This window comes from Stenotrophomonas sp. VV52 (genome assembly GCF_002893095.1).
Lineage (GTDB): Bacteria > Pseudomonadota > Gammaproteobacteria > Xanthomonadales > Xanthomonadaceae > Stenotrophomonas > Stenotrophomonas aracearum.
The window spans coordinates 112,474-168,774 of record NZ_PKQQ01000009.1; the positions used below are offsets into that span (position 1 = coordinate 112,474).

53 protein-coding genes (2 of these 53 cut by a window edge) are annotated in these 56,301 nt (G+C 63.8%); 22 read left to right on the top strand and 31 right to left on the bottom strand.

Features of this window, described 5'->3' with window-relative positions:
* The 5 genes from C2U58_RS20085 to C2U58_RS15020 form a co-directional block, all read right to left on the bottom strand.
* On the bottom strand, positions 1–105 hold the 5' portion of the coding sequence (locus C2U58_RS20085; RefSeq protein ID WP_172448155.1) for a hypothetical protein. It extends 69 nt beyond the left edge of the window; 105 of the gene's 174 nt are visible here — the first part of the coding sequence; its start codon is at positions 103–105; its stop codon lies off the left edge, out of view.
* Between the two features lie 81 nt (positions 106–186).
* The gene (locus tag C2U58_RS15005; RefSeq protein ID WP_102946583.1) at positions 187–999 is read right to left on the bottom strand and encodes an alpha/beta hydrolase; all 813 of its coding nucleotides are present in this window, start codon (positions 997–999) and stop codon (positions 187–189) included.
* Between the two features lie 573 nt (positions 1,000–1,572).
* The gene (locus C2U58_RS20090) at positions 1,573–2,934 is read right to left on the bottom strand and encodes a peptidoglycan-binding domain-containing protein (RefSeq protein ID WP_172448156.1); all 1,362 of its coding nucleotides are present in this window, start codon (positions 2,932–2,934) and stop codon (positions 1,573–1,575) included.
* A gap of 14 nt (positions 2,935–2,948) precedes the next feature.
* Positions 2,949–3,482 carry a hypothetical protein gene (locus C2U58_RS15015; RefSeq protein ID WP_253256749.1) on the bottom strand — a complete coding sequence of 178 codons (534 nt, stop codon included), beginning with the start codon at positions 3,480–3,482 and terminating at the stop codon, positions 2,949–2,951.
* Between the two features lie 103 nt (positions 3,483–3,585).
* The gene (locus C2U58_RS15020; protein WP_102946584.1) at positions 3,586–3,945 is read right to left on the bottom strand and encodes a helix-turn-helix domain-containing protein; all 360 of its coding nucleotides are present in this window, start codon (positions 3,943–3,945) and stop codon (positions 3,586–3,588) included.
* A 108-nt stretch (positions 3,946–4,053) separates the two neighbouring features.
* Between C2U58_RS15020 and C2U58_RS15025 the strand changes: the two genes are divergently transcribed.
* Both C2U58_RS15025 and C2U58_RS15030 read left to right on the top strand, forming a co-directional pair.
* A complete protein-coding gene (locus C2U58_RS15025) occupies positions 4,054–5,043 on the top strand; it encodes an MDR family oxidoreductase (protein WP_102946585.1) in 990 nt (329 codons plus the stop codon).
* A gap of 122 nt (positions 5,044–5,165) precedes the next feature.
* Positions 5,166–6,311, top strand: coding sequence for a S41 family peptidase (locus tag C2U58_RS15030; RefSeq protein WP_102946586.1), 1,146 nt, complete (start codon positions 5,166–5,168; stop codon positions 6,309–6,311).
* A gap of 173 nt (positions 6,312–6,484) precedes the next feature.
* Here C2U58_RS15030 and C2U58_RS15035 read toward each other — a convergent pair whose 3' ends face one another.
* Complete coding sequence (locus C2U58_RS15035) at positions 6,485–8,257, bottom strand: DUF262 domain-containing protein (RefSeq protein ID WP_172448158.1); 1,773 nt, start codon at positions 8,255–8,257, stop codon at positions 6,485–6,487.
* A gap of 446 nt (positions 8,258–8,703) precedes the next feature.
* Positions 8,704–9,846 (bottom strand): YncE family protein, encoded by a 1,143-nt coding sequence (locus C2U58_RS15040; protein ID WP_102946588.1) that lies wholly within the window; start codon positions 9,844–9,846, stop codon positions 8,704–8,706.
* A gap of 182 nt (positions 9,847–10,028) precedes the next feature.
* Here C2U58_RS15040 and C2U58_RS15045 point away from each other — a divergent pair, with 182 nt between their 5' ends.
* Entirely contained in the window at positions 10,029–10,244 is a 216-nt protein-coding gene (locus tag C2U58_RS15045; protein WP_102946589.1) for a hypothetical protein, read from the top strand.
* Between the two features lie 23 nt (positions 10,245–10,267).
* Here the strand turns inward: C2U58_RS15045 and C2U58_RS20095 are convergent, their stop codons facing one another.
* The 3 genes from C2U58_RS20095 to C2U58_RS15055 form a co-directional block, all read right to left on the bottom strand.
* The gene (locus C2U58_RS20095) at positions 10,268–10,435 is read right to left on the bottom strand and encodes a hypothetical protein (protein WP_172448159.1); all 168 of its coding nucleotides are present in this window, start codon (positions 10,433–10,435) and stop codon (positions 10,268–10,270) included.
* 15 nt (positions 10,436–10,450) lie between these two features.
* Positions 10,451–11,311 (bottom strand): hypothetical protein, encoded by an 861-nt coding sequence (locus C2U58_RS15050; RefSeq protein ID WP_146033475.1) that lies wholly within the window; start codon positions 11,309–11,311, stop codon positions 10,451–10,453.
* 102 nt (positions 11,312–11,413) lie between these two features.
* Positions 11,414–12,268, bottom strand: a complete 855-nt coding sequence (locus tag C2U58_RS15055) for a hypothetical protein (RefSeq protein WP_146033476.1) — start codon at positions 12,266–12,268, stop codon at positions 11,414–11,416.
* A 176-nt stretch (positions 12,269–12,444) separates the two neighbouring features.
* Between C2U58_RS15055 and C2U58_RS15060 the strand changes: the two genes are divergently transcribed.
* Entirely contained in the window at positions 12,445–13,224 is a 780-nt protein-coding gene (locus C2U58_RS15060) for an NYN domain-containing protein (RefSeq protein ID WP_102946592.1), read from the top strand.
* A gap of 39 nt (positions 13,225–13,263) precedes the next feature.
* Here the strand turns inward: C2U58_RS15060 and C2U58_RS15065 are convergent, their stop codons facing one another.
* Together C2U58_RS15065 and C2U58_RS15070 are read right to left on the bottom strand one after the other, a co-directional pair.
* On the bottom strand, positions 13,264–13,485 hold the full coding sequence (locus C2U58_RS15065) for a hypothetical protein (protein WP_102946593.1): 222 nt from the start codon (positions 13,483–13,485) through the stop codon (positions 13,264–13,266).
* On the bottom strand, positions 13,482–13,832 hold the full coding sequence (locus C2U58_RS15070) for a SymE family type I addiction module toxin (protein ID WP_102946594.1): 351 nt from the start codon (positions 13,830–13,832) through the stop codon (positions 13,482–13,484). The genes C2U58_RS15065 and C2U58_RS15070 overlap by 4 nt, the downstream gene beginning before the upstream one ends.
* Before the next feature lie 333 nt (positions 13,833–14,165).
* On the opposite strand from C2U58_RS15070, the gene C2U58_RS15075 reads away from it, so the two are divergent.
* Together C2U58_RS15075 and C2U58_RS15080 are read left to right on the top strand one after the other, a co-directional pair.
* Positions 14,166–14,357, top strand: a complete 192-nt coding sequence (locus C2U58_RS15075) for a hypothetical protein (protein ID WP_102946655.1) — start codon at positions 14,166–14,168, stop codon at positions 14,355–14,357.
* Positions 14,358–14,624: 267 nt separating this feature from the next.
* Positions 14,625–15,230 (top strand): HNH endonuclease, encoded by a 606-nt coding sequence (locus C2U58_RS15080; RefSeq protein WP_216362406.1) that lies wholly within the window; start codon positions 14,625–14,627, stop codon positions 15,228–15,230.
* 171 nt (positions 15,231–15,401) lie between these two features.
* Here the strand turns inward: C2U58_RS15080 and C2U58_RS15085 are convergent, their stop codons facing one another.
* The 5 genes from C2U58_RS15085 to aceE all read right to left on the bottom strand — a co-directional run bounded on the left by C2U58_RS15085 (position 15,402) and on the right by aceE (position 23,569).
* Positions 15,402–16,277 carry an HNH endonuclease signature motif containing protein gene (locus C2U58_RS15085; RefSeq protein WP_102946596.1) on the bottom strand — a complete coding sequence of 292 codons (876 nt, stop codon included), beginning with the start codon at positions 16,275–16,277 and terminating at the stop codon, positions 15,402–15,404.
* A gap of 1 nt (position 16,278) precedes the next feature.
* Positions 16,279–17,835 (bottom strand): AAA family ATPase, encoded by a 1,557-nt coding sequence (locus C2U58_RS15090; RefSeq protein ID WP_102946597.1) that lies wholly within the window; start codon positions 17,833–17,835, stop codon positions 16,279–16,281.
* Positions 17,836–18,014: 179 nt separating this feature from the next.
* Positions 18,015–19,817: a DGQHR domain-containing protein gene (locus C2U58_RS15095; RefSeq protein ID WP_102946598.1), complete on the bottom strand. Its 1,803-nt coding sequence runs from the start codon at positions 19,815–19,817 to the stop codon at positions 18,015–18,017.
* A 3-nt stretch (positions 19,818–19,820) separates the two neighbouring features.
* A complete protein-coding gene (locus tag C2U58_RS15100; RefSeq protein ID WP_253256750.1) occupies positions 19,821–20,867 on the bottom strand; it encodes a site-specific DNA-methyltransferase in 1,047 nt (348 codons plus the stop codon).
* A 14-nt stretch (positions 20,868–20,881) separates the two neighbouring features.
* Positions 20,882–23,569: a pyruvate dehydrogenase (acetyl-transferring), homodimeric type gene (gene aceE / locus C2U58_RS15105; protein WP_102946599.1), complete on the bottom strand. Its 2,688-nt coding sequence runs from the start codon at positions 23,567–23,569 to the stop codon at positions 20,882–20,884.
* 365 nt (positions 23,570–23,934) lie between these two features.
* Between aceE and C2U58_RS15110 the strand changes: the two genes are divergently transcribed.
* The 3 genes from C2U58_RS15110 (at position 23,935) to C2U58_RS15120 (ending at position 25,758) form a co-directional block, all read left to right on the top strand.
* Positions 23,935–24,417 (top strand): PadR family transcriptional regulator, encoded by a 483-nt coding sequence (locus C2U58_RS15110; RefSeq protein ID WP_102946600.1) that lies wholly within the window; start codon positions 23,935–23,937, stop codon positions 24,415–24,417.
* 84 nt (positions 24,418–24,501) lie between these two features.
* Positions 24,502–25,296, top strand: a complete 795-nt coding sequence (locus C2U58_RS15115) for a siderophore-interacting protein (RefSeq protein WP_102946601.1) — start codon at positions 24,502–24,504, stop codon at positions 25,294–25,296.
* Between the two features lie 45 nt (positions 25,297–25,341).
* On the top strand, positions 25,342–25,758 hold the full coding sequence (locus C2U58_RS15120) for a hypothetical protein (protein WP_102946602.1): 417 nt from the start codon (positions 25,342–25,344) through the stop codon (positions 25,756–25,758).
* A 68-nt stretch (positions 25,759–25,826) separates the two neighbouring features.
* On the opposite strand, the gene C2U58_RS15125 is transcribed toward C2U58_RS15120, so the two are convergent.
* The gene (locus C2U58_RS15125) at positions 25,827–26,534 is read right to left on the bottom strand and encodes a YceI family protein (protein ID WP_102946603.1); all 708 of its coding nucleotides are present in this window, start codon (positions 26,532–26,534) and stop codon (positions 25,827–25,829) included.
* A gap of 84 nt (positions 26,535–26,618) precedes the next feature.
* On the bottom strand, positions 26,619–27,209 hold the full coding sequence (locus C2U58_RS15130; RefSeq protein ID WP_102946604.1) for a malonic semialdehyde reductase: 591 nt from the start codon (positions 27,207–27,209) through the stop codon (positions 26,619–26,621).
* Positions 27,210–27,347: 138 nt separating this feature from the next.
* Here C2U58_RS15130 and C2U58_RS15135 point away from each other — a divergent pair, with 138 nt between their 5' ends.
* From C2U58_RS15135 to C2U58_RS15150, 5 genes are all read left to right on the top strand, one after another.
* Positions 27,348–28,319, top strand: a complete 972-nt coding sequence (locus C2U58_RS15135; RefSeq protein ID WP_102946605.1) for a mitochondrial fission ELM1 family protein — start codon at positions 27,348–27,350, stop codon at positions 28,317–28,319.
* Between the two features lie 75 nt (positions 28,320–28,394).
* The gene (locus C2U58_RS19875) at positions 28,395–28,610 is read left to right on the top strand and encodes a hypothetical protein (RefSeq protein WP_146033477.1); all 216 of its coding nucleotides are present in this window, start codon (positions 28,395–28,397) and stop codon (positions 28,608–28,610) included.
* A gap of 241 nt (positions 28,611–28,851) precedes the next feature.
* On the top strand, positions 28,852–29,661 hold the full coding sequence (locus C2U58_RS15140; RefSeq protein ID WP_253256756.1) for a DUF2145 domain-containing protein: 810 nt from the start codon (positions 28,852–28,854) through the stop codon (positions 29,659–29,661).
* Between the two features lie 52 nt (positions 29,662–29,713).
* Complete coding sequence (locus C2U58_RS15145) at positions 29,714–30,235, top strand: hypothetical protein (protein ID WP_253256751.1); 522 nt, start codon at positions 29,714–29,716, stop codon at positions 30,233–30,235.
* Positions 30,236–30,313: 78 nt separating this feature from the next.
* Complete coding sequence (locus C2U58_RS15150; protein ID WP_070209397.1) at positions 30,314–30,868, top strand: queuosine precursor transporter; 555 nt, start codon at positions 30,314–30,316, stop codon at positions 30,866–30,868.
* 307 nt (positions 30,869–31,175) lie between these two features.
* Here C2U58_RS15150 and glnE read toward each other — a convergent pair whose 3' ends face one another.
* The gene (glnE, locus tag C2U58_RS15155; protein WP_102946607.1) at positions 31,176–33,998 is read right to left on the bottom strand and encodes a bifunctional [glutamate--ammonia ligase]-adenylyl-L-tyrosine phosphorylase/[glutamate--ammonia-ligase] adenylyltransferase; all 2,823 of its coding nucleotides are present in this window, start codon (positions 33,996–33,998) and stop codon (positions 31,176–31,178) included.
* Positions 33,999–34,419: 421 nt separating this feature from the next.
* Here glnE and C2U58_RS15160 point away from each other — a divergent pair, with 421 nt between their 5' ends.
* A complete protein-coding gene (locus C2U58_RS15160) occupies positions 34,420–35,934 on the top strand; it encodes an acetyl-CoA hydrolase/transferase family protein (protein ID WP_102946608.1) in 1,515 nt (504 codons plus the stop codon).
* A 57-nt stretch (positions 35,935–35,991) separates the two neighbouring features.
* Here C2U58_RS15160 and C2U58_RS15165 read toward each other — a convergent pair whose 3' ends face one another.
* The 9 genes from C2U58_RS15165 to C2U58_RS15205 form a co-directional block, all read right to left on the bottom strand.
* Positions 35,992–37,359 (bottom strand): VOC family protein, encoded by a 1,368-nt coding sequence (locus tag C2U58_RS15165; protein WP_102946609.1) that lies wholly within the window; start codon positions 37,357–37,359, stop codon positions 35,992–35,994.
* A gap of 102 nt (positions 37,360–37,461) precedes the next feature.
* Positions 37,462–38,016, bottom strand: coding sequence for a hypothetical protein (locus C2U58_RS15170; protein ID WP_102946610.1), 555 nt, complete (start codon positions 38,014–38,016; stop codon positions 37,462–37,464).
* A gap of 4 nt (positions 38,017–38,020) precedes the next feature.
* Positions 38,021–38,770, bottom strand: coding sequence for an HAD family hydrolase (locus C2U58_RS15175; RefSeq protein WP_102946611.1), 750 nt, complete (start codon positions 38,768–38,770; stop codon positions 38,021–38,023).
* Between the two features lie 108 nt (positions 38,771–38,878).
* Positions 38,879–39,292: a calcium-binding protein gene (locus tag C2U58_RS15180; protein ID WP_102946612.1), complete on the bottom strand. Its 414-nt coding sequence runs from the start codon at positions 39,290–39,292 to the stop codon at positions 38,879–38,881.
* Between the two features lie 218 nt (positions 39,293–39,510).
* A complete protein-coding gene (locus C2U58_RS15185) occupies positions 39,511–39,888 on the bottom strand; it encodes a hypothetical protein (protein WP_102946613.1) in 378 nt (125 codons plus the stop codon).
* A 43-nt stretch (positions 39,889–39,931) separates the two neighbouring features.
* A complete protein-coding gene (locus C2U58_RS15190) occupies positions 39,932–40,660 on the bottom strand; it encodes a M15 family metallopeptidase (RefSeq protein WP_102946614.1) in 729 nt (242 codons plus the stop codon).
* Entirely contained in the window at positions 40,614–42,077 is a 1,464-nt protein-coding gene (locus C2U58_RS15195) for a serine hydrolase (RefSeq protein WP_102946615.1), read from the bottom strand. The genes C2U58_RS15190 and C2U58_RS15195 overlap by 47 nt, the downstream gene beginning before the upstream one ends.
* A 70-nt stretch (positions 42,078–42,147) precedes the next feature.
* Entirely contained in the window at positions 42,148–45,174 is a 3,027-nt protein-coding gene (locus C2U58_RS15200; RefSeq protein ID WP_102946616.1) for a TonB-dependent receptor, read from the bottom strand.
* 42 nt (positions 45,175–45,216) lie between these two features.
* Complete coding sequence (locus C2U58_RS15205; RefSeq protein ID WP_253256757.1) at positions 45,217–46,635, bottom strand: transglutaminase domain-containing protein; 1,419 nt, start codon at positions 46,633–46,635, stop codon at positions 45,217–45,219.
* 198 nt (positions 46,636–46,833) lie between these two features.
* Between C2U58_RS15205 and C2U58_RS15210 the strand changes: the two genes are divergently transcribed.
* From C2U58_RS15210 to C2U58_RS15240, 7 genes are all read left to right on the top strand, one after another.
* Positions 46,834–48,276: an SH3 domain-containing protein gene (locus C2U58_RS15210; RefSeq protein ID WP_253256752.1), complete on the top strand. Its 1,443-nt coding sequence runs from the start codon at positions 46,834–46,836 to the stop codon at positions 48,274–48,276.
* Positions 48,276–49,382 carry a dipeptide epimerase gene (locus C2U58_RS15215; RefSeq protein ID WP_102946619.1) on the top strand — a complete coding sequence of 369 codons (1,107 nt, stop codon included), beginning with the start codon at positions 48,276–48,278 and terminating at the stop codon, positions 49,380–49,382. Before C2U58_RS15210 ends, C2U58_RS15215 begins: the two co-directional genes overlap by 1 nt.
* Positions 49,383–49,389: 7 nt before the next feature.
* Positions 49,390–50,238, top strand: a complete 849-nt coding sequence (locus tag C2U58_RS15220) for a MurR/RpiR family transcriptional regulator (RefSeq protein ID WP_102946620.1) — start codon at positions 49,390–49,392, stop codon at positions 50,236–50,238.
* Between the two features lie 17 nt (positions 50,239–50,255).
* Positions 50,256–51,050, top strand: coding sequence for a L,D-transpeptidase family protein (locus C2U58_RS15225; protein ID WP_102946621.1), 795 nt, complete (start codon positions 50,256–50,258; stop codon positions 51,048–51,050).
* Positions 51,047–52,342, top strand: a complete 1,296-nt coding sequence (locus tag C2U58_RS15230; RefSeq protein WP_102946622.1) for an amino acid permease — start codon at positions 51,047–51,049, stop codon at positions 52,340–52,342. The genes C2U58_RS15225 and C2U58_RS15230 overlap by 4 nt, the downstream gene beginning before the upstream one ends.
* 210 nt (positions 52,343–52,552) lie before the next feature.
* Positions 52,553–52,915, top strand: a complete 363-nt coding sequence (locus tag C2U58_RS15235; protein WP_070208630.1) for a hypothetical protein — start codon at positions 52,553–52,555, stop codon at positions 52,913–52,915.
* A gap of 137 nt (positions 52,916–53,052) precedes the next feature.
* Complete coding sequence (locus C2U58_RS15240; protein ID WP_102946623.1) at positions 53,053–54,210, top strand: PQQ-dependent sugar dehydrogenase; 1,158 nt, start codon at positions 53,053–53,055, stop codon at positions 54,208–54,210.
* A gap of 40 nt (positions 54,211–54,250) precedes the next feature.
* Here the strand turns inward: C2U58_RS15240 and C2U58_RS15245 are convergent, their stop codons facing one another.
* Both C2U58_RS15245 and C2U58_RS15250 read right to left on the bottom strand, forming a co-directional pair.
* Positions 54,251–54,871 (bottom strand): hypothetical protein, encoded by a 621-nt coding sequence (locus C2U58_RS15245; RefSeq protein ID WP_102946658.1) that lies wholly within the window; start codon positions 54,869–54,871, stop codon positions 54,251–54,253.
* A gap of 127 nt (positions 54,872–54,998) precedes the next feature.
* A protein-coding gene (locus C2U58_RS15250; RefSeq protein ID WP_102946624.1) for a glycoside hydrolase family 3 N-terminal domain-containing protein crosses the window boundary here: on the bottom strand, positions 54,999–56,301 show its 3' portion. It continues 872 nt past the right edge of the window; 1,303 of the gene's 2,175 nt are visible here — the last part of the coding sequence; its start codon lies beyond the right edge, outside the window; its stop codon occupies positions 54,999–55,001.

Here is a 56,301-nt window from a genome sequence, read left to right on the forward strand (position 1 = left end):
ATCAGCACGCTGCTTGGCCGCCTCCTTCTGCGAAGCAGAAAGCGGCTGTCCCTTCTTCCCCTTGGGATTGGGCTTCTCCCAAGGCGGCTTGGCAGTCTTACGCATACCAGACTCTCTACTGTGCACGGCAAACCCGCGTAGCGACACGCCACGCGTGTCCCAAGCAGCCCCAACCGCAGCCGAAGATCACCGCGCCAGGAAAGCAACCAACGCCGCATTGAACTGCTCCGGATGACTCGCATTACACCCATGCGGCGCATCCTCAATCAACGAGAGCTCACTATGCGCAATCGCCGCACGTGTACGCGCCCCGGACCCTTCAAACGGCACCGTACCATCGCTGTCACCATGCAGCACCAGTGTAGGCACCTTCACCTTCTTCAGATCCTCGCGGAAATCCGTGGTGCCAAACGCCTTCATGCACCCCAGCGCAGCCGTCTGGTCCGACTGCTTGCACAGCGCGATCGCCTCCTGCCGCTGTTTCTCGGTGACCTTCAACTCACCGTTGGCGCTGAAGAAGTCGGTGGTGAACCCGTCAAAGAACTCATCCCGATGGTTCTCGAGCCCCAACCGCATCTGCTCGGCCTTCTCCTCGGTAAGCGGCCCTTCGGGGTTGTCAGCAGTCTTCAGCATGTACGGCGGCACCGCGGCGGCAAACACCACGCTACGCAGCCGCTCCTCGCCATGCCGCGCGATGTAGCGCGCCACCTCGCCGCCGCCCATCGAGAACCCCACAAGCGTGGCATCGCGCAGGTCCAGGTCATTCAGCACCCCGGCAAGATCGTCGGCCAGCGTGTCGTACTCGTAGCCATCGGCCAGCTTGTCCGAACGCCCGAATCCGCGACGGTCATACGCCACCACCCGGTAACCCGCCGCCTTCAGCACCGGCACCTGCGCCTTCCAGGACTCGGCCGACAGCGGCCAGCCATGGATCAGAACCACAGGGCGACCGGTACCGCCGGTGTCTTCAACGTGCAGGCGAACGCGTGATGCAGTCATGGGTAGCTCCGGATCTTCTTGTATGGAAGAGCCGATGCTAAGGACCGGAACAGACGAAAGCCGTGAACATTTCAGCGACAGCGCTGACACGGTGTGCACACCCCTACTGCCGCCATTGTCCGCTCTGATGCGCCGGGCTTCCTCGCGGACCGGGGTGCCTCATCGGCACCGGCGGTAAGTTCGTGCGGACTCGCCACTGGTAATGGTCAGATGCTCGTTCTTGAGCACGTAGACCTCTTCCATAACCAAGCCGGGAGCTATGCTGGATTCGGTCGAAATCACCCAGGCGCTCGGCACCTGTGAGACTCGAGTAACACGCCTTGGCGTGTCCACGCTCTCGTAACCGATCAACCGCTCTCTTTCGATGGTAATCGGTGTGTCCGAATCAGGGTGAAGAGGAAGCTTGCAGGCAGCTGGGCCGACGTCCCAGGCGCCGCGAAGTGGCTCGGGGAATTCCACTGGCACTGCGGCGCCTACAGGCGTGCAGCATGCAATGAGAGAGAGCACCGCTATTCCAACCACTGGCACGAAGGGTCTGTAGCCCCACTTGCCACCTAAGACGTTCTTCATTTTTCAGCCCATCACACGACTGGGTTGCTGCGCTTCCAGAGCCAGCGTCTCGTTCTGAACATTTTCTTGGGCGCGCGCATCAGCGCCCTCAGAGAGCCGCCTCAAGGAGTCCTGTACTGGCATCTGGAGCGCTTCTGCAGTGGACATTTGCGCTCGACGGTGCGCTGGATCGCCAGGCTCTCCCTGAACCACAAACACGTTCTCGCCCGGCCGGCTGGTGGGAGTCGCTTCACTCAGCATCATGTGGTCAATGCGACTGAAGCCTTGGTCCATCGCCAGACATGCTGCGCTGGCTGCCATGCACTCGCTGTTGCTGTCGTACTCCCGGCCGAGTCGCCCCTCTAGACGCTGCATGGCTTCCCGAGCCTGCGCGAGCAGAGGCTCCCTGTCACCTACGCCGGAAACTGCATCTCTGGACTGCCCAAGAGGTGGCAGATAGGGAGGGAGGTCAAGTGCCTCACCAGGGTTAAGCGCGGGGGGAAGCATCGGCGGCGCGATCGTCCGAACAGTGGCCGGATCCAGGTCGCCGGTGGCCTCAAGTCCATTCGCCTGCTGGTAGTTGATCACCGCCCGCTGCATGCTCAGTCTATAGACGCCGTCTTCAACCAAGGGCGCGTTGCCGATTCCCCGATATCCTTCCTCGTTGAGCCGCTGTTGAATCATTAGCACCGTCTGCGATGACTCTCCTAGACGCACAGTGCCGTCGTCGACTACCGGCCGGGCCGGGATTCCGGCTTCCCGCCGCGCTGGATCCATGGACAGACGCCCACTTACCAGATCTTCAACGTAGTTCTCGTACTGCCTGTAGTAGCGCGTATCCACTTCCATGTGCACGTGAATGGCGCCAGTAGCCTGCTTGTTCTGCACGCCCAAGGCCTGCCCGTACTCAATGACGTCATTCTTCTGTACCAGCAGCGGTGCCATATGCCGAACACGGGCAATGACTTCGCCACCCTGGCTGTCGAGTATGTCGACCAGCCCCGACGTCGCGTCCGCGCGCCCGACCACCCCGGCCACAGGTGAGGGCACGTCGACCGATCGCGATGCGGCCCCGGTGGCCATCCGGGAGTCCTCCAGCATGAAGTCCTTCTTCAGCAGGACCTGGTCTTCGCTCAAACCGTAGCTACGTGCAGCCGTACGAACTTCGATCTCCTGGATCTCTCCACCCACTACACCAAACGAGCGCCCGGCCTGGCCTCCGGTCACAACGCCATCCTGCAGGCTTGCGGCACGGTTGGTCTGCGGGTGGTGGGTCACCAGCGCGTCGAAATCTTCAACGGCACCATTGCGAGGTCCCCCTGCCTGCGACCACTCCAGCTGGATCACCCTGTACGGCGTGAGCGCGTTCTGTTCCTGTCCAGCCATGTAGACACTCCTTGTCAGTCGCGAAGGTTGGTTGCCCGGGTAAGCACCCAGCACCCTTGCCGGCGTGCGAAGCTGTACGTGTCAGCTTCATATTCCATACCGAATGTCACGTTGTAACCGCCCCCCTCACTCGGCTCAATCTGAACCGGCGCATTGAACGTACCGGCCACCATGGATTTCAGTGCCACTGGATCGTGGCTGACGTCCTCGGGGACGAAGAGGTCAAATTGCTTGAGGTGGCGGTAGGGAAACAGACGCATCCGCGCGTCACCCGTCTTCAGTTCAACCTGCGTAGCGGGCTGCCCCTCAACGTCGTCGCGCACAGTGTGCGTAGGCACCTCATACTCCAACGGATCGGCCGTAAACCGTTGCCGCACCTTGGCGGACGCCGGATCCGAGAACTGGCGAAGGAATGGGGCGAACTCTGACGATGGGCAGCTGACCGCAGGGGGCGCTGCTGAAGCGCATGCAGAGAGTCCCAGGCACAAGATCAGAAGCAGCCCTTCTCGATACCTTCCGTATCCCTGCTCTGCGTAAAGCGGCTTCATGACAGTTCCTTCTTCTGATTCAGAACATCCTATCCATCGCACGGTGGAGTGCTAGCTTGGTCGGCAAAAATAGGGAAAACCCTACTCCAGGCCTTGCGTCCGGTCACACTTCCGGCTCCCCCTCCGCCGCCTTCTCCCGATTCATCTTCTTATACGCAGTCCCCCAGTCCCGCATCGCCAGCAGCACCGGCACCAGCGTCTGCCCCAACTCCGAAAGCCGATACTCCACCTTCGGCGGCACCTCCGGGTACACGTGCCGCACCACCACGCCGTCGGCCTCCAGCTCGCGGAGCTGGCTGGTCAGCATCGACTGCGTTGCATTGGGAATCAGCCGGGTCAGTTCCATGAACCGCTTGGTGCCGGGCACCAGATAGAACAGGATCACCGGCTTCCACGTGCCGCCCATCACCGAGAGCGTGGCCTCCACGCTGCAACCGGTCTTGCCATACACGCGCCGCGCCATTGCTGGATACTCCTGAAAACCGTAGTAGCTATGGAAATGCATAGTTCTTGTGGCAACCACGGCACGACCATAGCATGCAGGTCATACCCCCACAGGTGAGGCACGCCCATGACATTCAACGCACTGCTGGCCAGCAAAGACGGCGACCAGGTTTACACCCGATTGGTGAACTTCGACGAAGCAGACCTTCACGAAGGCGACGTGCTGGTGCAGGTGGAGTACTCCACCCTGAACTACAAAGACTCGCTGGCGATGACCAACCGCTCGCCGGTGATCCGCAATTTCCCACTCATTCCCGGCATTGACCTGGCTGGCACCGTGCTCGAGTCCACCAACGCCGGCTTCCACAAGGGCGACCGCGTGGTGCTCAACGGCTACGGCCTAAGCCAGACCCACCACGGCGGCCTGGCCCAGCGCGCGCGCGTACCGGGCGAGTGGCTGGTGAAGCTGCCCGACAGCATCAGCAGCAAGGACGCCATGGCCATCGGCACCGCCGGCTACACCGCCATGCTGTGCGTGCTGGCGCTGGAGCACGGCGGCGTAAAGCCGGAGCACGGCGACATCCTGGTGACCGGCGCCAACGGCGGCGTGGGCTCCATCGCGCTGGCGATCCTTTCCAAGCTCGGCTACCGCACCGTGGCCTCCACCGGCCGCCCCGAGCACGCGCAGTACCTCAAAGACCTGGGCGCCGACGAACTCATCGACCGCGCCACGCTGGCAGAACTGCGCACGCGTGGACTGGATGCCGAGCGCTGGGCAGGCGTGGTGGATGTGGCCGGCAGCCACACCTTGGCCAATGCGCTGGCGCAGACCAAATACCGTGGCGTGGTGGCCGCCGCCGGGCTGGCGCAGGGCGTGGACCTCACCACCTCCGTGCTGCCCTTCATCCTGCGCAACGTGACCTTGGCCGGCATTGATTCGGTGCAGGCGCCGCATGAAGTGCGTGCGGAGGCGTGGAAGCGGCTTGCTACCGATCTGGATCTTGGAAAGTTGGCCAGCACGGTAGAAGTGATTGGACTGGAGAAGGTGCTGGAAGTGTTCCCGGATTTTCTCGAAGGCAAAGTGCGCGGCCGCCTGGTGGTGGACGTAAACGCCTGAGCAAGCAGCCAACAATCACAGGGCGCCCATACCGGGCGCCCTGTGCAACACTAAACCAGCAGCACACCCGGTAGGGTCGCACCCCAGTCGACCGCACGTAGCGCCCCAACACCTGGTAGGGCATGACCAAAAAACGAAGGCGCATCACCCCAGGCAACCAAGGAGCCCAACAGGTGACAAAGGCTAAAGGACTAGCACTACTGATCAGCACCGCAGCACTCGTCTCGGCATGCTCCATTCCAGCCCTGGCGTCTCCCACTCTGCCAGACCCAACGTCCCCAGACGTACGCGAACAGATCCTGCAACTTCTCCAAGAACGCGCCCTGTACCGCGACCGGATCGACTGGCCCGCAGTGCGACAGCAGTTCCAAGCGGCCAAGGGCACGCCCGAAGCAGACGTAATTGTCGACAAGACCATCGCCGGCAGCACAGGCAACCACGGCCGTTGGATCCGCGCATCTACGGTCGCCAAAGCGTCCAGCCCGCAGGCCGCCACGCGAGCAGGCGCGCCTCAGCGAGCGGGCGCAGGAATGGATGCGTCCAACTCGACCCCAGACCCGGATCGCACAAACGACCCCATCGGCTGGATATCCATCCCACGCTTCATGGATTTTTCGAGGCCAGACGGAGCAGCGCGCTATCATCGACGCCTCGCCTTCGCCCGGCAACTGCAGTCGCAGCTTCGCACTGAAGATGAACATGACCGCTGCGGCTGGATCGTAGACCTGCGACAGAACAGTGGCGGCAACATGTGGCCCATGCTTGTCGGCGTTTCCCCGTTGCTGTCCACCGACCCGAAGCACAGGGAAGTCATAGGCGCCTTCAGTGCAGGCGAAACGCATGAGCTCTGGAGCCTGGATTCCGGGCTCGTCCTGCTCGGTGAGCGCGCCCCCGTAGCGCTCGACACACCCAACTATGTTCTGCGCCACCCAGCCCCGCCCGTGGCCGTTCTCATTGGCCCCAAGACGGGAAGCTCCGGCGAAGCTGTGGCGCTCGCATTCCGCGGCAGGCCGGCTACGCGCAGCTTTGGTCAGGAAACCGCCGGGTTCTCCACGGCGAACAGGCAAACCCCGCTGCAGGACGGCAGCATACTGCTGCTGACGGGCTCGGTGTCGGTTGATCGGAACTTGAAGGGGGATGGCGGGAAGCTCAAGCCGGACATCAGTGTTGGAAGCACAGGAGACGCAGCGAGTGCGGCACGCAGCTGGTTAATGAATCAACCAGGATGCCTAGCCGCCCGGTTGAAGCAGCTTTCGCAACGAGATTAAGCCGTGCTCCAACGAACCACCTCAAGTCTCACGCATCCGGAGGTCCTAGATGAAGAGATGCGCGACCGGTTGGTTGCATGCGCAAGTGTGTCATCGAAAGCAGCGAATGCACTCAGCGGCTCCCTTCGCCGCTGAGTGACCTAGGTAGGAGAAGAGGACAGAGCCTTCGCCCGTTAGCCTTCAACTATGGAAGGTTCATCCAGCTCAATCGTTTCGATCTGCTGGGCAGATTCATGAACCCCGAACTCCGCGAGCTTTTTGACCACGGAGCGGTAACGCAGCTCAATGAACTCGTTGTAGTTGGCCGTGGTCTTGTCCGGCAAAGACATTACCGCGATCGCGTCGTCTGAAATGAGCTGGTCATGATAGGACCGGCCTAATGGATACTTGGACAGCTGAATCTGGTTCTTCGGATCAAAGTTCAACCAATCTGCATTGGTATCGGCAGCCAGCATCATAGTGTTAAGCGCCACATTGGTATCCATCCCGCCTTTCCTATAGTCCGATATTCCTTTCGGCGCCCATCGTGTTGGAAAAATGTGATGGATCTGAGCCAAGGAGGCACCATCACGGAAGCCGATGTGGCCTCCCAGAACAGGGTCCGAAGGATTTGAAGAATTGATCAGGCAGAGCAGCAACCTGCCGAGTGCACCGCTAGGGCTGGCGTTCTTGAAGCTGGGGGTAACTACCGTCGTCGACACCCACTTTGGCTCCGCCCCGCCCTTCACCCACTCCTCAACCTCGTTGGCGTCGCGCTCCTGCTTATTATGGACGCCCTCTTGGTAACGCTGACTTACGGCGGCAGCGACAAACCACCGCCGCAGCTTCTCTCGTGCCACACCGGACTCCGCGTTAGAAAGCTTCATTTCAGCCATTCGATGGTAAACCACCGCCATAGGCGCAAATATCGCGTCATAAGGAGTGAGCTTGCTGGTTACGTCAAGCCCCAACCCAACATTCAGGGTCAAGAATTTTCCAACCTCATCCAAGCACTTCGCTGCCATTTCCTTGTAGCGATTGTAATTAGGCGGCTCGATGTTTTTGGGCAAGTCTGCCTTCTTTGGCGACTTTCCCGAAAGAAGCGCAACCACTTGAAGCAGCACTTCGCCGTTGCGATCCATGTTTGCGTAGTAGCGATACTTCTGCTTGAAGGCGTCCACATCGTCCTCAAGATTGATGCCATTCGGATACAGAATCGCAACAACAAGCTCAAAAGGAGTTAGCAATTTTCCTGAGCTATTGATTGTGGAAAAGACCTTACTAATCGAGGCAAGGTCAAACTCTGCCCCGAGCTCGATTACCGGTACTTGTATGTTCACGTTGGGTGCGAGATGGACCCGCACGAGCTTCCTTATGATTTCCCTTGTACGCTTGTCGCAGGTATCGAGGAGCTCATCTAACTGAGCTTGTCGCTCCTGAGTCAGGTACGCCGTCCATACCAGATTCGACTTAACCAAGTGGAAATTTCGATCCGGCCTATGCGCCTTTGCAACGAGGTACTCCGAGTCTAGATCCACATCTTCAGCAAACCTGGCGACCTGATCAGCGTCATCCAAGTTTACTTTCGCTTCCGTCAGGAGCTGCTCTAGTTTGTTGCAGTCGATGTAGTACTCACTTCCACCGACCTCTTCGAGGCCGAAATAGATCGATAGGCCTGCCGTTATGCGCTGCTGCCCATCAAGAACGAGACTCTCTTGATTGACGTTCCCAGCGGCCACCTTTCCTGCTCCGTGAAAAGGTCGTGGCGCCAGCTTCGCCCCTTCCGGCGAAGAAAGGAACAAGAATGCTCCTATTGGGTACTCCAAACGCAGGGATTCGTAGAGCGACATTACCTGCCGCGTACTCCACTTCCACTTCCGCTGGAAAGCGGGCAGCTGGTAGTGACCTGACTTTGCTTTTCGAAGTACCGCGCCGTAGCTTAATGCGGTTGTCTTGGTGTGCGCCATTGATGCCATCTCTCCATTGTCGGCAATCGAATGATAGCGCCTATTGCGTCACGCGGAGTCGGGCGACAAGTCCGCTCCAAGACGAACAATCTCCCCCTCTTTTGGCGGACCAAGGGTAATGGCTGGTTGGCTCAACCTCGACCAGCACCTCCACCCACCGGCCGGGGTAAGCGACGTCTCCCGGCCCTCTCAAAGGGCATTGCCTAACCGCGCATCATCCCTATAAGCCCCGCCAAGTAGCGGGAACTGGCTACATCACCGCAGATTTGGAGTGAAGGCTCAATCCACAGCATGTTGCGAACGGCGACACTGGTTTCGGAACTCCCCCTCTGGCCGGCCTCGGCTCTTTCCGCAACGGACAGAACCGAGTTGCTGCACAGGTGCAATTTTCAGTGCAAGTCTGGGGTGCCCGGTCGGCAGCTAACCTATCCCGGCACCCTATAGCCTTACAGCGCAATCCGCGCCACAGACTCCTCACTCCCCTTCTCGTCCTTGTCCCCATTCTTGATGGTCACATACAGGACGTTCTTCTTCGCATCCAGCGCCAGGCTGTTCGGGTGGGTCGGCACGTCATACGCCCCCACCTGCTTGTAGCTCTCACTGTCATACGCCGTAACCGTACCGGCTTCCCGGTTGGTCACATACAGGCGCTTGCGCGGGGCATCCAGCAGCAGCCCCAGCGGGCCGGCGTCGGTAGCGATGCTGGCCAGTTCCTTGCCCGTGGTCGGGTCCAGCACCAGCACCCGCTGACCCGGGTGCTTGGACGCGAAGCCCGGAATGCTGCTGCCCTGATACTTGCGGATCATCTCCAGGCCCTGGTCAGTCACGAACAGGCGCTTGCCGCTCGGGTCGAGGGCCAGGTTCATCGGCTGCTCGGCGCTGATGTTGAAGCGCTGCTCCACCTTGCCGCTCTCGGTGCCCACGGTAACCACTTCACCCAGCAGGTTCGAGGTGAGCACGCGCTTGTTGGCCGCATCCAGAGTCAGACCCGGCGCCTTGGCGTTGCCCAGGCCCGGAATGGTGTTGATCAGCTTCAGCGTCTTCGTGTCCACCACGAACAGCACGCTGCCCTCGCCGGAGTGGCCGGTGACGTACAGGCGGTTGTTCGGGGAATCCACCACCAGCTCGCGCAGGTCGTGGGTGTAGCCGGCCTTGCCGTCCTTGCCAACCTTCTTTTCCATCAGCTGCACGATGCCCACGGCCTTGTTGGTGGCCGTATCCACCACGGTCACCGAGGTGTCCACGGTGTTGCCCACGTACAGGCGGTTGTGGGCGTCGTCCAGCACCACGCCGAACGCCTTGCGCTCCAGCGGGATCTTGGCTTCAACGGCCAGCGAATCCGGATTCAGGCGCAGCACCTGGGAAGGACCGGCAGCATCGCCGAAGCCGCCCGAGGAGGCCACGAACAGCGCATTCTGGGTCGGGCTGAAGGCCAGCTCGTACAGGCCCTGCGCAACGGCGGTGCGCTGGACGGAGGAAGCGGCGGCGGTGGTGCCGGCCTTTTCGGCGGCAAAGGCGGAAGGGGCGCCAAGGGTCAGGCTGACGGCCAGCGCCAGAGCGGCCGAACGGAACAGGGAACGAGGGTGCATGCGAGCGTCCTTGTGAGAGGCAGAGGAAGGATCCTGGCTCGCGTGGCCGCTGGGAGGAGCGGCCAACCGCACGGTCGAAACACGTGGGAAGGCTGGCTGGCCCGGACATCTTAACAGGGGTGGCCCCGTCCCACCCTATGAGACGGCCCTGCGCCATCCTGCAGCCCCTTCGGAGGAACACCATGAACAAGATCGACGCCGACTGGCTGGAAGAACTCAACGACGCCATGCGCAGCCTGTTTGCCATCAAGGCGCACGACCCGGAACTGGATCAGCGGCTGTTGATCAGCTACTACGACCTGGAGCCCCGGGAGGCGGCGGTGGCGATCGGAAATGACTACGACCTGGATCGCAGCGAGGCGATCTGGCCGCCAGCTGGGTTGGTGTGGAATAGCTGAAGCCGGGTCTTGCGGGGCGCGAACTACTTCATCGCGTCAATGAGATTGCCAAAAAGCTTGGCGATCTCCGCGCCTTCGCTCCACAGGAGCCAGAAGGACAGCACCAATGCGAGACCATGTATGTCGCGCTTCCTGACCCTGAACGTGTAGTACCTGTTGTCTGCCATCTTTCTCGTATCTTCCTGAATCATGATCTTGCTTCCTCCTTACCGACCTTCCATCAAACGCAGAATCTCCGTGACCCTGCGCTCCAGGTTCCGCCGCTCCAGATCACTTTTCAGTATCCTTTTCACGGCGCCTTCGTAATCGTCGCTGGCACAACCCATCATCGCCAGGCACATGGTCCCCATCAATACGCTGGAAGGTCCACAGTCGTACCCCATGCGGCAGGCGGCTACCTGCCATGCTTCGCTGGCTTGATCTCCAGTCACCAGTTCGCCTGCGGGCCCGCTGAACCCGGCCGGGAAGTTTCTAAACAACGTGCTACCCATGGCAAACACGGCAGCAGGATCATTTGAGCCGAGTACTTCTTCTATCAGACTGGCAGACTCCGCCGCGCCTACGCTCTTCTTGTTCAAGGCGTTGTCCGTCAACCGGGCGGCCAGGTCGCCGTTCTCGGCCGCTTGCGCGTACCAGCCACGAATGAGCTCCAGCGGCACGATGGCGCCGCCATCCACCACGTCGCACTGTGCGACACGTTCGCTAGTTGCCCGCTCCAGCCCCTGTAGTTCTGCAGGGTCGGTCATCATTCCGCCCGTGACATCCACGAAGTTGAGGAAGTGTTCGCGGTTGAAGTTGACGATGTAGCAAGACTCATACGTATCCGCCAGCAAACGCTGGGCAACGGCATCGCCTGCCTTGGCCCGCCGTTTGAGGTCCTCGAAGGTCTTCAACCTGACTGCTTCTGCGGGGCGACCTTGGCCGGTGCTGATGACCGGTCCAGCGGCCTGCAAGGCATCTGCGGCTGGAAGCTGCGCTGCTTGTTCGTTCCCACGTGGGATTTCGACTGATGCCACCGGAATGTTCCGCCACAAGACAAAGCCCGCCATCGCGGCAATCACTGCCATTCCCAGCCAGATCCAAGCCTTACTAGTCCTGGCACCAACTCCGTTTGTCATACAGCCACTCCCCCTGTGCTCAACGCGAGTGTAACCGCCACGCACTCCAGCTCACTGGCCTTTGATCAGCCCAAGTATCTCCCCCACCCTGCGTTCCAGCTCCCTCCGCTCGGCTTCGGTGCGCAGCTCCCTCGTCAGAACATGCGTGTCCATGTCTTCGCCGAAACAGCGACGAGTATCCAGGCAACTGGACACCATCACCCTGCCGGTTGGACCGCAGTCGTACCCCATTCGGCACGCCGCCACCATCCATGACCAGGTAGCCAACGCTCCGGTCGTCAGCGCCTCGGCAGGTTCGCCCGGGGTCACAGCGGCATCCTCACGAAGCGTGGCACCAAAGTAAAAGACGGCCGCAGGATCACCAGAGGCAAGCACCTCTTCCAGAAGCTGCTCGGTCTCAGCAGGGTCATAACGCTTCAGCACCTGCGCGCGAGCCATTGCGCGGGCTGCCAGGTCGCCACGCTTGGCGGCCTCGGCGTACCAGTGGCCGGCGAGGAGGGGTTCAAGCGGGCCGCCGCCATCCCCTGCGTCGCACTTTGCAATGCGTTCGCGCGTTGCCTGCTCCAGAAAACCTATCTGGCTCTTGTCACTGAGACCGCGCTTCCTCATGTCCATGGTGCTGATAAACGCGTCGCGATCCTCGTTGACGAAGTAGCAGTCGGCATGGGTTTCGGCCAGCAATCGCTGCGCCACCCGGTCGCCCGCTTCGGCTCGCTGTTTCAGGGCGTGGAACTCCTGCACGCTGTGTTCTCGTGCGAGCGACGTTTGAAGTCGCTGGGGTCCTGGCGCAGCACTGGGCAACACCTCGGCACGCGAAGTCTGCGCACGCGTATCGGCCGTTCCAAGCGCGCCACTCTGGTCCGCAGGCACCTGACGCCACAACACCAGGCCCACCAGCACAGCCACAACCCCCGCTCCCTGCCACAGCCTGGTTCTCCCAGCCATCCCCCAACTCCATTTGTGATCGTGGCCGTACCCCAATTGGGCCCGTCTCCGAGTGTACCCGCCTAAATGGCCGCCTCTACCCGGATTGCCTATAGTTCGCCTAACCCACCCGCCCCCCGCCAAGACAAGGAACCGCAATGGCACACCCCTCCCAGGAAACCGCTGTTGCCATCCTGATCGACTGCGACAACGTGCCGCCGGACATCGTGGACTTCGCGCTGCGCATGGCCGCACAGGCCGGCCGCGTAACCGTGCGCAGGGGCTACGGCAACACCACCACGCTGGGCAGGAGCTGGGAACAGGCACTGGTGCGCCAGGCCTTCACCCCCTGCCTGCAGTTCCAGTACGCCTCCAAGAAGAACACCTCCGACATCGCCCTGGCACTGGACGCCGTGGAAACGCTGTTCGACAAGCGTGCCGAGACCTTCTGCCTGGTCACCAGCGACAGCGACTTCGCCTACCTCTGCCGCAAGCTGCGCGAGCGCGGCGCCAACGTCTACATCGTGGGCGAAGCCAAAACCCCAGACGCCCTGCGCAACGCCTGCGACCGCTTCTTCGAATGGGTGCCCGACGTAGACAACGATGCCAAGACCAAGGACGTGGACACCCCGGAAGCCAAGCCGGCGGCCGCTATCCCGAAGCAGGACGCCAAGCCAGCCGCGAACGGCCCGCTACCCAAGCGCCGCCCCCGGTTCCTGGTAGAGGCCGTTGAGTTGCTGGCGTCCTCCAGCCCGGATGGCCGCGTCGCGTTGAACGCCTTGGGCCAATACCTGAAGCGTGCCGACCCTGCCTTCAGCCCCAGCGTCTACGGCCACTCGGGTCTGTTGAGCATGGTGAAGACCTACGACCTGCTCACACCGCATGAAGAAGAACACGGCAGTTGGACCGTGAGCCTGACGCCCAAGGCCGAGGCCTGAACGACAAGGGCCGGGAACACCTCCCCGGCCCTTTGCGATCTATGGCTGCTCGTCAGGCCCATCCATACCCTCCGCATACAGGTACGAGTTGCTCACCACGGTCAGGTCGATGGACTTTGGTTCGCTCGCCAGCCATACGTAGCCCATCATCATCTTCCGCAGCAAGTACGAAGGCGTCTGGTTGGTACGCCACGCTGCCGCCTGGAAGTGGTTGCGCAGGTTGTCAGCCACCTTCACCTTCATCACCACGCGCTTGTTCATCGCGGATCTCCGCTGAGAATCGGCTGGCGCGTGTCGGCTTCAACCACCGCATGGTGGATCTGGCGCTGCAGGCTCCTGGGTACGCCGGGGTGAGGCAGGATCGGGCGGCCGATGATGGAGATGGTGATGACACCTTCCGATGCGTCGATCTGGAGCTTGGAACCCACGTTGAAGCCCATCTGGCGAAGCCAGCGGCCCTGGAGCTTCATGAACGGGATCTTGGCGTCTTCTGCGAAGTCTGGGGGCGGTGTTGGTGCGGAAGCTGCGGTGGCGGCGCTTGCGGGGCGCTTAGGGGCGGGTTGGGAAGGGAGTTCGTCGTACGGCGTGTCGTCCCAGTGCGTGTGCATGTTGGACCTCCTGTAAGGATCGACCCTCGCCGGGATGACGAGGGAGTCGGGAGGTTAGAAACCGTCTAGTCGCTATCGGCGGGCGTATTTCCTCAGGAGGTGTTGTATTAGCCACCCTCCCGACGTGGGACGTCCAACATTGTGCGACTAGAGGAGTTTCTACGCTCCGGTGACGAACATGCAGCACTCGTCGAGGTATGACCATTAGTTTGTTTCTGTTGATTTCGGCGAATCGGTAGGCGCTGCCTACTGCTGTCGCAGGCAGCTCCATTCCGTCGCAGATTCTGGGATGAAGTGCACGTAATCTGCGCTCCCCTGTACGGAAAGAAGCAGATGGAACGTATCGATAGTGATTGGCTGCGCGACTTCGATGCAGCAATGCTTGTCTTTTTTGCCATCAACCATGAAGAGGCCGGTATGGATGAAAGAGAACTTGGCTGGTACGCAGATCTTCCAGCAAATGAAGCTGCACTTGCCTACGGCCGGGACTTCGACTTATGCCGAGCTGACACGTTCTGGGGCTAGCTAGGCCGCTGACGGCCCGGCCAGTCAGGCAGGTAGCGCCACTGTGTGACGCCTACGGCATACTCTCACCTTATCGGATTCCCATTTCGCTAAGGACGAGAGGAACGCTGCATGGACGACTGAACCTATGAGCAGCTCGCTGCCGCCGTTGAGGCATACCGTTGGATGCAGCAGCGGACGACTAATGGATTGGCGGTGACTAAGGCGCATGTCTACCGAGACCTCGCCTCGAAACATGGACGCACTCCCAAGGCCTGGGAGTACCGCATGCAGAACATTTCGTATGTCCTGGACCAGTCCGACGAGCAGTGGATCGAAGGCCTGAGACCCGCCAAGAATGTCGGTCCGGAGGTCACTGGGACTCTTTTGAAGCTCCTAGCTCTTGTCCCACCCACCGCAGCGTCTCCGGCCACGTCAGCCGAGCTAGAGCAACAGCGACGGCTGGTCGACAAGTCCGGGTTCTTCGTTCCGGAGAATTTCCAGGATCAACGAAATCGGGTTCTTAGGTCCATCGTCCAGCGCCAGGGTCAAAGGGAGTTTCGGATCGCCCTAATTGGGGCCTATGGCAGCAAGTGCGCCATGACAGGATGTGGTGTGGTGGATGTTCTAGAGGCCGCCCACATCCATCGCTACATGGGCAAGGATACGAACATAGTCTCGAACGGACTACTGCTCCGCGCAGATGTTCACACTCTTTTTGACCTTAACCTCATTGCCGTCGAAGCGTCCACAATGCGGATATGCATCGCTCCGTCACTCGCCGGTTCCAGTTACGAAAAATTGGGTGGAAGACCGTTGGCACGTCCATCTAATTCTGAATACGAAGCTGACAAGATGCGGCTTGAGATGCACCGAACTTTGTGCAAATGGTAGATATCTGGCGACGAGGAAGGAATGAGTACGTTTTCGACGGCCCATGTGCCCCGCTCGGGCGCCACTTCGCATTTCAGGACGAGTACGCAATCTGCGGTCGAACTGGCAACCTTAGTCCCGTGCCTACTTCGCAATAGCGGTGAAGCTGAGCGCTGTTGCAGTGAGGCTAGCTTAGCGAACGAAATGCCGATAGCCCGTCTGGAGAAAGAACTCACTTTGCGAAATAGCCCTGGCCAATGCCGATTGCCACGAATTAATACCGTGCGCGCCAGTTTCCGACTCCGCGCACATTTCGATCAACGGCAGCACGTTAGCTGCACTGCCGCCAGAGAGCACGCGATCGATCATTCCGGCATAGTAAGAGTAGCGACTAGCTGCCTGGACGGAGTAGCGACGCGCCAAGCCAAACGCCTCCATATGATTTCGAACTCTATCAGCCAGCTCGTCAGGCCAGCTGATAGGCTGGGAAAAATAGAATCGTGCAAATGGCTCCTCTCCGTCGACTACTTCAGCCTGCAGCCAGGCTTCAGTGGAAACGCGCGCATCCTCAAAGTATGGATGAGACGGCACGTCATCCTCCCCGAATATCTCCGCCTTTTTTTCCGTATTGCAGTCTCGGCAGGCAGGGACGAGGTTGAACGGAAGTATTGAGTAAATTGAGTACCTGCCTTTTGGCAGAAAATGATCCAATGTCTCCACAGTACCTATCCCGCAATACGGACAGATGCCATGAGCCGTCGACATCTTGATCTTGTCGTAGTACTTCCTTGCAGCCTTTCCACTGCGCGACATTTGATTTGAGTAAAGCCCCTTCATATCCCCACGCGTAGCTCTCAGCAACACGGCAATGTCATCACCTCCACGCGCATGAATGGGCGCCATGTACAACTGACTTGCCATCGCCATTTCTGCATACTTCGACTCATGCTCAGCCAACAGGTCGCTGGCTTCGCCGCAGCGAGCCCGCGCAGCAAGGTCATAAATCTCCGCGATGCACGCGTTCAGCACTTCATCCTGAGAGAAGTTCGGCCTCTGCAGAATTATCAAACTAGAGCCTCCCCATTGGCCGAATCTCAAACGCAATCATTGACATGAGTATGGACAGGCCCTCCATTCCGATTCTGTCATTGAACTCGTCTCTGATCTGTTGGAGAGACTTACCGGCGTCAACCTCTTCTTGAAGCGTTGCGTGGAACCCTGATTTTGACACCTCAAGTCCGAAGACCTCTTTTGTCAACTCTCCGACACTTTCCCCGAAGGTCTCCCGTGCAGGGCGACTTCGACGCCACTCCAGCCCAGATCGCATTATCTTCCAGACGCATATCTTTGGAACTTCCTGTACGACCACTGGTGAATGGGTAGCCACGATTGCTACGCCATTTCGGTCGTGAAGTAGCTCTGAGAGAGCGCGCGTGAACGCAGAGAGCAGTGGCGGGTGCAGATGACTCTCCGGCTCATCGAGCAGCACTAGAGTCTTCTCTTCGACGAGGTTCACTAATGCCGTTATCGTAAGAAGCACAATCTTGTGACCTGAGCTCATTCTTGCAACCTTGTTGCGCGCAGAGCGAATTGCGAGCTCTTCAGACCGCTCGTAGTCGATGGCCAGGTCACAAAGGTTCATGGCTGAAAAATTAACATCGGATTCGAGGCGATTGAGTGCCCGCAACCAACGTTCTCTCTTTGAATCCTGTGACATGCACGCCGTGTATGCTTCGATGAACTCATTGATGAGGTCGGGCTCGGACTTTAGACTAGCGTCTACAGCTCCCCCGCTCCGACCTTTCTTCAGTCCGATGTAGGCGTACTTGGGCCCACGACTAGGCTGCAAGTTGTCAGGCGGGGGTAGAAAAGGATCGAATGCACTAAAGGAAACGGACACGATTCCACTGAAGAAGTCTTCAGACGAATCAAAGCTCTCGGCCACGGCTGCACCGGTCGAGAATTGACCTGTCCTCCGCCCCTGATACTCCGAATGAACGGCGGCCACCATCCCGTTTAGAATGGTAGTCTTTCCAATTCCATTTCGTCCTATGAGCACATGAATGTTCGTTGGAGGCTTGGATCCAGCACTAATACGGAAGGCAAGATCCACGGGCGAACGGTCCGCAGCCCCAACATCGCTGTAGGAGAATATGTAATCCGTGAGGATCGCTTCACCGCGAAGCACTCGTCTGTACTGAGTAACAACCACGGCTTCGCTCACATCACGGAGAAGCGAAGTCAGGTACACATCCTCCGCCCGTGCGTCTCGTAGAAATTCCTCACTGAACGCTACGTCACGAAGACCGAGAAGAATTGCGTCGCGTTCTGCTACGGGGAGAAGACTTAGTTCCTTGTAGAACTCCACGTCTAATCCGACTGAGAACCAACCTTCAGGAAGCTCCGAAAACTCTGGCGCCATAGCGTCCTTCGTCCATCCGTGAGGTTGATTTCGGTAGCCAATTTTCACTGCTCCAAGTGAAATGTAATCACCAGTCCCTCTCATGTAGCGCAAGGTGAACTGCGTCTTATAGGAGTAGTCGTCCCACCTACTCGGCACCAGCTGCACCGCGTTGCGCGGATCGACGCCAAGACCGACACTTTCACCCGCCAGATAGAATCGCATACTCAACCCTCACTACGTTTAACATTTTTCTAGGGGCAATCATCTACCACGGCGAGGCATGCTGGGACGCGCGCAGTAATGAATCAGCCGGAGATCAAGGGATACAAGCAACTGGCTTTGCCAGAGGAATCCCTACGGAGCCGATGTTCCTCTACGAACAGAGCGGCCCGCAATCCCTGCTACTTTGGGAAGTGACTCTGGTACAACTTTTCCCCGAGCTTGCGCCAGGCGCTTGACTTGTATCTAGAGAAAGCAAATGCTGAAACGCCCTTGAAGGATTTTTCATACGACTCTGCGCTCGCTAGTTTGCCGTCGGTCAGCATCAGGCGTAGGCAGACGATTATCCCATTTATAAAGGTCGGGGTCAGTGTCCGGTCCTTTGGCGAGTCCTGAAGCTTCCACCTGGATTGATCGTCAGCTCTCTTTAATCCTATGAGAAGCTTGTTTACTTCGCCTGCGGAGTATTCAATATACTTTGACAACAACACGTCCTCCTCGACCTCTCCGGAGCGTTGCCTTTGCAGGTCCTTCAGCTTTGATTTTTCCTTATTTGTCCAAGAGGTATAAAGAGAATCGACTCCATCTAGTTTAAGCAGAGGCTTTAGACCATAACTCACAATTGATGTAGTACGGATTAGGCTAGGCGGGTCGAAGTAATTAGTCTGCAAGAATCCTTTCAATGGACCCGAAGAATTAAGCCTGTATATGACTGCCTTTGCAATTGAGGTCGTCGAATAGGGGTTCAGGATAATTTCAATACTCTGCTTCAGCTCTGATCCCGTACGCTTCTGCTTATCGTTAATCTCCAGGAACAGCTTTGCCTCGAATTTTCTCTTCTCAATTTCGCTGTAGTGCTCAGGATAAATAAGACCCGTAACCAAAAGGTTTTGCCGCCCCCTAAGCGACTTGATCTTTGCTTCAAACCTGTCACTACCTTCGTGATAGCAGAATACGCGATGCTGCCCGTCAACAATCCCGATACTATTGGGAACGTCCGGAACGATAATGTTCGCATTTCGCACCTTCGTTATCTCGGAGGCATTTAAGTTCTTTGTAGGATGCTGAGGATTGTTTAAGGCAGTATCGCTTGGGAGCGTGACAATGATGTTGTTGACGAAGACGCGCTCCTCCGTAGTAAGGTAGCGCCTCATTTGGCTCATACGCCCCTTTTGCAGAACTCGCTGGTACATTCCTTCAGGATCACGCCAGCTATCTCGACGAAGAACGTATGCCATCTTCAGAAGAGTGCCTGGATCCGCGTAGAAGGAAACAACCTTGAAGCCCTCAGGGAAACTGCTAAACGACTCGGGCAGCACGTGCCCTTCGAACTTTCCTAGAGAACTTCCGGACTTGAGAACGCCTTCCGCTATGTCCGACCCTGAGAGTCCAAGGTAACTGAACAACTCGTACCTCGCACTGTGGTGGATCGCCTTAGATAGTGATTGAAAGTACCTGAGCTTCGCGCCATCCAGGAATCGTATAGACTTTAGACCTGCTTCATACTCGTCAGAAACGCCGGCGATGGAGAAGTAGCAGATGAAGACTCTGTAGTCAGTGCTCTTATAGTTTTTTTCAGCAAAATGTCGGCCGAGATCAGGAAACGTCTGCGCCGCGAACTCCATCCAACAAGGCTGATTCGCGGCGACCTTGTTGTAGAGCATTGACTTTTTGCTTACATGCCCCGAAGTATCGGTACCGACCGTGTACTCCGCCATGATTAGGACGTTCTCGTATACAAACGCCTCGTCAAACTCACCTGTCCTTCCCTCAAAAGTGAAGTGGACACCGTCAGTTTTAATTCGGTCGAAGCCGAATCTTGCGAACAAGCTTCGAACCCCGTTGCGCTGGGATCTTTTTGCACGCTCCTGGACAGTTAGCACCTTTTTGCCTGAAGCTTTATTGCCTTTTTTTACTTTTTTTGCCATCGTTGAAGTCGAGCTCTTCTTCGCCACTGGCGTTTTGACAGCCTTTGCTATTGCCATATTTCATCCCCTGAAATGATCCGGCTTCTTCGCGACAGCATCCGTTGGCTTCGGCACGTGAATAGGTTGATGGAATGGGCGGTAGCTTGCCGTTCCCTCTCTCGCAGAGCGAACCCTCTCTCTCGCAACTTTCACATACGACGCAACGATCTCGCTCCCGACGAAGCGTCGCCCTTCCAACGCTGCCGCAACGCCTGTAGATCCAACCCCCATGAAGGGATCAAATACAATCCCGCCCGGCGCTGATAGTGCCCTTATGAAGGCCTGCGGTAATGCGACTGGGAACTGGCAAGGATGATGCGTTTTCTCTTGGTGCCCACCCTTAACGTTCGGAATTGCCCAAACATCACCGGGATTCTTACCGAGGGGGTTCCCGCTCAGCTCGCCTTTTCTAGGTCCTCTATATGATCTTTTCCCGGGATATTTCTGGGGCACCCGTACTGCATCCAGATCGAAATTTGGCTCGCCCTTGGAATACCAGAGAACAGTCTCATGCCTTCCACTGAATCTCTTCTTAGCGTGAAGGCCGTGATCGAAAGTCCACACGATTCGATTGCGAAGTCGCATTCCTTCGATCTTTGAGAATATTTCGTGCGCCAGGAAGTCTAGCGGCGTGACGACCCCGTTCTTGACGTGGTATCCAACCTGCCAGCAAATTGATCCTCCAGGCTTAAGCGCTCTGCACAATTGAGGCAGCAGTAGCTCATGGCTTTGGATGAAGTCGTCGACCGACGTACTGCTTTCGTAGTCCTTTCCCATGCAGTACGGGGGAGAAGAAAAGATCAAGTCGATAGATTCGTCCGCAAGTGCATCTACGAGCGTGAACGCGCTGCCTTTGTAGAACACGTCATTGTGTTCGCTACTCGCCAACTGTTCGGCAACCGCTTTTGCCGATCGTGGCGTAATGGAACTGTCCATAACCTCCCCTGTCTGGAGCACCATACGGTCGTTATATTTTGAAAGTGTGAAAAAATCAAGCCGAGGCGCCCAGCGGTCAAACGTTGGGTCTGATGTAAAAAGGGCGACCCGTGGGTCGCCCTTTCCGTTCATGTGTCCCGGGTAGCTCAAACCCCGACAGGATTAGCCTTCTCAGGATCAATCTTGTACTGCTTGATAGCCCGGGCAACATCCTTACCGGTCATCTTCCCATCCTTCGCCAGCGCCGCAATCGCGGCATGCGCGATGTAGTACCGGTCGACTTCAAAGAAGCGACGCAGGTTCGCACGGGTGTCCGAACGACCGAAGCCATCGGTACCCAGCACGGTGAACGTAGCCGGCACGAACGCGCGGATCTGGTCCGCATACGCACGCACGTAGTCGGTCGCGGCAATCACCGGGCCCTGGCGGTCTTCCAGCAGCTCGGTCACGTACGCCTTGCGCTGGGTGTCTTCCGGGTGCAGGCGGTTCCAACGTTCGGCGTCGAAACCATCGCGGCGCAGTTCGTTGTAGCTCGGGCAGCTCCAGATGTCGGCGGTAACGCCGAAGTCCTTCTCCAGCAGCGCGGCCGCTTCGATGGCTTCGCGCAGGATGGTGCCCGAACCCATCAGCTGCACGCGCAGCTCGCCCTTCTTCGGCTTGCCGGCATCGGTGAGCAGGTACATGCCCTTGATGATGCCTTCGGCCGCGCCTTCCGGCATTTCCGGGTGGGTGTAGTTTTCGTTCATCAGAGTGATGTAGTAGTACTCATCAATCTGGTCTTCCATCATGGCCTTGGTGCCGTGCTGCATGATCACCGTGACTTCGAAACCGAAGGTCGGGTCATAGCTGCGCACGTTCGGAATGCCGCCCGCGGCCAGATGGCTGTGGCCATCTTCGTGCTGCAGGCCTTCACCGTTCAGCGTGGTGCGGCCGGCGGTGCCGCCGAGCAGGAAGCCGCGCGTACGCATGTCGGCGGCCTGCCAGGCAATGTCGCCCACGCGCTGGAAGCCGAACATGCTGTAGTAGATGTAGAACGGCAGCATCGGCACGTTGGAGACCGAGTAGCTGGTACCGGCGGCCATCCAGGAGCTGATGGCGCCCGGCTCGCTGATGCCCTGCTGCAGCACCTGGCCGCTCTGGTCTTCGCGGTAGAACATGAGCTGGTCGGCGTCGACCGGCTTGTACTTCTGGCCGAACGGCGCGTAGATGCCGATCTGGCGGAACAGGCCTTCCATGCCGAAGGTACGGGCTTCGTCGGCCACGATCGGCACGATGTGCGGGCCCAGTTCCTTGTCGCGCAGGGTGATGTTCAGGCTCTGCACGAAGGCCATGGTGGTGGAGTAGCTGCGCTCGCCGCTGCTCTTGAGCAGGCGCTCGTAGGCTTCCAGCTTCGGTGCGTTGAAGCTCTTGGTGGCCTTGCGGCGGCGCTGCGGCAGGTAACCGCCCAGTGCGGCGCGACGCTCCTGCAGGTACTTTACTTCCGGCGAGTCCGGGCCCGGGTGGTAGAACGGCACCTGGCCGTCCTTGAGCTGCTCGTCGGTCACCGGAATGTTGAAGCGGTCGCGGAAGTGGCGCACCGCTTCGTCGTCCAGCTTCTTGGTCTGGTGGGTCGGGTTGAGCGCTTCACCGGCGCTGCCCATGCCGTAGCCCTTGACCGTCTTGGCCAGGATCACGGTGGGCATGCCCTTTGTGTTCACGGCTTCGTGGTAGGCGGCATACACCTTGTGCGGGTCGTGGCCGCCACGGTTGAGGCGCCAGATGTCGTCGTCGGAAAGACCGGCCACCATGGCGGCGGTTTCCGGGTACTTGCCGAAGAAATGCTCGCGCGTGTACGCGCCGCCGAAGGCCTTGCAGTTCTGGTATTCGCCGTCGACGGTTTCCATCATCAGCTTGCGCAGCACACCGTTGGTGTCCTTGGCCAGCAGGGCATCCCAGTAACCGCCCCACAGCAGCTTGATGACGTTCCAGCCGCCGCCACGGAACACGCCTTCCAGTTCCTGGATGATCTTGCCGTTGCCGCGCACCGGACCGTCCAGGCGCTGCAGGTTGCAGTTCACCACGAAGATCAGGTTGTCCAGGCCTTCACGGCCGGCCAGCGCGATGGCGCCGAGGGTTTCCGGCTCGTCGGACTCGCCGTCGCCGATGAAGCACCACACCTTGCGGTCGGACTTTTCGATCAGGCCACGGTTTTCCAGGTAACGCAGGAACTGCGCCTGGTAGATGGCGGCGAGCGGGCCCAGGCCCATGGAGACGGTGGGGGTCTGCCAGTAGTCCGGCATCAGCCACGGGTGCGGGTAGCTGGAAAGGCCACCGCCGTCGACTTCCATGCGGAACTTGTCCAGCTGCTGCTCGTCGATGCGGCCTTCCAGGAAGGAACGCGCATAGATGCCCGGGGCGCTGTGGCCCTGGATGAAGAGCAGGTCGCCGGGGTGGTTGTCGCTGGGGGCCCGCCAGAAGTGGTTGAAGCCCACGTCGTACAGGGTGGCGCCCGAGGCGAAGCTGGCGATGTGGCCGCCCAGGTCGCCCGGCTTGCGGTTGGCGCGCACCACGGTGGCCATGGCGTTCCAGCGGATGATGGAACGAATGCGCCATTCCAGTTCGGCGTTGCCCGGGCTCTTGGCCTCCAGGGTCGGCGCGATGGTGTTCACGTACTCGGTGGTGGGAGAGAACGGCAGGTAAGCACCCGAACGACGGGTCAGTTCCACCATGCCTTCCAACAGCTGATGCGCGCGCTCAGGGCCCTCGACATCAATAACGGCCTTCAGCGACTCGATCCATTCCTGGGTTTCCACAGGATTCGGGTCGTTGTTCAGCACCTCGTTCAACCAGTTCATTAGCGCTCCCATTACCGCACGCACGCGCGCGACTGTTTTAGATTTCTAGCCGCAAAGTGTAGCGCACCAATGGGTTTGCTTACTTCGCTACGGGTGCGTATGGAAGTGCTGGCGTTGTGTCTTCGGGACAAGGTGCGACAGTGGGACGCGGGGTTTTGGGGGATCTGGAGGCGGAATTCGGGCATGAGCGTGGGACATGCGGGACAAGTGTTCCACCTGGGAGACGGAGCGTCACAGGCGTAGAGCGGGGCTCTGCCCCGCTGGCGGGGTCTGCGTGAACGGCAGCGGGGCAGAGCCCCGCTCTACCGGTTGCCTCGGTTGAGCTTTTCGATATATCGTTAGCGCACTTGATTCGATATATCGAAATGACTGCTTCGCGCCCCGCCACCTCCCGCCCGCTCAGCCGCGGCGACCTGCGCCTGCTGGTGCTTTCGCTGCTGGCGGCGCAGCCGCGCCATGGCTATGAGCTGATCAAGGGCATCAGCGAGATGTTCGTGCAGGTGTATACGCCCAGCGCGGGCTCGATCTACCCGGTGCTTTCGCAGTTCGAGGCGGCGGGCTGGGTGAGCGCGCTGGAGGAGGCCGGGCGCAAGCGCTACCAGCTCACGGCGCTGGGCCAGGCCGAGCTGGCGGCGCAGCGCGAGGAGGTTGAAGCGGCGCTGCACCGGGTGCGGCACAGCGCGCGCTCGATCGCCAAGGCCAACCTGCCGCCGGTGGTGCGCGATGCGATGCGCGAGCTGAAACAGGCGCTGGGCGTGCACCACGCGCGGTGGCAGTACGACAACGCCGCTGTGGTGGCCCAGGCATTGAGTGAGGCTGCTGCGCGGATCCGCGCGCAGGGCCGTTGACCCCCACTTCGACCCCGCCCGCTTTCTGCCAGCCAGGTCTTCCCCTCTACGCCGCTGCGGCGGCACTGAAACAGGTATTCCCCCATGGCTCTGCATGAAAGCAAGTTGGTGCGCCACACCGTGAAGTTCCGCCCGCTGCAGGTGCTGCGCACCGAGGAGATCAGCCCGTGCATGCGCCGGGTGGTGATCGGTGGCGAGGCGCTGGAGGGCTTCGATTCGCCCTCGCCCGATGACCACGTGAAGCTTTTCTTCCCGAACGCGGAAGGCCAGTTCGTGGTGCCGACGATGACCCCGGAAGGCCCGCGCTACCCGGAGGGCCAGGCGCCCTCGCCCGCCCGCGACTACACGCCGCGCTGGTGGGACCTGGAAAGCAACGAGCTGGCGATCGACTTCGTGATGCACGGCGACGGCGTGGCCTCGCGCTGGGCGGCCAATGCGCAGCCGGGCGATGCGATTGCGGTGGGTGGGCCGCGTGGCTCGCATATCACCGCCGATGATTTCGACACCTATGTGCTGTTTGGCGATGAGACGGCGCTGCCGGCGATTGGCCGCTGGCTGGAGACGCTGCCGGAGCAGGCGCGGGCGGAGGTGTATATCGAGATTCCGGAGGCGGAGGATCGGCAGGAGCTGCCGGTGGATGAGCGGATTTCGGTGTCATGGCTGGAGCGGAACGGGTTCGATGCGGCCACCAGCACGCTGCTGGAGGACGTGCTGACCGATTTCGAGGAGCCGGAGGGCGACACGTTCTATTGGATCGCCACCGAATCGCGCCGGGCGCGGATGATGCGCAAGTACATCGAAGGGCACCTGGCGGTGCCGAAGGATTGGATCCGCTCCAAGGGGTATTGGAAGGCCCATCCGGAGCATGAGGGGGATTGAGGTCGGGGCCGTGCGACAATCCCGCTTTTCCCCGACTTCCCTACGATGCAACCTGCCTCTCTCCCGGCCCTGGCCGACCTGATCGCGCGCCTGGAGCGCGCCGATCCCGCGCTGGACGCCACCCTGGCCACCGCCGCCCCGCAGGCGACGGTGCCGATGCGCGAGGCGGTGTTGCCGCTGGCCAAGGCGCAGTTGGCGCTGGTGCAGGCCAATGCGGATATCACCCTGGTGGCCGACGAGCTGCGCCGGTACCAGAAGTACGCATTGCCGGGTAAGCCGAGCCTGCAGATCGTGCAGCTGCGCAAGCAGCAGGCCACGGTGAAGCAGGCGGCGTTGATTGCGCGGCAGAACTTCACCCAGGCCACGCACACGTTCCTGCGTGAGAGCGCGTTGGTTGCGCCGGCACGCCGGTTGCCGACCGATTTCGCGAGTGGGTGGTTGGCGAAGATCGCGGCGGTTTGATCCACATCGCATGATCCAAACAAAAATCCCGCCTTTCGGCGGGATTTTTGCGTTTCACATCAAACCAATTACGCGGCCGGCTTTTCGCCGGTGGCTTCGGTGGTGATGCGGATGTTCACTTCGTCGCTGACGTTCGGGGCGTAGGCGCCGACGCCGAAATCGCTGCGCTTGAGGGTGGTGGTGGCGTCGAAACCAGCGGCCGGAACCTTGGCCATCGGGTGCTCGCCGCCGGCGTTGACGGTCACATCGAGGGTCACCGGCTTGGTGATGTCCTTGATGGTCAGGTCGCCGGTGACGGTCAGCTTGTTGGTGCCGGCGGCTTCAACCTTGGTGCTCTTGAAGGTGGCGGCCGGGAACTTGGCGGCGTCGAAGAAATCGGCGCTGCGCAGGTGTTCGTCGAACTTGGCGGTGAAGCTGTTCAGGCCGCTCAGCGGCAGCTTCACTTCCAGGGTGCTCTTGGTCACGTCGGCCGAGTCGTACACCAGGGTGCCTTCAACGTTGCCGAAGTGGGCGGTCGGGTGCGAGAAGCCGAAGTGGCTCCACTGGGCCAGCACGTCGGTGTGGCTCGGGTCGAGCTTGTAGGTGCCCGAAGCGATCTGGATGGCTTCGGCAGCCGGGGCAGCGGCCGGGGCGGCAGCGGCGTCGGCCGGTGCGGTGGCGGCAGCAGCCGGGGTGGCGTCGGCGGCCGGGGCAGCGGTTTCTTCAGCCGGCTTGGAGCAGGCGGCGATGGCCAGGGTCAGGGCCAGCGGCAGGAGCAGTTTGCGGGTAACGGTCATGGCAGATCTCTCTCGCATTCGTAGGGAAAAGGAAAAGTGATGCAACAGCCCGTCCGCACGGACGGGCCAGTCCGGCGGAAACGTTTATTCGATGCGGGCAGCTTCGTCGAAGGCCAGGCGAGGCAGCCGCGGGAACAGGCCCGAAGAATCACCGTAACCCAGATTGACCAGGAAATTCGACTTGATGGTGGTGCCCTTGAAGAAGGCCTCGTCCACCTTGGCCGGGTCGAAGCCGCTCATCGGGCCGGCGTCCAGGCCCAGCGCGCGGGCGGCCAGGATCAGGTAGGCGCCCTGCAGGCTGCCGTTGCGGAACGCGGACTCGCGGCGGCCTTCACGCGGGCCTTCGAACCAGGCCTTGGCGTCGGTGTGCGGGAACAGGTACGGCAGCTTTTCGTGGAAGTCTTCGTCGAAACCGATGATGACGGTGACCGGGGCGGCCAGGGTCTTGTCATGGTTGCCTTCGGACAGCGCCGGGGCCAGCTTGGCCTTGGCTTCGGCCGACTTCACGAACACGAAACGCGCCGGGCTCGAGTTGGCGGCCGTGGGGCCCCACTTCACCAGTTCGTACAGGGCCTTGAGCTGGCTGTCTTCCACCGGCTTGTCGAGGAAGGCATTCTGGGTACGGGCGGTACGGAACAACTGGTCGAGCGCTGCATCGTTGAGCACGTTGGACATGAAGCCTCCGGAAACACGGATGAAGAAGGAATCCCGCTGGCCGTGCGCTACCTTTTACAGAGCGCCGCGCGGTCGGCGAAGGCTGGCAGTGTAGAGTGTCGCGACTGTTGCAACACCCAGCTTGGCTGAAACGAATTAATGCCACACGTGAAACGATGGAGTCCTCCCTGGACGATCACTGACGGCCGTGCCGGCAATGTGCGGCAGGCGGTGGCGCTGGCCACGGCACTGAAGCTGGGGGCCCACCGGCCGCTGGTGCTGGAGCCGCGCGCGCCGTGGAAATGGGTGGCGCCGCGCTGGTTGCCGGGGATGGCCGGTGGCTATGGCGAGGCATTTGCGACATTGGCTGCGCAGCCGCCGGAGCTGGCGGTGGGCTGTGGCCGGCAGGCGGCCGGGGCGCTGCGAGAACTGCGCCGGCGCGGCAGCAAGGTGGTGCAGATATTGGACCCGCGCCTGGGCACGCGCCATTGGGACCTGCTGGTGGTGCCCGAACACGACCGCCTGCGCGGCAGCAATGTGCTGACGTTGCTGGGGAGCTTGAACCCGGTGGATGACGAGTGGCTCAGCGTGGGGCGTGCGGCGTTTGCGAGCTTCGGCGAACTGCCCGGGCCGCGTACCGCGCTGTTGGTGGGTGGGCCGACCCCGCATGCGCCGTGGCATGAGCCGGACATGGTGAAGGTGTTCCAGCAGGTGGCTGGGCAGTTGCGTGAGGAAGGCGGCAGTTTGCTGGCGACTACGTCGCGGCGTACCCCGCCGGCGTTGGTGGGGGCGCTGCGCAGCGCGTTCGCCGATGTGCCCGGGGTGATCTGGGGCGACGGCGGCGACGGGGTGAACCCGTACGCGGGGCTGCTGGGCTGGGCGGACCGGGTGGTGGTATCGCCGGATTCGGTGAACCTGCTGTCTGAAGCCTGCGGCACGCGGTTGCCGGTGGCGGTGGCGCTGGAAAAGCAGGCGCAGGGGCGGATGGTGACGTTCCAGCAGGCGCTGCATGCGCGTGGGCGGTTGCAGTCGCGGTGGTTGGATTGGGACACGCCCGGGGCAATTGAACCGCTGCGTGAGACCGCGCGGGTGGCGGCGCAGGTGAAGGCGGCATTGGGTATCCCGGCTTAACGGCGCGCGTGGGTTGGGTACCTTCGGTGGTGGGTTGCCGTTATGTTCGGGGCTCACCAGGGAAGGAGCGTGCGTATGCGTAGTGCTGTATTGATCTTGATGGGCGCGATGTTGGCGGGGTGTTCGAGCATGCCGACCGGGCAGGACGCGGTATCGTGGAGCTGCCACAAGGAGCTGACCGCGTACCGCAACCAGCCGCCGCGTACGGACCAGCAGAAGAAGGAACACTGGCCGCCGGAGAACGAGCCCGCACCCGTGAGTGATGCCTGCGCGCGCGAGCTGAGCCGTTAACGGCAGGAGCGGCCGATTGCAGATCGCGCCGAACCCGGCAATCACCGGACTTATCGGACGTCTCGATACCGGCACCGGATTTATCGGACATCTCGATACCGGTAGTGCCGACCGCTGGTCGGCAAAATGCCAGACGAAGCTATGATGCGTCAGCGGCACAAGCCGCAGGAGACCCCCACGCATGGATGTGCCCCGCCCCGCTTCACCCCGCTGGTCCGCCGCGCTGCTGTTCACCGCGTTGATGTTGGCCGTCCCCGCCGCCCACGCCCAGTCCCAACACGAATGCGTGGAGCGCCACCCTACCCCAGCCTCGCTGGCGGCGATGTTCGACGTCGCGCTTCGCGCCGATGAGGCGCTGGAAGCGCTGGACGACGTAGACGTGGTCATCCTCGCGCGCGGCGGGCAGGACCTCAGCAAATACGGCCTGCGCCACAGCCACCTGGCTTTCGCAGTGCGCGAAGACGATGGCAGCTGGCGCACGGTGCACCTGCTCAACCACTGCAAGGCGTCGCAGTCCACGCTGTTCCGCGAAGGGCTGAGTAACTTCATCGGCGAAACCGGCACGCACACCGACCTGCGTGTGGGCGTACCCACGCCGGCGCTGCGCGCGGCGTTGAAGACAATGCTCACGGCACCGGGCATCCAGGCCAAGGCGCTGCACGAGCCGCGCTACAGCGTGGTGGCCTACCCCTTCAGCGACGAGTACCAGAACTCCAACCAGTGGGTGCTGGAGGTGCTGGCAGCCGCGATTGCGCAGTCGCGCGACGGCACGCTGCTGGTGCGCCGTGCGCAGGTGCAGATGTGGTTGAAGGAACAGATGTATGAGCCGAGCTCGCTGCACATCGGCGTGGGCAAGCGGCTGGGTGCGCGCTTCTTTGCGGCCAATGCCGCCACCACCGACCATCCCGCAAGTGAGCGGATTTCCGGGAATTATTCGGTAGTGACGGTGGAATCGGTGTTCGACTTCCTGCAGAAGCGTAAGGTGCTGGCGCAGGAACTGAGCGTGGCGCACGTGCCGGTGGCAGGGATGTCGGCACCGAAGCCGCAGTGACTTTTTGCGGTACCGGCACATGGCCGGTGCTGCCTATGCAGAAGGAGTTGGCATGAAGAGTTCTTCGATTCTGGCGATGGCACTGGCCCTCGCCATTGCAGCACCGGCGGCAGCAGAGCCGGAATTCACCGCCAGCGAGACCGCGAGCAGCGTGGCAGTGCTGGGCTCCTACGCGAGCGTGGTGGTGATTACCGCACCGATCTGGCTGACGGTGGCCGGGTTCAAGGCCTCGGCCGAGGGCTCGGAGCGGCGCAGCGCGGCCAAGCGCGAAGGCGCTGGCAAGCAGGGCAAGGCCGGTCCACTGCCGCCGTTGACGGTTGAGAAGGTGGAACAGCAGCCCGACGGCGGCTGCAAGGTCTCGCTGAAGAACCCGGAGGCCCCCAATGACCTGGCCGTGGTGCAGTGGCCGGCGCGTGCGGACACTGCTACGCCAGCGGTGAAACAGGGCGACGTGCTGGCCTTCACCCCCACCGAGACCGGCGCCGGCTGGATGGTGGCCGACGCCAAGGGCGCGGCGCTGGCGTTCATGCCGACCACCGATGCGGCGGCTAGCAACCTGAGCGAACGCTGGTGACTGAACGGCTGCGGGGTGGCTGCGGCCGCCCCGAGCCGGGATAATCCGCCGCTTCCCTGTCTACCCCACTGGTTCGCCATGACCGCGCGCCCTGCAATCGTGTTCGCCCCGTTGACCGCCCGCTCGCTGCTGCTGGCGGTGCTGGCCATGGGCGCGGTGGTGCTGGGCTCGAACGTGCTGGTGCAGTACCCGATCAACGACTGGCTGACCTGGGGCGCCTTCAGCTACCCGGTGGCGTTCCTGGTGAGCAACCTGATCAACCGCCGGTTTGGGCCGGCTGCGGCGCGGCGGGTGGCGTGGGCGGGGTTTGCGCTGGCGGTGGTGCTGAGTTTCTGGATCGCCACGCCGCGTATTGCGGTGGCGTCGTGCCTGGCGTTCATTGCGGCGCAGCTGTTGGATATCACCGTGTTCGACCGGCTGCGCCGTGGGCATTGGTGGCGGGCGCCGATGGTGGCGACGACGTGCAGCGCCACGTTGGATACGACCATTTTCTGGAGCATCGCGTTTGCCGGGTCCAGCCTGCCGTGGGTGAGTTGGGCGGCGGGCGATCTGGCGGTGAAGCTGGCGATCGGCGTGTTCCTGCTGGCGCCGTTCCGCGCGTTGTTGTGGAAGATGGCGCCGCGGGTGGCGTGACGGACTCGCGCATGGCCGATTCGCCGGTTCTGGGCACCCGGAAAATCTGGAATTCCGGAAATTATCGGTAGGGTCGCACCCCAGTCGACCGCACGGACGTTGTCCACATCCGGGAAGGCATGACCTGCGAACGGAGGCGCGGTTCCGATTCTGGGTTCATGCGTTACAGAACCCGGCACCATTATCGGCGGTCGTTTGGGAACCGACCCTACCAATGCGTGCGTCGGCATGTCATTGCATCGGTTCCGCCCAATGCATGCGTCGGCATGTCATTGCGTCGGTGCCATCCCGTGCATACACCGGCGCGTCATTGCGCCGGTGCTGGTCCGAACGGCAATTCCGCTGCTTCGCACGCGGCTGTAATCACCCGCTGCGCTTCTTCCAACGCCGGCGTGGGGACCGCCAACCTCGGCCTTCGATCCAGCGTGCAGGCCAAACCTACATCCAGCAGCGCGGCATGCGCTTCATGCAAGGCCTCGCTTGTGCCGCCGGGCAACCAGGCTATCGCTGCCAGCGCGTCGATCAGGCTGGGCGTGTCGCGCGGTTCCAGCACCTGCGGGTTGCTGCCGGCGCTGTCGAGCACGCCGGTCTGCAGCAGGAACTCAAGGTCGACAATGCCGCCTGCGCCCTGTTTCAAATCCCAGCGCGCGGCGTCGCTGCGGTCCAGTTCGGTGCGCATGCGGCCGCGCATCTTCACCACGTCTGCGTACAGCACGTCGCGCTCGCGCGGACGCGCCAACGTGGCGGCGCGAATCTGTTCGAAGTCGCTGAGCAGGCTGGCGTCGCCGGCGATGCCGCGTGCGCGCACCAGTGCCTGGTGCTCCCAGGTCCAGGCGCGCTCGCGCTGGTATTCGGTGTAGCTGGCCAGCGAGGACACCAGCGAGCCCTTGCCGCCGTCCGGGCGCAGGCGCACGTCGATGTCGTACAGCCGACCAGCAGCGGTGACCGCGCCGAGCAATGCCATCACCTTCTGCGCCAGCCGCGCGTACCAGCGGCCCGGGTCGAGCGGGCGCGCGCCGTTGCTGCTGTCCTGGTCGGACGGGTGGTCGTGCAGGAACACCAGGTCGAGATCGGAACCAAAGCCCAGTTCGAGACCGCCCAGGCTGCCGTAACCGATGATGGCGAACCGCCCGCCCGGCACTTCGCCGTGCGCGCGGCGCATGTCGGCGTCGGCCATGGCGAGGGCGGTGACGACCACGGCCTGCGCAAGCTGGGCCAGTTCGCGGGTGCTGTCCACGGCGCGCTGGCGGCCGTCCAGTGCGGCCAAAGCCATGCGGAAGCTGAGTGCGAGGCGGGTTTCGTTGAGGATGCGCAGCGCGGCTTCGGGGTCGTCCACGGCCAGCGCGGCATCGCACTCGGCCTGCATGGCTTCGGCGTCTGGCATCGGGCCGGACACGCGCACGTCGAGCAGTTCGTCCAGTAGCAGCGGGTAGGCGGCGATGCGCTCGGCCAGCAGCGCGCTGCGGGCGAGCACGTCGACCAGCCGGGCCAGCGCGCTTGGCTGTTCGTCGAGCAGGGCGAGGTAGCTGGTGCGGCGCAGGACCGCCTGCAGCAGGCCGAGCACGCGCTTGAGCGCGGCATCGGGTTGCGGCGAGCGGGTGGCGGCGTGCAGTAGTGCAGGCAGCACGCGGTCCAGGCGCGCGCGGGCGCTGTCGGAGAGCGACTTCACGCCGAGCGATTGGGCGAAGTCGCGCAGGGACTGGTCGGCGCCGGTGGGGTCGTGGAAGCCAGCTTCGGCCAGTACTTCGGCGCTGCCGTTGTCGGGCAGACCGCGCCAGTAATTGGCCAGTGAGTCCGGCGCGGCCTGGCCGGCGCGCGGGGCGAGCAGTGCGCCGAACTCGGTGCTGACGCGGTCGCGCTGTACGTCGAGCGCAGCGACCAATGCGTCCCAGTCGGCGTAGCCGAGGCCACAGGCGATGCGCAGGCGATCGGTGGGGTCGGTGGGCAGCGCGTGGGTCTGGGCGTCGCGCAGCATCTGCAGGCGGTTTTCCAGCCGGCGCAGGAAGCCGTAGGCGTGCAGCAGGTCTTCACCGTCCTGGGGGGCCATCTGGCCGCAGGCGACCAGCGCGGGCAATGCGTGCAGCAGGCGTCGCTCGCGCAGGCTGGCTTCGCGGCCGCCGCGGATGAGCTGCAGGGCCTGGGCCAGGAATTCGATTTCGCGGATGCCGCCGGGGCCGCGCTTGATGTCGTCGAACATGTCGCGGCGCGAGACCTCGGCGGTGATCGCCGCTTTCATTTCTCGCAGGCCGTCGAGCGCGGTGAAGTCGAGGTAGCGGCGGTACACGAACGGGCGCAGGGTCTGCAGCCAGGCTTCGCCGGCGGCGATGTCGCCGGCCACGGCGCGCGCCTTGAGCCAGGCGTAGCGTTCCCAGTCGCGGCCTTCGCGCTGGAAGTACTGGTCCATGCCGGCGAACGAGAGCGCAACGCGGCCGGCGCTGCCGAACGGGCGGAGGCGCAGGTCGACGCGGTGGCTGAAGCCGTCGACGGTGGTTTCGTCGAGCAGGCGCGCGAGGCGCTGGCCGAGCCGGGCGAAGTATTCCTCGGCGGCGAGCGGGCGCGGGCCGTCGGATTCGCCGCCCTGGGGATAGGCGTAGACCAGGTCGACGTCGGAGCTGAAGTTGAGTTCGCCGCCGCCGAGCTTGCCGAGGCCGAACACCACCAGTTGCTGGGCGCTGCCGTCCGGCGCGCGGACCACGCCGTGGCGGGTGGCGAATTCCTGCTCGAGCGCGGCCAGGGCCAGGGCTAGGCATTCCTCGGCCAGGCGGGTGGCGCCGGCCAGGGTGGCGGGGACGTCGTCCAGGCCTTCGAGGTCGCGCCAGATGAGGCGCGTGGAGCAGGCGGTGCGGTAACGGCGCAGGCGGACCGGCCAGTCGGCAGGTTGCTGGGGATCCAGTTCCGGGAGCGGCAGCGGCGGGCAGTCGTTTTGGGTCAGATGCGACAGAAGTGCGGGTTGCCGGCACAGGGTGTCGATGGCGAAGTCGCTGGTGATGGCCAGCAGCCGGAGCTGGGCCAGCACGGATTCCGGTGGCGGCCAGGAACCTGAGTCGTTCAGGCTGAGCGCAAGGCGGGCGAGCGCGCGGTCGACCAGGGGGACGAGGGCGGCGGGGACGGCATCGGCGGGGATCGGCATGCAGGGATTATGCATGGGGCCGTGGTCGTGTCGGACGGTGACCCGTTCCGTGGGACACGCATGGCGTGTCGCTACGCGTTGCGGCGATCCGGGATACCCGGCTGCCGCGTAGTGACACGCCATGCGTGTCCCCGCGGTGCCGGCCCCGGGCGCCATCCCCAAATCTCAGGCAATAAAAAGCCCGCTAACAGCGAACTGTCAGCGGGCTCTGCTCCCTCCCCCACGTCGGGATGCAGGGCGATCTTCTAGGCTCCGCGAATAACTTGCACGCTGCACTGCAAAACAATACTCATGGGTACAGAAGCCCCCATTTACCTGAATAGCACCTCACATAACCCGGGAACACCATTCCACCTTGGTCGCAGCCGGGAGCCCGGTGCGATGGCGGATAATGAACTCCCCCACGAAATACCTGGTCGTCATGTCCGTTGATCGCATTGCCAACGCGCGTCTGCGCGATCGCGTCGTATCTGCCGAAGCCGCCGCCGCGCTGATCCAGCCCGGCGAAACGGTGGCCATGAGCGGTTTCACCGGCTCGGGCTACCCCAAGGCGGTGCCGGTGGCGCTGGCGCAGCGTATCGAGGCGTTCCACGCCGACAACCTGCCCTTCCAGATCAGCCTGATGACCGGCGCGTCCACCGCCCCGGAACTGGACGGCGCGCTGGCCAAGGCCGATGGCATCGCGATGCGCATGCCGTTCCAGAGCGACCCGGATGCGCGCAACCGCATCAATGCCGGGCTGCTCGATTACATCGACATCCACCTCAGCCACGTGGCCCAGCATGTGTGGTTCGGGTTCTATGGCGAAATCGATACGGCGGTGATCGAGGTTTCGGCGATCCGTGAAGACGGTTCGCTGGTGCCTTCCACCTCGGTGGGCAACAACAAGACCTGGCTGGACCTGGCCAAGAAAGTGATCGTCGAGGTCAATGACTGGCAGCCGGCCGGCGTGGACGGCATGCACGACATTTACTACGGCACCGCACTGCCGCCGCACCGCAAGCCGATTCCGCTGGTGCACGGCAACGACCGCATCGGCGAGACCTCGCTGCGCTGCGATCCGGACAAGATCGTCGCGGTGGTGCGCACCAACGGGCCGGACCGCAACAGCCCGTTCAGTCCGATCGATACCACCAGCGAGCAGATTGCCGCGCACCTGATCGACTTCCTGAAACACGAAGTGGCGCGTGGTCGCCTGCCGGGCAACCTGCTGCCGCTGCAGAGCGGCGTGGGCAATATTCCGAACGCGGTGCTGGCGGGGCTGGGCAAGAGCGGGTTCCGCGACCTGAGCGCGTTCACCGAGGTGATCCAGGACGGCATGCTGGACCTGCTGCGCGACGGGGTGCTGAGCTATGCCTCGTGCACCGGGTTCGCGCTGAGCCCGCAGGCCAATGAGACGTTCAAGGAGAACATCGATTTCTACCGCGAGCGCATCATCATGCGCACGCAGGAGATCTCGAACCATCCGGAGCTGGTGCGCCGCCTGGGCTGCATCGGCATGAACGGGATGATCGAGGTGGACCTGTACGGCAACGTCAACTCCACCCACGTGATGGGCACGCGGATCATGAACGGCATTGGCGGTTCGGGTGACTTCGCGCGTAACGGGTTCCTTTCTGCGTTCCTGAGCCCCTCCACGGCGAAGAACGGCACCATTTCGGCGATCGTGCCGATGGTGAGCCATGTGGACCACACCGAACACGATGTGTCGGTGATCGTGACCGAGCAGGGGTTGGCGGATCTGCGCGGGTTGACGCCGCGCAAGCGCGCGCGGGTGGTGATCGACAACTGCGCGCACCCGGAGTTCCGCGACCAGTTGAACGATTATTTCGAGCGTGCGAGCCGCGATAGTTACGGCAAGCACACCCCGCACCTGTTGCCGGAAGCGTTGTCGTGGCACCAGCGGTGGCTGGATACCGGTTCGATGAAGGTTTGATGTGATGCAACGAAAAACGCCGGGAATTCCCGGCGTTTTTTTGTTCCGCGCGATCGGTCAACCGACGCGCAAGCTGTCCAACGATTCCTGCTGCAGGCGTTCGTAGATGGCGAACTCGTCTTCCACCTGCATGCCCAGCGCTTTCTCGAATGCATCGCGGTTGGAATGCGCGGCATACGCACGCTGCTCTTCGCCGCCCAGGTTCGACTGGAAAATACCTGCGGCACTGACCGGCAGGAAATCTTCGTAGACGATCGGGTCGGCACTGGCCAGGCCGGCGCTGACCAGCGCTTCGGCCGGCAGGTCGGCCACCGCGGCGCGGTCGTTGCGGCCGGCTTCGGTGAGCGCGTAGCGGTAGTAGCCCAGCCCCTCACGGCGCAGGGTGTCGTGGTCGTCCGGGAAGCCGGTAAATGCTGCGGCCAGCCGGGTGGAGTAATCCTGCCCGGTACTGCCAGCGCCACCGGCGTCGCGCGCCTGCGCCAGCAACTGGTCGTACAGCGCGCGGCCCTTGGGGGTGAGGGCAAGGCCGCGCTGTTCGATCTCGCCGAAGCGCGCGGTATGGGTGCCGGCGTCACCGCCCTCGCCGTCCGGGAAGTTCACGGTTTCCTCGAGCGCCTTGAAACTGGTCTGGCGCAGCAGGATCGGGCAGCGGCGCGGCGGCGGGCCTTCGACCACGGCCTTGGCGTCGATGCCACGGGCGAGCATGCCGGCCTGGGCGGCGTCGATGTCCAGCGTGCGCGGGGTGAGGTGGTTGATATGCGGGCCCCGGAAGCTGACCACGTCGGCCACCAAGCGGTGCGCGTTGCTCAGCGCCTGGTAGGTGGACAGCGAGACGGTCGCGTCGCTGTGCCAGCGGAAGGTTTCCAGCGCGGCGAGGACGAAGCGGCGGGCGTCGTTCTGGTCCAGGCCGCCTTCGCGTTCGGCCTGATCGATCAGGGCCAGCGCTTCGTCGGTGAAGATGCGGCGGCGCGCGAGGATGCGCGCGGACTCTTCGCGCAGGGCGGGGTCTTCGATCAGCTCCAGCCGCAGCAGCGAGGTGAACACGCGGAACGGGTTGGCGGCCAGAGCAGGCGCGCTGCGCGGGCGGAAGGCGGTGGAATGCACGGGCACGCCGGCGACGGAAAGGTCGTAGTAGCCGATCGGGTGCATGCCCATCACCGCAAACAGGCGGCCCAAGGTGGCGAGTTCTTCGGCGGTGCCGACGCGGATGGCGCCGTGGCGTTCCTGGGCGAGGCGGGCGCGTTCGTCATTGCGCTCGAGCTGCTCGGCCAGCGCCGGGTTGTCGGTGAGGACCGCGTCGTTGATCTCGGCCACCAGGTCGACCAAGGTGCCGTACAGCGGCACTTCGGTGCGGTACATGGTGGACATGGCCTGGGCGAACAGGCTGCGGATATCGTCGGGTGAAACGAAACGGTCGGCGCTCATTACGTACTCGGCAACGGATCACGGGGGAAACAGCAATTCCGTATTGTCGCGCAGGCCCGGGGGATCGGGCGAGGTGCAGAGCAGCATTGGGGCGCCAGGCAGTCAGCGCGCGCGTTTGATTTCGGCGTTGGCAGCCGCACGATCGCGCTGGGCGCGGTCGCCGAGCTGGCTTTTCAGGGTGGCGTCCAGGGTGACCGGGCGATCCCAGTGGTCGTGGCTGGCGACGATGGCGTGGCGCAGGGTGCGCCAGTGCTGGTTGGTGGGCTTCGTAGGCAGGCTGGCGACGACGTCGGCCCAGCGCTTGGGCTCGCCCTCTTCCGGTACGGCGCGCGACCAGGCCTTTACGCTGTCGCGGCAGGAATGCTCGATGGCCTTGGCCCAGAAGCAGGCGAAGTAGATGTCGCCGGCCTGCCAGTTGTGGGTGTAGAACAGCGCGGCGACGTAGTCGCGCGACACGCCGGCGTAACGCGCGACCTCGTCGAGGAAACTCTCGGGGTAGCGCTCGGCGTAGTAGTTGATGTCCTGCAGCTGGGTGTCCACCCACGTATCGCCCGTGTCGACGCGATACGCGGCGGATTCGTCTGCGCTCTGCTGCGCGGCGGCCAGCAACGGCAGCCACAGCAGCAGTGCAACCAGCAGCGGGCGCAGGCGCTTCACCGGATCAGCCGCCGGCGGCCTTGGCTTCGATGGCGCGCAGGGCCTGCGGCCAGTCGAATGCGGTGGGCGCTTCGACCATGCGCGGCTCGTCGTCGGCCACGCCATGCTGGGTTTCATGCGCCCAGGTCACGGCATACGGGGTATGGATGCCCCAGCCGCCAAGGGTGACCACCGGCTCGATGTCCGACCGCAGCGAGTTGCCGACCATGACGAAGCGCTCCATCGGCAGGTCGAATTCTTCCAGCACGCGGGCGTAGGTTTCCGGGTCCTTCTCGGACACGATCTCGATGCGCGGGAACAGGTCGCGCAGGTTGGCGACCTTGATCTTGGCTTCCTGGTGGAACAGGTCGCCCTTGGTGATCAGCACCACCGGGTAGTCGCGCGCGATCTCGGCCACCGACTCGCGCACGCCGTCGATCAGTTCGACCGGGTGGCGCAGGGTGTCATGGCCGATGTCCAGGATCAGCTGCAGGTCGCGTGCGGCGATGTTCTTTCCGGTGATCTCGATGGCCGCTTCCAGCATCGACAGGGTCATGCCCTTGACGCCGTAGCCGAACACGCCGAGGTTGCGCTGCTGCACTTCCAGCAGGTGGCGCGCGGTGGCGGTGTCGTGCACGTCGATGTAGCGCGACAGGATGTCGAGATAATCCTGCTCGGCCTTGCGGTAATAGTCCTCGCTCTTCCACAGCGTGTCGTCACCGTCAAAACCGACCAGACCGATGGCGCCGTTGGGCGTGGGCATGGAGGTCATCATCGGCCAAGGATACCAAGCGGGCAGAAGGAAGGGCGGCCGAAGCCGCCCCTCCGGGGCCATCCACCGTTGTCCGGCGGTTTCAGGCCAGTTGCGCGTGGATCCTGTTGATCAGCGGCCCGGGGCGGCGTTGCCACCGCCGGCGGCACCCTGCTGGGCGGCCACGTAGGCCTTGTACTCGTCCGGCGTGAGCTTGCCGTCCTTGTTGGTGTCGGCCTGGTCGAACACCTGGGCAAGGCCGGCGTTCACCTGGGCCTCGGTCTTGCTGATGGCGCCGTCACCGTCGGTGTCGACACTGGCCCACGTCTGGCCACCACCGCCACTGGCCTGCGAGGCCTGGGCGGCCGCGCCGGTTGCCGCGTCAGCCGCGTCGCTCGCCTGGGCCGCCGACTGCTGGGCCTGCGCGGCCTGGGTCTGGGCCTGCGCTGCACTCTGCTGGGCGGTCTGGGCCATCGCCGGAATGGCCAGCACACTGCCTGCGGCGATCATCAGGGCGATCAGGGGCTTGCGGTTGCGAATAGTCATCTGGGTGGTCTCCTTGAGGGATGTTGCGCGGCTGTTGTTTCCGCACGGCCCCACACTGCCAGCCCGTTTGTGAATCGATCTTGCGCCCGAATCGGCGTGCGCACGCGGTCTTAACCACATGCGCGAAGCGCTCGGTTACCCGGGTGGTTACGCACAGGTGAGCGATTGGTAAGACGCCCATTCAATCGCGCCGGATTTAACCGGATACGAACGAAAACTCAGCTTTCGCTGGCGTTTTTTTCGCCTGAGCGCGAACTGAACAAAAGCCAGCCCAATGCAACACCGAAGAGTGCACCGGCCACTTCGATCACCACGCGGGAGCCCAATTCGTTGGGGTCGTGGATGGTGGCCAGGTACATCCGCGCGAAGAACGGCGACTCCAGCCGCACGATGCCCATGTAGAACAGCTTCCACGCGTCGATGCCAGCCGAGATCACCACGGCCATGACGCAGGCCCAGCCTATGGCGTAGCCCATGCTCCAGCCGGCCCAGCGGCACACCCGGTGCCACAGCGCGTACACCAGCAGGCCGACCAGCAGGGCGATCAGCCCGGCTTCCAGCGTGCCCAGCAATCCAAAGTGCAGCGGCAGGTTCATCGTGGTCCACAGGTTCGGTGAGCGCGCATTGTAGCGGCGCGGCTCAGCGCACCGGCACGTCGTAGGCGGTACCGGGGGCCGGCTCCGGGCTGAGCGTGAAGTGCCACCACTCCTGTGGGTAGTTGGCGAAACCCCGGCGCTGCATGGCCTGCAGCAGGGTGTGCCGGTTCTGGTGCTGGGCCGGGGTGACGTCGGGCGCGTCGGTATGCGCGCGCGGGCCGAAGAAGTCGAAGTCGGTGCCCATGTCGACCGGCGTGCAGGGGTCGCGGCGGCAGTCGAGCAGGCCGAGGTCGACGGTGGCGCCGCGGCTGTGGCCGGAGGTTTCGGCGATGTACTCGCCCAGCAGCGCGGGCTTTTCCAGGCTGGGGTACTGGGTGGCCTTGCGCGACTGCTCCAGCGGGTCGTTGGCCCAGTCGACGAAGGCGCGCACCGACTGCGCGGGGCGGTAGCAGTCGAACAGCTGCAGGCCGTAGCCGCGTTCGCGCAGGTCGGCTTCCACCTGGGCCAGCGCGGTGGCGGCCGGGCGCAGCAGGAAGCACTTGGGTGCGTCGTAGCCGGGAACCGGGCGGCCAGTGAAGTTGTTGGCCGTGGCGTAGCGCATGTCGAGCTGGATGTCAGGCGCGAGGGTGCGGATGTCGACCAGGCCGGCCTGGTCGGTGGTGCGTACCAGGGCGATGGTGACCGGTTGGGCGTGCGCCACCGGGGTTGCGAGCGCCAGCAGAAGGCTAAGGACAGTCGCCGATACGGGTGAAGTGCAGGTCCTGGAAGTCATAGCTGAAGTCGATGTCCGGATCGATGGCGCGCAGGGTGAGCGCGGGCGGGGTGCCCGGCGTAACCTGCAGCCAGGGTTCGGCGTCCGCTCCGAGGGTATCCCACTGCACCAGCCAGCGGGTGTCGAGCTGCATGACGGTGCCGCGCAGGGTGGGCGACTTGTCGACGGTGAAGCGGAGGCGGTCGTTTTCCGGGCAGAGGCGGGCCTGGCCGAGCCAGGGGTCGCGGTAGAGGCCGGTGGCACCGCGCAGCCACGCAGGGCGTGGCTCTACCGGGGAACGCCCATCCGTGTTTGGGCGTACATGGCCTGCGTTGCGGCGGTTGGCCTGCTCGGCGTTCAACTGCGCGGCATACCCCGCCACCGTCTGCTTCTGCTCCGGCGCGGTGTACTGTTTCAACGCCGCCTGCATCAGCACGGTGCGCGCGTCCTCGCCTTCGCCGTCGATCAGGATCACCACGCCTACCTTGCGGTCCGGCAGCAGCGCCAGCGAGGAATAGCTGCCCGAGAGCGTGCCGGTATGCGCGACCTTCCACTGCCCGTCCAGGTCCGACAAACGCCAGCCGTAGCCATAGGCGGAGAAATGCGCGTTGTCCCAGGCGCGCTGGCGTTCGCCCAGTGGCATCGGCATGTGCGCGGTCCACAGCGCGCGGCGCTGGGTGTCGCTGAGCCAGCCGGGCACCAGCGTGGGATCCAGCAGCACCTGCATCCAGCGGGTCATGTCGCGCAGGCTGCAGCGGATACCACCGGCCGCGAGCGAAGTCAGTTCGGCGGGCACTTGGCATCCGGCCATGCCCAGCGGTACGAACACTTCCTCGTGCAGCAGCTGGTCGATCGGCTTGCCTCCGGCCGCGGCGGCGACTTCGCCGGCCACCACGTACATCAGGTTGTCGTAGGCGTACCCGCTGCGGAAGCTGGTAACCGGCTTGAGATGGGCCAGCCCGGCAATGATGTCGGCGCGGGTGTACTGGTTGGGCTCGGGCCACAGCATCAGGTCGCCTGCGCCCAGGCCCAGGCCGCTGTTGTGGATGAGCAGGTCGCGTACCTGCATGTGTTCGGTGACCCAGGGGTCGAACATGCGGAACTGCGGCAGGTGCTTGATGACCGGGTCGTCCCAGGCGAGCAGGCCACGGTCGACCAGTCGTGCGAGCACGGCGGCGGTCATCGCCTTGCTGTTGGAGGCGATGCGGAAATGCGTGTCGGCGGTGATCGGCTCGATGCGGTCGCCGCGGCGTTCGCCACGGGTCCCGGTAAAGACCATCTCGCCAGTGTCTACCACCGCCATCGCGATGCCGGGCAGGTCGTAACGCTCGGCCGTGCCGTCGAGCATGGGCGTGAAAGGCGACGGCTCAGCCGCCGCTGCGGGTAGTGACGCGGCCAGTGCAACGATCAGCAGCAGGGGGCGGAGCGCGAACGGCATGTGCGGATGGTTCCAGAGCAAAGAAGTGCCGGGCCGCAGAACATCCTGCGGCCCGGCGGTGCTGCGGCGATCAGAAGTTCCAGGTCGCCATCAGCTGGGTGTAGCGCGGGGCCTGCCAGCGGGTCCCGGTGTTGAAGGTGTTCTCGCGATACTGGCCCGGCTGGGCTTCGTAGCGCTGGTGGACGTTGATGACGGTCTGGTTGTTGAACAGGTTGAACACCGAGAGCCGCACGCTCAGGTCGATGCCCTCCACCGGCAGGCGCCAGGTGACGTTGGCGCCCATGGTCCAGGTCCACGGCAGGCGACCGTACGCGCCGCGCGGGGTGTATTCGAACTGGCGCTGGTCGTACGGGCCGGAACAGTTGGCCACGCACAGCCAGCCGGTGCCACCGCCGCCGCTCTCGTTGGAGGTGCTGCCGCCGGCCACGGTGTCGCCCGGCCACATCACGCCGAAGGCGGTGATGGGACCACCGGACAACACCTGCAGGGTGGTGCCGAACGACCAGGTTTCATTCAACGCGTACGCCGCGCGGAACTTGAACTGGTGGCGGAAGTCATTGAACAGCACGCCGTAGCGTTCGTTGTTGGACGGGTGATCCCAGTGCTGGACCATGCCGGTGTCGCCATAGCCGGTATCGGAGTTGACCGGTCCTTCGAAGTTGCCGTCGCTGCGCGACCACAGGTAGGAGGCGTTGAACAGCCACTTCTCGTCCCAGCCACGGTCGATCTGGAATTCCAGCGCCTTGTAGGTGCGCTTGGGCTTGGAATAGCCGACCACTTCGCCGCTGCCGCCCTTGCGGTAGCCGCTGTTGGCAGTGTCGATGGTGATCCAGCCTTCGGTGGCGCAGCCGATGCTGGAGTCGCCCCAGATGGTCAGGTTCTCACCCGGGTTGGCGATCGGCCACAGGGTGGTGCCGGTCGGGCCGCACGGGGTGTAGTTCAGGCGCATGTCGTCCAGCGCGCGGTCCATGGTGCGGTAGGTGGCGTTGACGCCCCACGACCAGGCCTGGTTGATCATGCTCTGGAAGCCCAGGATGTACTCGTCCTGGTAGACCGCCTTGAGGTCGCGATCCACGCTCTGGCGCAGGTCGGCCGCACCGGTGTTCATGCGGGTGTCGACCGGGCCGATCTGCTGGCCGATGATCGGCGCCGCGTACGGCGCGCCGGTGACCGGGTTGGCCTGCTGCTGCCAGCCGTCGAGGACGAAGTAGGAGTACTCGTCGGTGAGGCCGCCGGCGAAGTTGACGTTGATGTTGTTGGTGACCGGCAGGTAGTAGCGGCCGGCGTTACCGAACAGCTTGGTGGTGGCGTCACCCTTCACGTCCCAGGAGAAGCCCACGCGCGGCGCGATGAGGTCGTCCATCTTGATGAAGGCGTCGCCGTCGGCGGTGCGGTTCTCGAAGCGGTCCCAGCGTACGCCCAGGTTGAGCATGAGGTTGGGGGTGATGTTCCAGATGTCTTCGAGGTAGAACGCGTTGGCTTCGGTTTCGAAGGTGCCGCCGGACACGCGGTTGCGGCCGCGCAGCATCTCGGTGACGCCCGGCGGTACGAATGCGTTGGCGCCGTCCCACACTTCATCGCCCGGGCGGGCGACGTAGGCGGTGTAGCTGAGCTGGGTCGGACCCGGGTAGCGGGTGGACTGCTCGGTGGTCATCAGCTCGCGGTCCACGCCGAAGCGCAGCAGGTGGCGGCCGAGCTGCCATTCGAAGTCCAGGCGGGCCACGTCGCGGGTGTCGTCGCGCTCGGCCACGGCGGCGCCGGTCGGGTGGCAGCCCGGGCGCAGGCCGTTGAGCCTGTAGAGGCGCGAGGCGTAGCTGGCGTCGGTGAACACCGGGCTGCAGGCTTCGTCGAGCGAGGAGCTGGTGAAGGCGCGCTGGTTGTTCTGGCCGACCATGGCACGCGCGGTGAAGGTTTCACCGAAGTGGCCGGTATAGGTGGCCGAGTAGTTGCGGCCGCCGGTCTCGGTGACCGAATCGCCGCCCCACTGGCCGATCTCGTTCGCGTCCCAGTCGTAGTTGTAGGAGCCGTTGGTGACGTCGCCTTCGTCGGAGAAGCCCAGCAGCGAGATGCTGTGGTTGTCGGTGATGTTCCAGTCGAGCTTGGCGCCCCAGAAGCCGTTGTCGGCCTCGTTCTTGAACCAGGTCAGGGCGTCGTTGGAGGTGTTGTGGCCGCTGTCGTTGCGATCTTCATACATGGCGAACAGGAACAGCTTGTCCTGCACGAGCGCGCCGGAGCCCCACACGTTGGTCTTGAAGAACGAGCTGTCGTCGCGGCTTGCGTAGGAATGCGGGGTGCCGTCGCGATGGAAGTGGTCGCGCCCGCTGGAGCGCCACGCGCTCGGCTCGGCGGTGATCTCGATGCCACCCTTGAGCTCGTTGCTGCCCGAGCGGGTCACGGCGTTGATCACGCCGCCGGTGGAACGGCCGAATTCCACCGAGTAGCCGCCGGTCTTGACCTGGAACTCGTTGAAGAACGCGAACGGTGCGCTGGAGAAGCCGCGCCGGGTGTACATGTCGGTGACGTTGAGACCGTTGATGAACACCGCGTTCTCGGCCACCGAGGAACCGGCGAACGACAGGCCACCGAAGGTGGAGTTGCCGCCGACCACGCCGGGGGCGAGCAGCGCCACCGCGGAAAGGTCCTGCGCCACCGGCAGGCGTTCCAGCTCCTGGCGGTTGACGTTGAATGAGGTCTCGGTGGTGGACACGTCCACCCGGTTGACCACGCGCGTACCGACCACCTGCAGTGCGTCCAGGTTGACTACGCCGCCGCCACTGCCGAGGTTGACCGTGGTGGTGCCGCCGATGGCCACGCTCACGGCGACCGGGTCACCGAGGTCCTGGCCGTCGCGGCTGAGCTGCAGCTGGTAGTTGCCCACCGGCAGCTGGCCGAGGCGATAGGTGCCGTCGGCGCTGGCGGTGACCGTGCGGGTCTGCCCGGTACTGGTGCTGACCACGGTGATCTGGTCGCCGGCGCTGGCGCGACCGGCCACCGCACCGCTGACCGCCTGCGCGAATGCCACGGTGGGCACCAGGCTGCCCAGACACGCTCCCAACGCGACGCACAGCGCCGCCCGCTTCAAACCGTTCGCTTTCATTCCCTGCTCTCTCCTTCAAGGGTGAAATGGTGATGGTGCTGATTAGTGCGTGGACTTCGCCGGCACGACGTGCGACTGGAAGTCGTAATTCCATTGATCGAAGTACAGGTTGCCGCCGGACCATTCGACTTCGCCGCGTTGCGAGTCGACGGTGTCCGAGCGCGGATGCCGTTTGGCCGGTTGGAACGGTTGCTGGAAATCGTCGTTGAAGGCGATGCGGTAGGCGTCGAGTCCACCGAAGTAGAAGTCGCGCAGGGCGGGCTCATTGCTCTGCAGGCGGCCGGTGGTGACGTCCATCGGCACCCAGCCGTACGGGGCCAGGTACAGCGCACCCCAGTCGTGCAGGTTGTTGTAGCCCACCGCGTCGTCGGAATAGACCATGCCCGACTGCCAGCGCGCCGGAATGCCGTTCAGGCGCAGCAGGGCGATCAACAGCAGGGTCTGCTGCCCGCAGTCGGCGTGGCCGGCGTGCAGGGCGTAGTCGCTGATGTTGGATATGGTGGAGTATTCGCGGGCGCCGGCCCAGGGAATCTGGTCGACGGCGTCGAACAGCTTCTGCGCGATGGCATAGGGATTGGTTTCAGTGCCCACCACGCGCTGCGAGAACGCGCGCAGGGCCGGGGTGAACACCACGTGCGGCGGCTGCTCGGCCAGGTAGGGCTGCAGTGCCGGATCGTTCGGCGTGGCAGTGACCTTGGCGCGGTCGATGGGGATATGGCGCGCGTATACGGTGACCGCATAGCGGATTTCGAAGCGGGTGGGCTTTCCGGCCACCGCCTTCTGCTGCAGGTGAACGGTGCGCTGCTGCGCAGATTCCGGGGCGATCACCGCACCCTGCTGCGGGGCGATCCAGGTGATGTCTTCCTGCTGGCCGGCGATGGCGCGCGGGTATGGAATCCACGCCTGCAGCAGTTCGCCGGCCGGCACGGCGTCGGGCTTGACCGTGATCGACTGGGTGACCTCCACACGGCGCGGCACCAGGCTGGTCGCGCTGGTTTCCCTTGCTGCGGCGATGATCTCGTAGTGGTGCGGGGCGAGGTTTTCGTACGGACCCTCAGTGGGCAGCGGCACATTCGGCGCGCGCCGTGAACGTGCTTCAGCGCTGACCCGGAACAGATTGGACGGCGCGCGCTTGAAGTAACGGCGCTCGCCATCGATGTCCAGGTGTTCGATCAGGCCGGCCGCGTCCCAGCGCGCGAATTCGTCATCGCGCAGGTCGGGAATCTGCTTGCGCAGCTGCGTCTTCGCCTGCGCTTCGTCCAGGCTGAAGTCCAGCCGCATGCGGCGCATGCGTTCGCGTTGGAACGTATAGGTGGCGCGCTGCTCGGCGCTGAGCGAAGGCTCTGCCAGCCGTTCGGTAATGACAGCGTCGGCCGCAGCGAACTGGCCCTGGTCGATCTGTGCGATCAACGCGTCCTGGGCCAGCACCGGCGTCTGCAACGACGCCAGGCCCAGCAGCAGGCACGCCGTGGCGGCGCGACGGGCGAAGGTCGAGGCAGAACGCGGTTTGCTAACGGGCAGATCCACAGCGACACTTCCCAACGTGCGGGTGGTAATCGCTGTGTAACACGGGCCTGACAGGGGGTCAATAATTTATTCTTGCTTTCGCTGAAAAAAGGAATAAATATTCCTGACGCTTCCGAGGAGGATGACCGCTCCATGATCCAGGCTTCCCCCCGCCGCCCTGCGCGGCTTGCGTGGCCGGCGCGCGTAGTGCTGGCAGCGATGCTGGCCCTGCCCGGCACCGCCGCCTGGGCCGAGGCCCCGGTTGCGACCCCCAGTGGTTTCGGCGGCGTGGTCGGGCTGCGCGAGGCCTACCTGGACCCGGCGTTCTGGGCGGCGCGGCTGCCTAACTCGGACCGGGTGATCCTGGACCGGGCCGGCATTGACGCGCAGAACGCACGCATGCGGGCCGAAGACGACTCCATTCACGACCTGCGGGCGCTGCCGGCGTCGCTGCCGCGTGCGCAGGTGCTGGCCGACATCCAGAAGCTCTCGCGCTGGCCTGAAAAGGCACTGTTCGGCGTCGACACCCAGCCGATTGCCGCCACGGCACGCGCCAGCATCGAGGCCAACCTGGCACTGGATGCGATTCCCGCCGCGCGCCCGCTGCAGTACGGACTGGTCACCCACCGCGCCGACCTGCGCGCGTTCCCGACCGCGCTGCGGGTGTTCACCTCGCAGGGCGACACCGATATCGACCGCTTCCAGGAGTCCGCGCTGTTCCCGGGCGACGCGGTGGCGGTGCTGCATGAGAGCGCCGACGGGAAGTGGCTGTTCGTCACCAGCGAGCGCTACTCGGCGTGGATCGAAAAGCGCTTCGTGGGAATCGGCGATGCCGCGACGGTGCTCGGCTACGGCCAGAAGGGCCCGTATCGGGTGGTGACCGGCGCGACCGCGTTCACCGCCTTCACCCCGGAAGCACCGCGCGTGTCGCGGTTGCAGCTGGACATGGGCGTGCGGCTGCCGGTGTTGGCCGACTGGCCCCAGGCGCAGACCGTGAACGGCCAGCAGGCGCATGCCGCGCACGTGGTGCAGTTGCCGGTGCGCAATACCGACGGCTCGCTGGCACTGGTGCCGGCGCTGCTGCCGCGCTCGCAGGACACCGCCGCCGACTACCTGCCGCTGACCCCGCGCAACCTGCTTACCCAGGCCTTCAAGTTCCTGGGCGAGCGCTACGGCTGGGGCCATTCCTACGACACCCGCGACTGCAGCGGCTTCGTTTCGGAGATCTACCGCAGCTTCGGCGTGCTGATGCCGCGCAACACCAGCGCGCAGGCGGTGAGCCCGGCGCTGGACCGCATCGCCTTCACCGCGACGGACGACAAGGCCAAGCGCAACGCCGCCGTGCAGCAGCTGCAGGTGGGCGACCTGGTCTACATCCCGGGCCATGTGATGGTCACCATTGGTCAGCTGGACGGGCAGACGTGGATGATCCACGACACCTCCGGCGGCAGCTGGTTCGGGCCGGGCGGCACGCGTGTGCAGGCGCATCTCAATGGGGTATCGGTGACCCCGCTGCAGCCGATGATGGCCAGCGACACCGTCAGTTACATCGACCGCATCACCAACATCCAGCGTATCCGGCCCCAGACTCCTTGATGAAAATCACCGACATTGAACTTGGCATGCTGCGCGTGCCGCTGAAGACCCCGTTCAAGACCGCATTGCGTACCGTGGACACGGTGGAAGACGTGGTGGTGCTGGTCCGCACCGACAGCGGCCACACCGGGTACGGTGAAGCGCCGGCCACGGCGGTGATCACCGGCGATACCCACGGCTCAATCGTCGAAGCCATCGACCGCTTCATCAAGCCGCGCCTGATCGGGCAGGAGGTGGCCAACCTCAACCGCATCTGCGCGCTGATCCAGTCGTCGATGGAGCGCAACACCAGCGCCAAGGCGGCGGTGGAGATCGCGGTGTACGACCTGTGGGCGCAGCTACACGGCGCACCGCTGTACCAGATGCTGGGCGGTGGCGACCCGGTGATCACCACCGACATCACCATCAGCGTGGACTACATCGACAAGATGGTGGCCGATTCGCTGTCAGCGATCGACCGTGGCTTCGAGTCGTTGAAGATCAAGGTCGGCAAGGACATCGGGCTGGACATCGAGCGGGTCAAGGCGATCCACGCGGCGGTGCAGGGCCGGGCGCTGCTGCGCCTGGACGCCAACCAGGGCTGGACCGCCAAGCAGGCGGTGCACGCCATGCGCACCCTGGAAGACGCCGGGGTGGTGCTGGAACTGCTGGAGCAGCCGGTGAAGGCGGCCGACATCAGCGGGCTGAAGTACGTGACCGACCGGGTCAACACGCCGGTGATGGCCGATGAGAGCGTGTTCAACCCGGGCCAGGTGTTCGACCTGATCCAGCAGCGCGCGGCGGACATCATCAACATCAAGCTGATGAAGACCGGCGGCCTCTCCAACGCGATCCGGATTGCCGACATCGCCGCCATCTACGGGGTGCCGTGCATGATCGGCTGCATGATCGAGTCGAGCATCAGCGTGGCTGCGGCGGTGCACCTGGCCGTGGCCAAGAGCGAGGTCATCACCAAGGTGGACCTGGACGGGCCATCATTGGGGCAGTTCAATCCGGTCACAGGCGGGGTACATTTCAACGAGTCCGAGATCACCATCAGCGATGCGCCGGGATTGGGCATCACCGAAGTGCGAGGATTGGAGATGTTGAAGCCCCCTATATGGTGAAGAGCGCATGCCGCCCCTGGTGAAAATCCGCTCCGAGCGTGACCACATGTCGGCGATCGAACGCCGAATTGCCGACTTCATCCTCGACAACGCCCACCTGCTGCGCGACTACTCCTCGCAGCAGCTGGCCAGCGCGCTGGGGATCAGCCAGTCCAGCGTGGTCAAGTTCAGCCAGAAGCTGGGCTTCAAGGGCTATCCGGACCTTAAGTATTCCATCGGCGAGGCGGTGGCCCGTGCCGGCAATGAGGGTGGTAGCAGTCCGCCAACCGCCGCCCCGGCCAACGATTACGACCAGCTGGCCGAACGCCTGCGCCTGAGCCGCACGGCGGCCGACGAGGAAACCCGGCTGGCCAACCCGCAGGCTGACGTAGAAGCGATCGTGCGGCTGATCGACGACGCGCCCAAGCTGTTCGTGTACGGGCTGGGCGACGATGGGCTGTATGCGCGCGAATTCGCCATGCGGCTTTCGCTGCTGGGCATGCTGACCGTGCACCATGCCGACCCGATCCTGATGATGGCCAACCTCTCGGCCGCACGCCCGGGCGATGTGCTGCTGGTGTTTTCCGAGTTCGGCAAGCTGCCGCAGCTGTTCCAGCTGTCGCGCCAGTTCCAGGACATGGGCGGCAAGGTGGTGTCGATCACCCGGCACAGCGCCAACCCGCTGCGCGCGCATGCCGACGGTGCGCTGGTCGTGTGCGCGCACGACCCGGCGCCGCACGTGGCGCAACTGTTGTACCGTTCTGCCCTGCAGTCGCTGCTGGACTTCGTGTTCGTGCTGCTCTGCCACGCCAACCCGGACCGCCACCGCCAGCTCGGGGTGAACCTGGAACGGATCGAACACCTGATCGATACCTGATTGCCGGAGTCTGCCCGATGCTGTCGTTGCTGCGTACCGCTGTTGCCGTCGTGCTGGTTGCCAGCGCCCTGCCCGTTGCCGCGCTGACCCCGGCGGTGGCCCCGCTGCAGGAGCACTGGCAGATGATCGTGGTTACCACCGAGGGCTGGGATGCCACCCAGGGCCAGTTGCAGGCGTACTCGCGCACGGCCACGGGTTGGAAGGCGGAGGGCGAGGCGTTCGCGGTGTCGGTAGGCCGCAGCGGCAGCGCCTGGGGCGTGGGCCTGGTGCCGGCCGCAAACGGCGACGGACCGCAGCAGCCGGGCGAGCCTGTGAAGCAGGAAGGTGATGGCCGCAGCCCGGCCGGCATCTTCAGCATCGGCACTGCGTTCGGCTATGCCGACAAGGCCACCACGTCCCTGCCCTACCAGCCGATGCTGGACAGCAGCTACTGCATGGACGTGCCGGATTCGAAGTACTACAACCGCATCGTGGACGCCGAGGTGGTCGGCGCCGAGGCGGTGGAGGGTTCCACCGAGCCGATGCGGCTGGACCTGCACAACAAGGGCGACGTGCGGTACCGCCAGGGCTTCGTGATCGAGCACAACCCGGGCGCCGAGCCGCGCCGGGGCAGCTGCATCTTCGCGCACCTGTGGCGCACGCCGGGCGAGGCCACTGCCGGTTGCACCGCGATGCAGCCCGAGCACATGGCCGCGCTGCTGAAGTGGCTGGACCCGGCGCAGAAGCCGGTGTTCGTGCTGCTGCCGCGCGCGCAGTACCAGCGCGTGCAGCACGACTGGCAGCTGCCGCCGCTGGCCGGGGCCGCTGAATGAGCGCCACGCCCGAACCGCAACTCGAACGCGCGGTCAGCCGTTGGCAGATCGTGGGGCTGTCGATCAACGATGTGATCGGCAGCGGCATCTACCTGCTGCCGGCGGCTACGGTGCTCCTGCTGGGGCCGTTCAGCCTGTGGGGCGTGGTGGCGGCGGGCATCGTGGTGGCGCTGCTGGTGCTGTGCTACGCGCAGGCCGCCAGCTACTTCGACGAGCCCGGTGGCAGCTACCTGTATGCGCGCGAGGCGTTCGGGCGCTTTGCCGGGTTCGAGATCGGCTGGATGATCTGGCTGACCCGGATCAGCTCGGCGGCGGCGCTGAGCAATGCACTGGCCGACGCCGTGGCGCGGTTCTGGCCGTGGGCCGGGCACGACCTCGGCCGGGTGCTGATCATCGTGGCGTCGCTGGGCTTCCTGACCGCCGTGAACGTGGCCGGGGTGCGCTCGGCCGCACGCACCGGGATCGTGCTGGTGATCGGCAAGATGCTGCCGCTGCTGCTGTTCGTGGCGATCGGCGCGTTCTATGTGGATACGGACCTGGCGTTCTCGGGCACCCGCCCGGACCCGCATGACCTGCAGCGCATGGGGGAGGCGGCACTGTTGCTGCTGTATGCGTATGCCGGGTTCGAGAACATTCCGGCGGCGGCCGGCGAGTACCGCAACCCGCGCCGGGACATTCCGTTCGCGCTGATCACGATGATCATCACGGTGACGGTGATCTACGGTGCGGTGCAGTTCATCGCGCAGGGCACGCTGCCGGGCCTGGCCGATTCGGCCACGCCGCTGGCCGACGCGGCGGCGGGGTTCGGCGGCGAGGCGCTTGCGCTGATCCTGACCGTGGGCGCGACGATCTCGATCCTGGGCACCAACAGCAACACGATGATGATGGGCCCGCGCTTCCTGTTCGCGCTGGCCCGCGATGGCTATGGACCGAAGCTGCTGGCGCAGGTGCACCCGCGCTTCCGCACCCCGGCCGCGGCGATCATCACCCAGGGGTTGATCGCGCTGGTGCTGGCGTTGTCGGGTTCGTTCGTGCAGCTGGCGCTGTTGTCGATGACCACGCGGTTGTTCGCCTACATCGGCACGGCGGCGGCGGTGATCGTGCTGGCGCGGCGGTTCCGCGATCGTCCCGGTGCGTTGAAGCTGCCCGGTGGCCCGTTGATTCCGATCCTGGCGCTGGTGCTGTGCCTGGCGCTGTTCGCCAGTGCAAGCTGGCAGAACATCGCGGCGGCGTTGATCGCGTTTGCGGTGGGTGGGGTGATTTACCTGTTGCCGCGCAAGAACGTGGGGTGATTGGCTTCGGTGGCACCGCGTGGGACACGCATGGCGTGTCGCTACGCGGTCATTGTCCCGTGGGACACGCGTGGTCCGCGTAGAGACACGCCATGCGTGTCCGCGTCACGCCCCGGCAGCGCGCTGCCCTTGACCCACCATTCACCCCACGCGCCCACGGCGTTAACCGCCTTCTGGCTACGGTACAGCCTCACCCCACCGGAGCCAGACATGAGCCCTGATTACCAGATTCCCGGCCGGGTGCCGGAAGATGGCGTGCCGCGCGAAGCCGTATCCGATTACTGGCGTGAACGCTTCAGCGCCGAGCCGTATTACGACAGCGACCAGCGCTTTGAAGACTACGAGCCGGCCTACTACCTGGGCTACAGCTCGCGCCATACCCGCACCCGAGCCGATGAAGTCATCGAAGCCTACGAGCAGGTGGAAGCCGAGCTGGAATCGCGCTGGGCGCGTGAACAGGCCACCAGCAAGCTGACCTGGGCGCAGGCGCGCAACGCGGTCCGCCGTGGCTGGGACGAGTCCACCTCGCTGCACCAGGCGCACCTGGACAAGGGCGTGCCGCGCGGTACCTGACTGCGTACACCCGCCACACCCTGGAACCCGTAGCCGTGAGGCTGCGGGTTTTCTTCGTGACCTCTGGTCCACGCCCCGTTGATGTGCATGGTGTACAACACCGGTTGGCCATTCGCGTCCCCATCCGGAGATTTCCCATGACCCGTCGTCTGCTGCTCAGCGTTGCCCTTGCCGTCACCCCCGCCCTGTTCACCACCGCCTGCGTTGCTGCCGACAAGGCGGGCGCCGCCGCCGCGCCGCAGCTGGACAAGGCCCAGTGGCCGTTCACCGCGACCGAAGTGGCCCGGTTCGACCAGCCGTGGGCGATGAGCTTCCTGCCGGATGGCACCCTGCTGGTGACTGAAAAGGAAGGCAAGCTCAAGCACTTCAACGTGCAGACGAAGAAGAGCGCGGAGATCACCGGCGTGCCGAAGGTGGCCTACGGCGGCCAGGGCGGCTTCGGCGATATCCTGCCGCACCCGCAGTTCGCGAAGAACCAGTTCGTCTACCTGAGCTATGCCGAGGAAGGCGAAAAGGACACCCGTGGCGCGGCCGTGGCTCGCGCCAAGCTGGTGCTGGCGGCCGATGGCAGCGGCAAGCTGGAAGACCTGAAGGTGATCTGGCGCCAGACCCCGAAGGTGGAAGGCAAGGGCCATTACGGCCACCGCCTGGCCTTCGGCCCGGACGGCAAGCTCTGGATCACCTCCAGCGAGCGGCAGAAGTTCGACCCGGCGCAGGACATGAGTGGCAACCTGGGCAAGATCATCCGCCTCAACGACGACGGCAGCGTGCCGGCTGACAACCCGTTCGCCTCGCAGGGCGGCGTGGCTGCGCAGGCGTGGTCGCTGGGGCATCGCAACGCGCTGGGCATCGCCTTCGACGCGCGCGGCAAGCTGTGGGTGCATGAAATGGGCCCGGCCGGTGGCGACGAGTTGAACCTGATCACGCGCGGCGCCAACTACGGCTACCCGATCGTGTCCAACGGCAACCACTACGATGGCCGCGACATTCCCGACCACGACACCCGCCCGGAATTCGCCGCACCGAAGGTGACCTGGACCCCGGTGATTTCCCCGGCCGGTTTCATCATCTACAGCGGCAAGCTGTTCCCGCAATGGACCGGCAGCGGTTTCATCGGCGGCCTGTCGTCGACCTCGCTGGTGCGCGTGGCGTTCGACGGCGACAACGCGCGCGAAGCGGAGCGCTTCAAGATGGGCGAACGCATCCGCGAAGTGGAACAGGGTCCGGATGGCGCGATCTGGCTGCTGGAAGATGGCAGCAACGCGAAGCTGCTGAAGCTGACCCCGAAGGGTTGATGGAACGGTAGAGCCGGGCAGAGCCCGGCTCTACGACGCATCACTCGCCGATGTTGTTGACCTTCACATCGGCATTTTTGCAGTCGTTGTCCGGGCACACGCCATTGATCCACACCTCGCCCTGGCCGAGCATCACGCCCTGCCAGTTGACGAACAGCTCGTCGAACTTCTGTTCGCCAATCAGCTTGGCCAGCGACGGGGTCACGATCTTGTCGTAGTCGCGCTGGAAGGCTGCGGCATCTGCCACTTTCTGGCTCTTGCCTGCGATGCTGACCCGCACTGGATAACGCATCAGCCCGGCCACGGTGGCGCGGTCACCGGCGGCAACACCGCGCTGCAGGTCGTTGAACACGCTTTCGTATTTCTCGGCATCGCCAAGCAGGCTGTTGATGCGCTCGCGTGCGCCGCCTTCGGCCGGTGCGGCGTCTGCAGGCGTGGCGGCGGAATCGGTGCCCGGAACCGGCGGGGCTGCATCTGGCGTGGGCGCGGTACTGGGCTCCACCGCATCCGGCGAGAGACCTGCCTGCGGTGCGTCTTCAGCAGCAGCAGGCGCGGTGGCCGGCGGCGAGGTCGACGGCGCGGCGGTTTCGTCTGCCGGCGGGGCGGGCTGGCTGCAGGCAGCCAGCAGCATCGTGGGAAGCAGGATCTGGATCAGGCGCATGCGCGGCTCCATGAAGTGCGAACGCGCAGGGTAACGTCGGCGGTGTGCTGGGGTGATGACGGTACCGGTTTCGTCCGGAACCGCGGCCGGGCAGAGCCCGGCGCTACGTCGGATGTCCGTTCCGTCTTCAGCCTGCCAGCAGTTCGAACACCACCGGTTCGCCAGCTGCCGACGAGGCACACACCCACAGGTCGAACTGGCCCGGTTCGGCGCGGAACACGCCGTCGCGGCCGGTGAAGCCCAGCGCGTGGCGGTCCAGGGTGAAGCGCACTTCGGTGCTTTCACCCGGCTGCAGCGCCACCTTGCGGAAGTCCTTCAGCTCACGCACCGGACGCACGCGGCTGGCGACGCGGTCATGGATGTACAGCTGCACTACTTCCTCGCCCGCCACCGCACCCGTGTTGGTCAGGGTGGTGGTGATCTCCAGCGTACCGTCCCAACCGAGCTTGGCGTTGCCCAGCTGCGGCACGCCGTAGCTGAAGGTGGTGTAGCCCAGGCCATGGCCGAACGGATACAGCGGCGCGTTCGGAATCTCGCGCCAGCGTGCCTTGAATTCGGACATGGTCGGCAGCTCGGGGCGGCCGGTGCGCGGATGGTTGTAGAAGAACGGCTGCTGGCCCGACACCTGCGGGAAGCTCACCGGCAGTCGGCCGGACGGGTTGTAGTCGCCGAACAGCACGTCGGCCACGGCCGGGCCGGTCTGGGTGCCCAGGTACCAGGTGATGGCCACGGCCTGCGCATTGCGCACCGCGCCCTGCAGGGCCAGCGCACGACCATTGCGCAGCAGCACCACCAGCGGCTTGCCGGTCATTGCCACGGCTTCGGCCAGCGCCTGCTGCGCCGCCGGCAGGGTGATCTCAACGCGCGACTGCGCTTCACCGCTGTACCGCTGCGGCTCGCCCAGCGCCAGCACCACCACGTCGGCGCGCAGCGCGGCGGCCACGGCCTGCTCGATGCCATCCTGCAGCGCCGCTTCCAGCTCGCAGCCGGGCACGATTTCCAGCAGGCTCTCATCGCCGATCGCCGCGCGCACGCCGGCTTCCAACGTGACGTAGCGCGATTTGTCGCCGAACAGCGTCCAGCAGCCTTCGATGTTCTCGCGGTCCTGCACGAACGGACCGATCAGCGCGATCTTCTGGCCTTCCTTGCGCAGCGGCAGCACGCTGCCTTCGTTCTTCAGCAGCACGATCGAACGGCGCGCGGCGTCGCGCGAGAGTTCGTCGTGTGCGGCGAGGTAGGAGGTGTCTGCTTCGCGCTCGAGGTCCAGCGAACGGTACGGGTCGTCGAACAGGCCGATCGCTTCCTTCAGGTTGAGGATGCGGCGCACCGACTCGTCCAGCGTGGCCATCGGCACGTCGCCGCTTTCGATCAGCTCTGGCAGGTGCACGGCGTAGAAGCCGCTCTGCATGCTGAGGTCCAGGCCGGCGGTG

Excerpts from the sequence above, each read along its gene's own strand:
- C2U58_RS19875 (WP_146033477.1), top strand. The coding sequence starts at position 28,395 with ATGCGTAGTGCTGTATTGATCTTGATGGGCGCGATGTTGGCGGGGTGT.
- C2U58_RS15115 (WP_102946601.1), top strand. The coding sequence starts at position 24,502 with ATGGCTCTGCATGAAAGCAAGTTGGTGCGCCACACCGTGAAGTTCCGC.
- C2U58_RS15090 (WP_102946597.1), bottom strand. The coding sequence starts at position 17,835 with ATGCGATTCTATCTGGCGGGTGAAAGTGTCGGTCTTGGCGTCGATCCG.
- C2U58_RS15040 (WP_102946588.1), bottom strand. The coding sequence starts at position 9,846 with ATGCACCCTCGTTCCCTGTTCCGTTCGGCCGCTCTGGCGCTGGCCGTC.
- C2U58_RS15075 (WP_102946655.1), top strand. The coding sequence starts at position 14,166 with ATGGAACGTATCGATAGTGATTGGCTGCGCGACTTCGATGCAGCAATG.
- aceE (WP_102946599.1), bottom strand. The coding sequence starts at position 23,569 with ATGAACTGGTTGAACGAGGTGCTGAACAACGACCCGAATCCTGTGGAA.
- C2U58_RS15130 (WP_102946604.1), bottom strand. The coding sequence starts at position 27,209 with ATGTCCAACGTGCTCAACGATGCAGCGCTCGACCAGTTGTTCCGTACC.
- C2U58_RS15160 (WP_102946608.1), top strand. The coding sequence starts at position 34,420 with ATGTCCGTTGATCGCATTGCCAACGCGCGTCTGCGCGATCGCGTCGTA.
- C2U58_RS15065 (WP_102946593.1), bottom strand. The coding sequence starts at position 13,485 with ATGAACAAGCGCGTGGTGATGAAGGTGAAGGTGGCTGACAACCTGCGC.
- C2U58_RS15060 (WP_102946592.1), top strand. The coding sequence starts at position 12,445 with ATGGCACACCCCTCCCAGGAAACCGCTGTTGCCATCCTGATCGACTGC.
- C2U58_RS15165 (WP_102946609.1), bottom strand. The coding sequence starts at position 37,359 with ATGAGCGCCGACCGTTTCGTTTCACCCGACGATATCCGCAGCCTGTTC.
- C2U58_RS15025 (WP_102946585.1), top strand. The coding sequence starts at position 4,054 with ATGACATTCAACGCACTGCTGGCCAGCAAAGACGGCGACCAGGTTTAC.
- C2U58_RS15210 (WP_253256752.1), top strand. The coding sequence starts at position 46,834 with ATGATCCAGGCTTCCCCCCGCCGCCCTGCGCGGCTTGCGTGGCCGGCG.
- C2U58_RS15095 (WP_102946598.1), bottom strand. The coding sequence starts at position 19,817 with ATGGCAATAGCAAAGGCTGTCAAAACGCCAGTGGCGAAGAAGAGCTCG.
- C2U58_RS20095 (WP_172448159.1), bottom strand. The coding sequence starts at position 10,435 with ATGATTCAGGAAGATACGAGAAAGATGGCAGACAACAGGTACTACACG.
- C2U58_RS15050 (WP_146033475.1), bottom strand. The coding sequence starts at position 11,311 with ATGGCAGTGATTGCCGCGATGGCGGGCTTTGTCTTGTGGCGGAACATT.
- C2U58_RS15150 (WP_070209397.1), top strand. The coding sequence starts at position 30,314 with ATGACCGCGCGCCCTGCAATCGTGTTCGCCCCGTTGACCGCCCGCTCG.
- C2U58_RS15145 (WP_253256751.1), top strand. The coding sequence starts at position 29,714 with ATGAAGAGTTCTTCGATTCTGGCGATGGCACTGGCCCTCGCCATTGCA.
- C2U58_RS15070 (WP_102946594.1), bottom strand. The coding sequence starts at position 13,832 with ATGCACACGCACTGGGACGACACGCCGTACGACGAACTCCCTTCCCAA.
- C2U58_RS15195 (WP_102946615.1), bottom strand. The coding sequence starts at position 42,077 with ATGCCGTTCGCGCTCCGCCCCCTGCTGCTGATCGTTGCACTGGCCGCG.
- C2U58_RS15240 (WP_102946623.1), top strand. The coding sequence starts at position 53,053 with ATGACCCGTCGTCTGCTGCTCAGCGTTGCCCTTGCCGTCACCCCCGCC.
- C2U58_RS15215 (WP_102946619.1), top strand. The coding sequence starts at position 48,276 with ATGAAAATCACCGACATTGAACTTGGCATGCTGCGCGTGCCGCTGAAG.
- C2U58_RS15015 (WP_253256749.1), bottom strand. The coding sequence starts at position 3,482 with ATGAAGCCGCTTTACGCAGAGCAGGGATACGGAAGGTATCGAGAAGGG.
- C2U58_RS15135 (WP_102946605.1), top strand. The coding sequence starts at position 27,348 with ATGCCACACGTGAAACGATGGAGTCCTCCCTGGACGATCACTGACGGC.
- C2U58_RS15235 (WP_070208630.1), top strand. The coding sequence starts at position 52,553 with ATGAGCCCTGATTACCAGATTCCCGGCCGGGTGCCGGAAGATGGCGTG.
- C2U58_RS15225 (WP_102946621.1), top strand. The coding sequence starts at position 50,256 with ATGCTGTCGTTGCTGCGTACCGCTGTTGCCGTCGTGCTGGTTGCCAGC.
- C2U58_RS15045 (WP_102946589.1), top strand. The coding sequence starts at position 10,029 with ATGAACAAGATCGACGCCGACTGGCTGGAAGAACTCAACGACGCCATG.
- C2U58_RS15175 (WP_102946611.1), bottom strand. The coding sequence starts at position 38,770 with ATGATGACCTCCATGCCCACGCCCAACGGCGCCATCGGTCTGGTCGGT.
- C2U58_RS15185 (WP_102946613.1), bottom strand. The coding sequence starts at position 39,888 with ATGAACCTGCCGCTGCACTTTGGATTGCTGGGCACGCTGGAAGCCGGG.
- C2U58_RS15230 (WP_102946622.1), top strand. The coding sequence starts at position 51,047 with ATGAGCGCCACGCCCGAACCGCAACTCGAACGCGCGGTCAGCCGTTGG.
- C2U58_RS15005 (WP_102946583.1), bottom strand. The coding sequence starts at position 999 with ATGACTGCATCACGCGTTCGCCTGCACGTTGAAGACACCGGCGGTACC.
- C2U58_RS15180 (WP_102946612.1), bottom strand. The coding sequence starts at position 39,292 with ATGACTATTCGCAACCGCAAGCCCCTGATCGCCCTGATGATCGCCGCA.
- C2U58_RS15220 (WP_102946620.1), top strand. The coding sequence starts at position 49,390 with ATGCCGCCCCTGGTGAAAATCCGCTCCGAGCGTGACCACATGTCGGCG.
- C2U58_RS15200 (WP_102946616.1), bottom strand. The coding sequence starts at position 45,174 with ATGAAAGCGAACGGTTTGAAGCGGGCGGCGCTGTGCGTCGCGTTGGGA.
- glnE (WP_102946607.1), bottom strand. The coding sequence starts at position 33,998 with ATGCCGATCCCCGCCGATGCCGTCCCCGCCGCCCTCGTCCCCCTGGTC.
- C2U58_RS15190 (WP_102946614.1), bottom strand. The coding sequence starts at position 40,660 with ATGACTTCCAGGACCTGCACTTCACCCGTATCGGCGACTGTCCTTAGC.
- C2U58_RS15030 (WP_102946586.1), top strand. The coding sequence starts at position 5,166 with ATGACCAAAAAACGAAGGCGCATCACCCCAGGCAACCAAGGAGCCCAA.
- C2U58_RS15125 (WP_102946603.1), bottom strand. The coding sequence starts at position 26,534 with ATGACCGTTACCCGCAAACTGCTCCTGCCGCTGGCCCTGACCCTGGCC.
- C2U58_RS15100 (WP_253256750.1), bottom strand. The coding sequence starts at position 20,867 with ATGAACGGAAAGGGCGACCCACGGGTCGCCCTTTTTACATCAGACCCA.
- C2U58_RS20090 (WP_172448156.1), bottom strand. The coding sequence starts at position 2,934 with ATGGCTGGACAGGAACAGAACGCGCTCACGCCGTACAGGGTGATCCAG.
- C2U58_RS15080 (WP_216362406.1), top strand. The coding sequence starts at position 14,625 with ATGCAGAACATTTCGTATGTCCTGGACCAGTCCGACGAGCAGTGGATC.
- C2U58_RS15035 (WP_172448158.1), bottom strand. The coding sequence starts at position 8,257 with ATGGCGCACACCAAGACAACCGCATTAAGCTACGGCGCGGTACTTCGA.
- C2U58_RS15245 (WP_102946658.1), bottom strand. The coding sequence starts at position 54,871 with ATGCGCCTGATCCAGATCCTGCTTCCCACGATGCTGCTGGCTGCCTGC.
- C2U58_RS15140 (WP_253256756.1), top strand. The coding sequence starts at position 28,852 with ATGTTGGCCGTCCCCGCCGCCCACGCCCAGTCCCAACACGAATGCGTG.
- C2U58_RS15110 (WP_102946600.1), top strand. The coding sequence starts at position 23,935 with ATGACTGCTTCGCGCCCCGCCACCTCCCGCCCGCTCAGCCGCGGCGAC.
- C2U58_RS15120 (WP_102946602.1), top strand. The coding sequence starts at position 25,342 with ATGCAACCTGCCTCTCTCCCGGCCCTGGCCGACCTGATCGCGCGCCTG.
- C2U58_RS15020 (WP_102946584.1), bottom strand. The coding sequence starts at position 3,945 with ATGGCGCGGCGCGTGTATGGCAAGACCGGTTGCAGCGTGGAGGCCACG.